At 68.0% G+C, this 56,953-nt stretch carries 54 protein-coding genes and 1 pseudogene (1 of these 55 cut by a window edge); 24 read left to right on the forward strand and 31 right to left on the reverse strand.

Annotated features, from left to right (window positions below; translation table 11 throughout):
• Window positions 1-452 precede the first annotated feature (452 nt).
• The 3 genes from tyrS to ACFXHA_RS43690 all read right to left on the reverse strand — a co-directional run bounded on the left by tyrS (window position 453) and on the right by ACFXHA_RS43690 (window position 3,129).
• A complete protein-coding gene (tyrS, locus tag ACFXHA_RS43680) occupies window positions 453-1,736 on the reverse strand; it encodes a tyrosine--tRNA ligase (RefSeq protein WP_379367047.1) in 1,284 nt (427 codons plus the stop codon).
• Between the two features lie 188 nt (window positions 1,737-1,924).
• Complete coding sequence (locus tag ACFXHA_RS43685; protein ID WP_379367049.1) at window positions 1,925-2,353, reverse strand: DoxX family protein; 429 nt, start codon at window positions 2,351-2,353, stop codon at window positions 1,925-1,927.
• Window positions 2,354-2,457: 104 nt separating this feature from the next.
• Window positions 2,458-3,129, reverse strand: a complete 672-nt coding sequence (locus tag ACFXHA_RS43690; RefSeq protein WP_379367051.1) for a FadR/GntR family transcriptional regulator — start codon at window positions 3,127-3,129, stop codon at window positions 2,458-2,460.
• A gap of 219 nt (window positions 3,130-3,348) precedes the next feature.
• On the opposite strand from ACFXHA_RS43690, the gene ACFXHA_RS43695 reads away from it, so the two are divergent.
• Window positions 3,349-4,932: a 2-isopropylmalate synthase gene (locus ACFXHA_RS43695; RefSeq protein WP_379367248.1), complete on the forward strand. Its 1,584-nt coding sequence runs from the start codon at window positions 3,349-3,351 to the stop codon at window positions 4,930-4,932.
• A gap of 202 nt (window positions 4,933-5,134) precedes the next feature.
• On the opposite strand, the gene ACFXHA_RS43700 is transcribed toward ACFXHA_RS43695, so the two are convergent.
• The 5 genes from ACFXHA_RS43700 to ACFXHA_RS43720 form a co-directional block, all read right to left on the reverse strand.
• The gene (locus ACFXHA_RS43700; protein WP_379367052.1) at window positions 5,135-5,704 is read right to left on the reverse strand and encodes a Clp protease N-terminal domain-containing protein; all 570 of its coding nucleotides are present in this window, start codon (window positions 5,702-5,704) and stop codon (window positions 5,135-5,137) included.
• 97 nt (window positions 5,705-5,801) lie between these two features.
• Window positions 5,802-6,425: a DNA-3-methyladenine glycosylase gene (locus ACFXHA_RS43705; RefSeq protein ID WP_379367054.1), complete on the reverse strand. Its 624-nt coding sequence runs from the start codon at window positions 6,423-6,425 to the stop codon at window positions 5,802-5,804.
• A gap of 100 nt (window positions 6,426-6,525) precedes the next feature.
• Window positions 6,526-6,819: a DUF3761 domain-containing protein gene (locus ACFXHA_RS43710; RefSeq protein WP_379367056.1), complete on the reverse strand. Its 294-nt coding sequence runs from the start codon at window positions 6,817-6,819 to the stop codon at window positions 6,526-6,528.
• 98 nt (window positions 6,820-6,917) lie between these two features.
• A complete protein-coding gene (locus ACFXHA_RS43715) occupies window positions 6,918-7,823 on the reverse strand; it encodes an RNA polymerase sigma-70 factor (RefSeq protein ID WP_379367058.1) in 906 nt (301 codons plus the stop codon).
• A 100-nt stretch (window positions 7,824-7,923) separates the two neighbouring features.
• Window positions 7,924-9,108: an NAD(P)/FAD-dependent oxidoreductase gene (locus ACFXHA_RS43720; protein WP_379367060.1), complete on the reverse strand. Its 1,185-nt coding sequence runs from the start codon at window positions 9,106-9,108 to the stop codon at window positions 7,924-7,926.
• Between the two features lie 176 nt (window positions 9,109-9,284).
• Here ACFXHA_RS43720 and ACFXHA_RS43725 point away from each other — a divergent pair, with 176 nt between their 5' ends.
• Entirely contained in the window at window positions 9,285-10,004 is a 720-nt protein-coding gene (locus ACFXHA_RS43725; protein ID WP_379367062.1) for a DsbA family oxidoreductase, read from the forward strand.
• Between the two features lie 3 nt (window positions 10,005-10,007).
• Here ACFXHA_RS43725 and ACFXHA_RS43730 read toward each other — a convergent pair whose 3' ends face one another.
• Window positions 10,008-11,216 (reverse strand): low temperature requirement protein A, encoded by a 1,209-nt coding sequence (locus tag ACFXHA_RS43730; RefSeq protein ID WP_379367064.1) that lies wholly within the window; start codon window positions 11,214-11,216, stop codon window positions 10,008-10,010.
• 102 nt (window positions 11,217-11,318) lie between these two features.
• Entirely contained in the window at window positions 11,319-11,891 is a 573-nt protein-coding gene (locus tag ACFXHA_RS43735; RefSeq protein ID WP_379367066.1) for a methyltransferase domain-containing protein, read from the reverse strand.
• Window positions 11,892-12,012: 121 nt separating this feature from the next.
• Between ACFXHA_RS43735 and ACFXHA_RS43740 the strand changes: the two genes are divergently transcribed.
• On the forward strand, window positions 12,013-12,711 hold the full coding sequence (locus ACFXHA_RS43740) for a response regulator transcription factor (RefSeq protein ID WP_379367067.1): 699 nt from the start codon (window positions 12,013-12,015) through the stop codon (window positions 12,709-12,711).
• Complete coding sequence (locus ACFXHA_RS43745) at window positions 12,701-13,735, forward strand: sensor histidine kinase (protein ID WP_379367069.1); 1,035 nt, start codon at window positions 12,701-12,703, stop codon at window positions 13,733-13,735. Before ACFXHA_RS43740 ends, ACFXHA_RS43745 begins: the two co-directional genes overlap by 11 nt.
• Here ACFXHA_RS43745 and ACFXHA_RS43750 read toward each other — a convergent pair.
• From ACFXHA_RS43750 to ACFXHA_RS43765, 4 genes are read right to left on the reverse strand one after another with little or no spacing between them, the layout of a single operon-like run.
• On the reverse strand, window positions 13,659-14,114 hold the full coding sequence (locus tag ACFXHA_RS43750) for a hypothetical protein (protein WP_379367071.1): 456 nt from the start codon (window positions 14,112-14,114) through the stop codon (window positions 13,659-13,661). The genes ACFXHA_RS43745 and ACFXHA_RS43750 overlap by 77 nt on opposite strands.
• Window positions 14,111-15,652 (reverse strand): molybdopterin-dependent oxidoreductase, encoded by a 1,542-nt coding sequence (locus tag ACFXHA_RS43755; RefSeq protein WP_379367073.1) that lies wholly within the window; start codon window positions 15,650-15,652, stop codon window positions 14,111-14,113. The genes ACFXHA_RS43750 and ACFXHA_RS43755 overlap by 4 nt, the downstream gene beginning before the upstream one ends.
• A 26-nt stretch (window positions 15,653-15,678) precedes the next feature.
• Window positions 15,679-16,428 (reverse strand): DUF2064 domain-containing protein, encoded by a 750-nt coding sequence (locus ACFXHA_RS43760; RefSeq protein WP_379367075.1) that lies wholly within the window; start codon window positions 16,426-16,428, stop codon window positions 15,679-15,681.
• Window positions 16,425-17,087 (reverse strand): glycosyltransferase family 2 protein, encoded by a 663-nt coding sequence (locus tag ACFXHA_RS43765; RefSeq protein ID WP_379367077.1) that lies wholly within the window; start codon window positions 17,085-17,087, stop codon window positions 16,425-16,427. The genes ACFXHA_RS43760 and ACFXHA_RS43765 overlap by 4 nt, the downstream gene beginning before the upstream one ends.
• A 125-nt stretch (window positions 17,088-17,212) precedes the next feature.
• Between ACFXHA_RS43765 and ACFXHA_RS43770 the strand changes: the two genes are divergently transcribed.
• Window positions 17,213-18,598, forward strand: coding sequence for a hypothetical protein (locus ACFXHA_RS43770; RefSeq protein WP_379367079.1), 1,386 nt, complete (start codon window positions 17,213-17,215; stop codon window positions 18,596-18,598).
• A 4-nt stretch (window positions 18,599-18,602) separates the two neighbouring features.
• Here the strand turns inward: ACFXHA_RS43770 and ACFXHA_RS43775 are convergent, their stop codons facing one another.
• On the reverse strand, window positions 18,603-19,661 hold the full coding sequence (locus ACFXHA_RS43775) for an NAD-dependent epimerase/dehydratase family protein (RefSeq protein WP_379367081.1): 1,059 nt from the start codon (window positions 19,659-19,661) through the stop codon (window positions 18,603-18,605).
• Between the two features lie 207 nt (window positions 19,662-19,868).
• Between ACFXHA_RS43775 and ACFXHA_RS43780 the strand changes: the two genes are divergently transcribed.
• The 3 genes from ACFXHA_RS43780 to ACFXHA_RS43790 are packed head-to-tail and all read left to right on the forward strand — an operon-like array spanning window position 19,869 to window position 22,008.
• Complete coding sequence (locus tag ACFXHA_RS43780) at window positions 19,869-20,603, forward strand: ABC transporter ATP-binding protein (RefSeq protein ID WP_379367083.1); 735 nt, start codon at window positions 19,869-19,871, stop codon at window positions 20,601-20,603.
• Between the two features lie 50 nt (window positions 20,604-20,653).
• On the forward strand, window positions 20,654-21,403 hold the full coding sequence (locus ACFXHA_RS43785) for an ABC transporter permease (protein WP_379367250.1): 750 nt from the start codon (window positions 20,654-20,656) through the stop codon (window positions 21,401-21,403).
• Window positions 21,400-22,008, forward strand: coding sequence for a TetR family transcriptional regulator (locus tag ACFXHA_RS43790; protein ID WP_379367085.1), 609 nt, complete (start codon window positions 21,400-21,402; stop codon window positions 22,006-22,008). The genes ACFXHA_RS43785 and ACFXHA_RS43790 overlap by 4 nt, the downstream gene beginning before the upstream one ends.
• Before the next feature lie 2 nt (window positions 22,009-22,010).
• Here the strand turns inward: ACFXHA_RS43790 and ACFXHA_RS43795 are convergent, their stop codons facing one another.
• From ACFXHA_RS43795 to ACFXHA_RS43815, 5 genes are all read right to left on the reverse strand, one after another.
• Window positions 22,011-23,147, reverse strand: coding sequence for a hypothetical protein (locus ACFXHA_RS43795; protein WP_379367087.1), 1,137 nt, complete (start codon window positions 23,145-23,147; stop codon window positions 22,011-22,013).
• A gap of 374 nt (window positions 23,148-23,521) precedes the next feature.
• Entirely contained in the window at window positions 23,522-24,664 is a 1,143-nt protein-coding gene (locus ACFXHA_RS43800) for a hypothetical protein (protein ID WP_379367089.1), read from the reverse strand.
• Between the two features lie 210 nt (window positions 24,665-24,874).
• Entirely contained in the window at window positions 24,875-25,096 is a 222-nt protein-coding gene (locus tag ACFXHA_RS43805) for a Trm112 family protein (protein WP_379367090.1), read from the reverse strand.
• 10 nt (window positions 25,097-25,106) lie between these two features.
• A complete protein-coding gene (locus tag ACFXHA_RS43810; RefSeq protein WP_379367092.1) occupies window positions 25,107-25,610 on the reverse strand; it encodes a GtrA family protein in 504 nt (167 codons plus the stop codon).
• Complete coding sequence (locus tag ACFXHA_RS43815) at window positions 25,607-27,844, reverse strand: hypothetical protein (protein WP_379367252.1); 2,238 nt, start codon at window positions 27,842-27,844, stop codon at window positions 25,607-25,609. The genes ACFXHA_RS43810 and ACFXHA_RS43815 overlap by 4 nt, the downstream gene beginning before the upstream one ends.
• A 483-nt stretch (window positions 27,845-28,327) precedes the next feature.
• Between ACFXHA_RS43815 and ACFXHA_RS43820 the strand changes: the two genes are divergently transcribed.
• Genes ACFXHA_RS43820 through ACFXHA_RS43830 form a run of 3 tightly spaced genes read left to right on the forward strand, consistent with a single transcriptional unit; the run spans window position 28,328 to window position 30,997 of the window.
• Window positions 28,328-29,353, forward strand: a complete 1,026-nt coding sequence (locus tag ACFXHA_RS43820) for a glycosyltransferase family 2 protein (protein WP_379367253.1) — start codon at window positions 28,328-28,330, stop codon at window positions 29,351-29,353.
• Window positions 29,350-30,489: a dTDP-4-amino-4,6-dideoxygalactose transaminase gene (gene rffA / locus ACFXHA_RS43825; protein WP_379367094.1), complete on the forward strand. Its 1,140-nt coding sequence runs from the start codon at window positions 29,350-29,352 to the stop codon at window positions 30,487-30,489. The genes ACFXHA_RS43820 and rffA overlap by 4 nt, the downstream gene beginning before the upstream one ends.
• A 28-nt stretch (window positions 30,490-30,517) precedes the next feature.
• On the forward strand, window positions 30,518-30,997 hold the full coding sequence (locus ACFXHA_RS43830) for a nuclear transport factor 2 family protein (RefSeq protein ID WP_379367095.1): 480 nt from the start codon (window positions 30,518-30,520) through the stop codon (window positions 30,995-30,997).
• Here the strand turns inward: ACFXHA_RS43830 and ACFXHA_RS43835 are convergent.
• Together ACFXHA_RS43835 and ACFXHA_RS43840 are read right to left on the reverse strand one after the other, a co-directional pair.
• A complete protein-coding gene (locus ACFXHA_RS43835; protein ID WP_379367097.1) occupies window positions 30,964-31,722 on the reverse strand; it encodes an aquaporin in 759 nt (252 codons plus the stop codon). The two genes, ACFXHA_RS43830 and ACFXHA_RS43835, sit on opposite strands and share 34 nt — an antisense overlap.
• Before the next feature lie 108 nt (window positions 31,723-31,830).
• Window positions 31,831-32,436, reverse strand: coding sequence for a hypothetical protein (locus tag ACFXHA_RS43840; RefSeq protein ID WP_379367099.1), 606 nt, complete (start codon window positions 32,434-32,436; stop codon window positions 31,831-31,833).
• Window positions 32,437-32,693: 257 nt separating this feature from the next.
• On the opposite strand from ACFXHA_RS43840, the gene ACFXHA_RS43845 reads away from it, so the two are divergent.
• A complete protein-coding gene (locus ACFXHA_RS43845; protein ID WP_379367101.1) occupies window positions 32,694-33,236 on the forward strand; it encodes a hypothetical protein in 543 nt (180 codons plus the stop codon).
• Here the strand turns inward: ACFXHA_RS43845 and ACFXHA_RS43850 are convergent.
• Window positions 33,219-34,400, reverse strand: coding sequence for an alanine--tRNA ligase-related protein (locus ACFXHA_RS43850; protein ID WP_379367103.1), 1,182 nt, complete (start codon window positions 34,398-34,400; stop codon window positions 33,219-33,221). The two genes, ACFXHA_RS43845 and ACFXHA_RS43850, sit on opposite strands and share 18 nt — an antisense overlap.
• Before the next feature lie 450 nt (window positions 34,401-34,850).
• Between ACFXHA_RS43850 and ACFXHA_RS43855 the strand changes: the two are divergent.
• The 3 genes and pseudogenes from ACFXHA_RS43855 to ACFXHA_RS43865 all read left to right on the forward strand — a co-directional run.
• A pseudogene (locus ACFXHA_RS43855) lies at window positions 34,851-35,021 on the forward strand (LysR family transcriptional regulator); the annotation flags it as partial.
• A 166-nt stretch (window positions 35,022-35,187) separates the two neighbouring features.
• Entirely contained in the window at window positions 35,188-35,619 is a 432-nt protein-coding gene (locus ACFXHA_RS43860) for a LysR family transcriptional regulator substrate-binding protein (RefSeq protein ID WP_379367104.1), read from the forward strand.
• Window positions 35,620-35,706: 87 nt separating this feature from the next.
• Window positions 35,707-36,873 carry an SMI1/KNR4 family protein gene (locus tag ACFXHA_RS43865; RefSeq protein ID WP_379367106.1) on the forward strand — a complete coding sequence of 389 codons (1,167 nt, stop codon included), beginning with the start codon at window positions 35,707-35,709 and terminating at the stop codon, window positions 36,871-36,873.
• Between the two features lie 10 nt (window positions 36,874-36,883).
• Here ACFXHA_RS43865 and ACFXHA_RS43870 read toward each other — a convergent pair whose 3' ends face one another.
• Window positions 36,884-37,246: a hypothetical protein gene (locus ACFXHA_RS43870; protein ID WP_379367108.1), complete on the reverse strand. Its 363-nt coding sequence runs from the start codon at window positions 37,244-37,246 to the stop codon at window positions 36,884-36,886.
• A gap of 142 nt (window positions 37,247-37,388) precedes the next feature.
• Window positions 37,389-40,334, reverse strand: a complete 2,946-nt coding sequence (locus ACFXHA_RS43875; RefSeq protein ID WP_379367110.1) for an AMP-binding protein — start codon at window positions 40,332-40,334, stop codon at window positions 37,389-37,391.
• 358 nt (window positions 40,335-40,692) lie between these two features.
• Between ACFXHA_RS43875 and ACFXHA_RS43880 the strand changes: the two genes are divergently transcribed.
• The 4 genes from ACFXHA_RS43880 (at window position 40,693) to idi (ending at window position 45,289) form a co-directional block, all read left to right on the forward strand.
• Complete coding sequence (locus ACFXHA_RS43880) at window positions 40,693-42,099, forward strand: family 2B encapsulin nanocompartment shell protein (protein WP_379367112.1); 1,407 nt, start codon at window positions 40,693-40,695, stop codon at window positions 42,097-42,099.
• Between the two features lie 15 nt (window positions 42,100-42,114).
• Window positions 42,115-43,776, forward strand: a complete 1,662-nt coding sequence (locus ACFXHA_RS43885; RefSeq protein WP_379367114.1) for a family 2 encapsulin nanocompartment cargo protein terpene cyclase — start codon at window positions 42,115-42,117, stop codon at window positions 43,774-43,776.
• A 65-nt stretch (window positions 43,777-43,841) separates the two neighbouring features.
• Window positions 43,842-44,714, forward strand: coding sequence for a geranyl diphosphate 2-C-methyltransferase (locus ACFXHA_RS43890; protein ID WP_379367116.1), 873 nt, complete (start codon window positions 43,842-43,844; stop codon window positions 44,712-44,714).
• On the forward strand, window positions 44,711-45,289 hold the full coding sequence (gene idi, locus ACFXHA_RS43895) for an isopentenyl-diphosphate Delta-isomerase (RefSeq protein ID WP_379367118.1): 579 nt from the start codon (window positions 44,711-44,713) through the stop codon (window positions 45,287-45,289). Before ACFXHA_RS43890 ends, idi begins: the two co-directional genes overlap by 4 nt.
• 28 nt (window positions 45,290-45,317) lie before the next feature.
• Here the strand turns inward: idi and ACFXHA_RS43900 are convergent, their stop codons facing one another.
• The 4 genes from ACFXHA_RS43900 to ACFXHA_RS43915 form a co-directional block, all read right to left on the reverse strand.
• Window positions 45,318-46,586 (reverse strand): globin domain-containing protein, encoded by a 1,269-nt coding sequence (locus ACFXHA_RS43900; protein ID WP_379367120.1) that lies wholly within the window; start codon window positions 46,584-46,586, stop codon window positions 45,318-45,320.
• Between the two features lie 8 nt (window positions 46,587-46,594).
• Window positions 46,595-47,053, reverse strand: coding sequence for an RrF2 family transcriptional regulator (locus ACFXHA_RS43905; RefSeq protein WP_379367122.1), 459 nt, complete (start codon window positions 47,051-47,053; stop codon window positions 46,595-46,597).
• Between the two features lie 167 nt (window positions 47,054-47,220).
• A complete protein-coding gene (locus ACFXHA_RS43910; protein ID WP_379367123.1) occupies window positions 47,221-48,705 on the reverse strand; it encodes an NCS1 family nucleobase:cation symporter-1 in 1,485 nt (494 codons plus the stop codon).
• Between the two features lie 130 nt (window positions 48,706-48,835).
• Entirely contained in the window at window positions 48,836-49,357 is a 522-nt protein-coding gene (locus tag ACFXHA_RS43915) for a hypothetical protein (protein WP_379367125.1), read from the reverse strand.
• Window positions 49,358-49,511: 154 nt separating this feature from the next.
• On the opposite strand from ACFXHA_RS43915, the gene ilvA reads away from it, so the two are divergent.
• Entirely contained in the window at window positions 49,512-50,726 is a 1,215-nt protein-coding gene (ilvA, locus tag ACFXHA_RS43920) for a threonine ammonia-lyase (RefSeq protein ID WP_379367127.1), read from the forward strand.
• Between the two features lie 12 nt (window positions 50,727-50,738).
• On the opposite strand, the gene ACFXHA_RS43925 is transcribed toward ilvA, so the two are convergent.
• Window positions 50,739-51,062: a DMT family transporter gene (locus ACFXHA_RS43925; RefSeq protein WP_379367129.1), complete on the reverse strand. Its 324-nt coding sequence runs from the start codon at window positions 51,060-51,062 to the stop codon at window positions 50,739-50,741.
• A 111-nt stretch (window positions 51,063-51,173) separates the two neighbouring features.
• Here ACFXHA_RS43925 and ACFXHA_RS43930 point away from each other — a divergent pair, with 111 nt between their 5' ends.
• From ACFXHA_RS43930 to ACFXHA_RS43945, 4 genes are all read left to right on the forward strand, one after another.
• The gene (locus ACFXHA_RS43930) at window positions 51,174-51,572 is read left to right on the forward strand and encodes a peptidase inhibitor family I36 protein (RefSeq protein ID WP_379367131.1); all 399 of its coding nucleotides are present in this window, start codon (window positions 51,174-51,176) and stop codon (window positions 51,570-51,572) included.
• A 191-nt stretch (window positions 51,573-51,763) separates the two neighbouring features.
• Window positions 51,764-52,939: a hypothetical protein gene (locus ACFXHA_RS43935; protein ID WP_379367133.1), complete on the forward strand. Its 1,176-nt coding sequence runs from the start codon at window positions 51,764-51,766 to the stop codon at window positions 52,937-52,939.
• Between the two features lie 62 nt (window positions 52,940-53,001).
• Window positions 53,002-53,745 carry an alpha/beta fold hydrolase gene (locus ACFXHA_RS43940; RefSeq protein WP_379367135.1) on the forward strand — a complete coding sequence of 248 codons (744 nt, stop codon included), beginning with the start codon at window positions 53,002-53,004 and terminating at the stop codon, window positions 53,743-53,745.
• A gap of 131 nt (window positions 53,746-53,876) precedes the next feature.
• Window positions 53,877-55,205, forward strand: a complete 1,329-nt coding sequence (locus ACFXHA_RS43945; protein WP_379367136.1) for an alkaline phosphatase family protein — start codon at window positions 53,877-53,879, stop codon at window positions 55,203-55,205.
• A 118-nt stretch (window positions 55,206-55,323) separates the two neighbouring features.
• Here the strand turns inward: ACFXHA_RS43945 and ACFXHA_RS43950 are convergent, their stop codons facing one another.
• Window positions 55,324-56,953 carry the 3' portion of an ATP-binding protein gene (locus ACFXHA_RS43950; protein WP_379367138.1) on the reverse strand. It continues 1,367 nt past the right edge of the window, so 1,630 of the gene's 2,997 nt are visible here — the last part of the coding sequence; its start codon lies beyond the right edge, outside the window; the stop codon is at window positions 55,324-55,326.

The following is a 56,953-nucleotide window of genomic DNA, read 5'->3' on the forward strand; positions in this document are numbered from 1 at the left end:
CACTCTCACGGGGGTGAGAATGGCCGGAACCAAATAAAATATTTGGCACTGACATTCATCGACACACTATTGAGTTCTCAAAGAACACACGCACACACCATCGCTCCGAGTTGATCGGATGTCCAGTGAGGCAACTTTTCCAGCCTAGCCCCTGATCTCAACAGAGTCAAGAACCAATTTATTGACTGGAGTGTTCGTGTCCGGCGCCTTCGTCCAACCTCGTTTTCCGCTTCCGAATCCCTGCTCTGAGCTGGGCGTTTCGGTCCCGGTCGGTGTCCGTGTCGCTCTGACTTGGACTAAGTTACGCGGCGGATAACGCAAGGTCAAATCCGCTGGTCGCCAACACGTTTGCGCTGGTCAAAACGGTGGCGACCGGGCGGTTTAGCGGCCTGAGCCACCCCTTTGTGACTCAGGTCATTTCGATCTTGTTTCCGAATCAGTTGCGCAGCAGATCAGTTGGCCGCGCGGCGCACGCCGGCGAAGTTCTTCTTGCCGCGACGCAGTACCAACCACTGTCCGTGCAGGAAGTCGGTATCGGAGGGGATCCAGTCCAGGTCGGACACCTTCTCGTTGTTCACCGATGCGCCACCCTCATTGACCGCGCGCCGGGCCGCACCGCGGCTCTCGCTCAGACCGGACTCGACCAGCAGGTCGACGATGGTCGAGGTCAGGGTCGCCTCGGCGACCTTGCCGTCGACGGCGGCCTCGGTCAGCGCGGCGGCCAGGGTCGATTCGTTGAGCTCGCCGAGTTCGCCGCGGCCGAACAGGGCCTGGCTGGCCAGCTGCACCGAGCGGGTGTTCTCCTCGCCGTGCACGAGAGTCGTCATCTCGGCGGCCAGCCGGCGCTGGGCCTCGCGGGCGTGCGGGCGCTCGACGGTGGCCTTCTCCAGCTCGTCGAGTTCCTCGCGGGAGAGGAAGGTGAACCAGCGCAGGTAGCGGACCACATCGGCGTCGGCCGTGTTCACGAAGTACTGGTACCAGGCGTAGGGGCTGGTCATCTCGGGGTCGAGCCAGAGGCTGCCGCCGCCGGTGGACTTGCCGAACTTCTTGCCGTCGGCCGAGGTCACCAGCGGGACGGTCAGCGCGTGTACGTGCTCGCCGTCGACGCGGCGGTTGAGTTCCACGCCCGCGATGATGTTGCCCCACTGATCCGAGCCGCCGACCTGCAGCGTGCAGCCGTGTTCGCGGCGCAACTGCAGGAAGTCGTTGGCCTGCAACAGCATGTAGCTGAACTCGGTGTAGGACATGCCGTCCGACTCGAGACGACGCTTGACGGTGTCACGCGCCAGCATGACGTTCACCGAGAAGTGCTTGCCGATATCGCGCAGGAAAGAGACCGTGCTCAGCGGTCCGGTCCAGTCCATGTTGTTGGCGATGATCGCCGCGTTCGGGCCGTCGCCCAGGTCGACGAAGCGCTCCAGCTGGGAGCGGATGCGCCCGGCCCATTCGGCGACGGTGTCGCTGGAGTTCATGGTGCGCTCGCCGACATCGCGGGGGTCACCGATCAGACCGGTTGCGCCGCCCGCGAGCACGATCGGACGGTGGCCCGCGGCCTGGAAGCGCTTGAGCGCGAGCAGGGGAACCAGGTGTCCGGCGTGCAGGGAGGCCGCGGTCGGGTCGAACCCGGCATAGAGGGTGATCGGCCCCTTGGCCGCGGACGCGCGCAGGGCGTCCAGGTCGGTGGACTGCGCGATCAGTCCGCGCCAGGTCAGTTCGTCGATGATGTCGCCGCTCACGCCTGTCTATCTTTCCGCACGTCAATAAGGAAGTTGCACAGGCCCGGGGTTGTAGTGAAACGAGTCCGGCCCGCCGATCGGGGATCGGCGGGCCGGGAAGCGAATTCGAGTGGATGACCACCGAACGCCCCGAAGCCCGCTGCCGAGTGTGATCGGCAGCGGGCGGGGGGTCTAGCGAATTTCGGAGCTCACTTGACCAGGTTGGTGAAGGTGGAGAAGGAGGCGCGGCGCTCGTAGGCGATCCAGGCGAAGATCGCGGCCAGCACCAGCGGGAAGATCGCCATGGCGGGCTTGTCGGCGATGAACGCCTGGGTGGCGGCGGCCAGCGCGGTGAGAACGGACAGGCCCGCGGCGGCGGGGCCGGTCACGCGGCGGACCATGAGACCGATACCGCCCGCGACCTCCGCGACGCCGATGAAGACCAGCAGGCCGAGCGGGATCGACACGCCCGCGGCTCCGTTGTCGATCAGCGTCTGCGGCATCACGAGCTTCGGCCCGCCCGAGGCGATGATGAAGAAGAGGCCGAGCACGATCTGCAGGGTCCACAGGACCCGGTTGCGGGTCTTGCCGGTGGTGGCGGTGGTGGCGACGGTCGGGGTGGCGGTGATGGCGGTCATGTCGAATGTCCTTCCGGGGCTTGTCGGTTCGGTGTCGAACTCGCTTGCTCCATAGGACGGGGGCCGTCGCGGAAACTCATCGCATGATCGAAAAGAATTTTCGATCAGCTGTCGAAAGCCGCTTTGATGCTGGTCAGGTGGATGCGGCTGGCGGTCGCGGCGGCCTCGGGGTCGCGGGCGCGGACGGCGGCGTAGAGGTTCTCGTGCGCGTCGTGGTCGGCGCTCGGCGCGGCCATGGGACGGATGCGCAGCATGTCGATCATGGCGTGGCGCGAGCGTGGGACGAAGGCGTTGAACAGTTCGAGCAGGATGTCGTTGTGGGCGGCGGCCACGATCGTGCGGTGGAAGGCGGTGTCGGCGTCGACCAAAGCCTCGACGGAGTCACCGCTTTCGGCGCGGGCGGCCAGCGCGCGGAGGATGGCGCGCAGGTCGGCGGGGGTGCGGCGGCGGGCGGCCAGGGCCGCGCCCTCGGCTTCGATGGCGATGCGGGCCTCGATGACGGTGACGATGTCGGAGCGGCGCAGCACCGTATCCCAGTCGTCGGTGACATCCAGGGCGGTGACGAAAACACCCGCGCCCTGGCGGCTTTCGAGGACGCCGCGGCCCGCGAGTTCGCGGATGGCCTCGCGCAGGGTGGAACGGCCGACGCCGAGCTGGACGGCCAGGGTGGTTTCGCCGGGTAGCCGGTGGCCGAGCTCCCACTCCCCCGCACGAATTCGCTCCAGCAGAACCCCGGCCGCTTGGGCGGCGAGCGGATGCCTTTGTACCTGCGCCACTTTTGCTCGGCCTCTCTACTTGTCTGAGGAGTGAATCCCCTCTAGTGTAGGCCACATGCATACGGGTGCTCTTCTCCTCCTTCGCCGCCGCAGCGGGGTCTGACCAGACCGGCACCCCGCTAGCGGGTCGATTGTGCTGCGCCGGTCACACTCTCTCCGACGCGAAAGCGAATCCCCGTGAGCACCTTCCCGATCTGGAATCGTCAGCAGCCCTCCGTCATGCCCTCGCATCGTTATCGCGATGTGTACCAGCGGGTTTCGGTTCCGCTGACCGAACGTGAATGGCCCGCCAACCGGATCACGACCGCACCGCTGTGGGTGCCGGTGGATCTGCGCGACGGCAATCAAGCGCTGGCCGAGCCGATGGATCCCGAACGCAAGCGGCAGTTCTTCGAAATGCTGGTGGGCATGGGCTACAAGGAGATCGAGGTCGGCTACCCGAGCGCGTCGCAGACCGACTTCGACTTCGTGCGGCTGATCGGGTCGGCGCGGCTGGCTCCCGAGGATGTCACCATCGTCGTGTTCACGCCCGCGCGCCGCGATCTGATCGAGCGGACGGTGGAGTCGATCCGGGACATCCCGAACGACGTGGTGATTCACATGTACACCGCGACCGCACCGGCCTGGCGAAACGTGGTGCTGGATAAGTCACGTGACGAACTGACCGAGCTGATCATGGCGGGCGGGCGGGACATCCTGGAACTGGCCGGGGACATGCCCAACGTGCGATTCCAGTTCTCGCCCGAGGTGTTCATGCTGACCGAGCCGGATTACGTGCTGGACATCTGCAATCGGATGACGGAACTGTGGGATGCCACGCCCGAACGTCCGGTGACCCTGAACCTGCCCGCGACCGTCGAGGTGGCGACACCGAATGTGTACGCGGACCAGATCGAGTACATGCACCGGAACCTGGCGCGACGCGACAGCGTCATCCTGTCGGTGCATCCGCACAATGATCGCGGCACCGGGGTCGCCTGTGCGGAACTGGCGGTGCTGGCCGGGGCGCAACGCGTCGAGGGCTGCGTGTTCGGCAATGGTGAGCGCACCGGCAATGTGGATCTGGCGACGCTGGCGCTGAATCTGCATGCGCAGGGCGTGGATCCGATGATCGACTTCTCCGATATCGACGAGATCCGGCGCACGGTCGAATACTGCACCCGGCTGCCCATCCACGAACGGCACCCGTACGCGGGCGATCTGGTGTACACCGCCTACTCGGGCACGCATCAGGACGCGATCAAGAAGGGCTTCGCCGAGCATCACGAACGGGCCGCGCGGCTGGGTCAGCCGGAGCGCGAAATCCCTTGGGAGGTACCGTATCTGCCGATCGACCCGGCCGATGTGGGGCGGTCCTATGACGCCGTCATCCGGGTGAATTCGCAGTCGGGCAAGGGCGGGATCGCGTATCTGCTGCAGCAGGAGTACGGCCTGGATCTGCCGCGCCGGCTGCAGATCGATTTCGCGCGGCATGTGCAGCGACACACCGACGAGACCGGTAGCGAGGTCTCCGCACGGACGCTGTGGGAGCTGTTCACCGCCACCTACGCCGCCGACGGTCCCACGCCTACGCGGGAGGTGCGGGTCCCCGCCGAAGCGACTGCCGGGGACGTGGTCGAGGTGCTGGCGGTGACCACACAGTCGGTGCGCCGCAGCGGCTCCACGATCACGGCCGCCTACCTGGAATACCGCGGCTCCGAGGGCGTGGCCTGGGCCTTCGGCGAGGGTGACAGCCCCGCTGGCGCGGAGGAGGCCGCACTGTTCGCCGCGAGCACCCGAGTACGGGCGATGGTGTCCGTGTAGGGCCGACTCCGGCCGCCGCCAGGGACCGGACCTCGCTCCGCACTGGGGATTCCGGTCCCCCTCGGCCGCTGCCCTGGCCGGGCCGCGGCACCCTGTCGGGTCACGCGGTCTCGATCCGCCGGGGGCAGCGGCCTTTCGAGGATCCGATCTCGACGCGAGAACGAGCGCAACGGACCAACAGCCGGACGAACGGCCGTGTGCGTCAAGCGGTGTCGTCACGGGCCGGGTTCGGGCCGTCGAGGCGGCGTTCGAGTTCGGCTACCCGGAGTTCTAGTTCGGAGATGCGTTGGCGGAGTTCGGATTCGGTGGAGTTCCGGGTTTCGGTGTGGGGCGGGACGGCCTGTAGGTGGGCGAGTACTCGGTCGCGGATGTCCTTGGGGTCGGCGCGCTGGCTGATCAGTACCTGGGTGGCCACCCCGGCGTCGTCGGCGACCAGGCCGAGCAGCAGGTGTTCGGGGCCGATGTAGTTGTGGCCCAGGTGCAGTGCCTCGCGTAACGAGTGTTCGAAGACGGTGCCGACGCGGGGTGTGAACGGCATGCCCTCGTCGGTCACCTGCGCCGCCGAGATCCCCACCGCGTGACCCACCGCCTCGCGCGTCCCGGAGAGGTCGAGGCCGAGCTCCGCCAGCGTCTGCCCGGCTACCGGGTCCGCGCCGTGGATCAGGCCGAGCAGCAGATGTTCGGTCCCGATCCGGTCGTGGCCCAGCAGCCGGGCCTCCTGCTGAGCGAGGACGACCGCGCGGCGGGCGGCGTCGTTGAACCGTTCGAACATGGGATTCCACCTAAGGGCGAGGTGTCGATGCGTTCACCGTAGTCCCCTTCGTCCGCCCGCCTGGCGTTTGCCGGAAGGACGGGGGCAGTGCCCGGGGTCAAGCGGGGCGCTCGAGTTGCGGGGCCCGGGGGCTGCGGCGGTAGGCGGAGACCGCGGGGGAATCCGGGAGCCACAGCCGCCAGGGACGATCGGCCGCGAGACTGACCCCGACGCGAGGGCCGGTGGAAACGGCTGCGCTGTCGGCGATTTCGGGTCCGAGTTCGAGGCGGATCGCGGACGCGGGGTCGAACAGGCGAGTTCCGTAGTCGTCCAGGCTGATCGCGAGGGCGCTCCCGACATTGCCGGGGCCACGAGCGAGATCGGCATCCGTCTTGGCGGCGGGGCGGCGTGCGCGCGCGATATCGAGACCCTCGATGATCTCCCCGGCGCGGATGAGCACCGCGCTGGCGAGGCCGTCGGGGCCGGTGGTGACGTTCACGCAGGTGTGCATGCCGTAGCTGAAGTAGACGTAGAGCACGCCGGACGGCCCGAACATGACGCTGTTGCGTGGGGTGCGGCCGCGGTACGAGTGGGCGGCCGGGTCGGGCCAGGGTCCGGCCGGATCACCGCCGTACGCCTCGACTTCCACGATGCGCATGGCGACCGGTCCGCAGCGGAGCGTGCCGCCGAGCAGTCGCCGGGCGGCGTGTAGCGGTTCGACGGCGAGATCTTCGGCACCCACGCCGAACCATTGTTCCGCACCGCCCGCCCGGCCGGAGCGGCGGGCGGGCCGCCGGCTCACTGCCGTTCGGCGATCAGCTCAAAGGCATTCGGCGACTGGCTCAGAGCCATTCGGCGACGCCGCCGTGGCCCGAGCAGGTGCCGCGACGGTGCTGGCTGAAGCTCCAGGTGCCGTCCTTGCAATGCGCGGTGGCCCCGTCCGGAGCGGTCGCGGACTGTTCGGGGCGCGGCACGCACCTGCCGTCGACATTCTCGTATTCGCTTGCGCCGCAATAGGCATCGTGGAGGACCGGGGTGGCGGCCGCCGGTCCGGCGAGCACGCTCGCACCGAGGAAGGCCGCCGCGGCCCAGGGCAGGATATGTCGCGCCACGCGGCGCGTTGTCTGGCTGATCACTACGAAAACCCCTGCAGAAGAACGACATCGACGCGGAGGCGATCGCCCCCGCCGAGCGTTGGATACTACGGAGCCCACTGAGCGAAATGTCCGTTTTGTTATTCCTCGACCGATCCGGCGACCGATACATCGCCGGTCGGCGGCTGGAGTCCGGCGACCTTGTCGGGATTGACCTGGAAGCGGATGTTCTCGATCCGGCCGTCACGAATGTCGTAGGTGAGCGCACCGACCCGGTACTCACCCAGGACGGCCACGATGCTGAGTTCGCCGTTGACCCAGGCGGATTCGAGGTGGATGTCGGCGCTGATCGGTTTGGCCATGGCACCCAGTAGCCAGCGCGCCACGTGGTCGGGGCCGTAGAGCGGCCGGCGCGCGGCGGTGACCTTGCCGCCGCCGTCGTTCCACAGCGTCACCTCGGGGGCCAGCAATTCCATGAGCGCGTTGACGTCTCCGCCGTGCGCGGCGGCCAGGAACTTCTCGGTGATCTCGGTGCGGGCCGCCGGATCGGTGTCGAAGCGCGGGCGGCGCGCGTGCACGTGATTGCGGGCGCGCAGGGCGATCTGGCGGACGGTGGGCTCGGGCCGGTCCAGGAAACCGGCGATCTCGGCGTGCGAGTAGCCGAAGACCTCGCGCAGCACGAAGACGGCGCGTTCGACGGGGGCCAGGGTTTCGAGGACGACCAGCATGGCGGTCGACACGGTGTCGGCCATCTCGGTCTCCTGCGCGGCGTCGGTCGTGGTGGTGAGCAAGGGTTCGGGCAGCCAGGGCCCGACATAGGTTTCGCGGGTGGCGCGCGCGGAGGTGAGCCGGTTGAGCGCCAGGTTGGTGACGGTGCGGACCAGGTAGGACTTGGGGTGGGTGACCGAATCCCGGTCCACCTCATGCCATTTGATCCAGGCGTCCTGCAGGATGTCCTCGGCGTCGGTGACGGTGCCGAGCATCTGGTACGCGGTGCCGAACAGCAGTCGGCGGTGGGCGACGAAGGGGTCGATCTCATCCTGCATGGGACTCATACCTACCGGGTCGTGCGGAAGGAATCCATCGGAGGGCCGGGATACCCGGTCGGTATCCCGGCGATCAGGGCGAACGAGCAGCCGTGACGGGTCATGCGAGCGCGCGGGTGGCGCGGCCGCCGTTGGCGAACTGCACCTGCATGGTCATGTGCTTGCTCATCTTGAAGACCGGCACCGGGCTGCCGCTCACCTGCTCCTTGTAGAAGACGGCGGCGCGGCCCTTCAGGTACCAGCGGCGCGGGGTGTCGTCGGCCTTGGTGAACTGGATGACGGCGTCCTTGCGGCCCAGGCTCACCGGCTGGTGGATGTAGCCGAAGCGGAAGGGCTTCACCGTCTTTCCGCGCAGTCGGCGGGTCACGCTGTCGGCGGCGTAGGCGGCGGTCGGCATGCCGCTCTGGCAGGTGCCGTGCAGGACGCCGAAGGGCATGCGGACCGCGGCGGCGTCACCGATGGGCACGATCTCCGGGTGCGAGACCGAACGCAGGGTGGTGTCGGTGATGATCAAGCCGCGGTCGTCCACGGCGATTCCGGCGTGGGCGGCCAGCGGCGAGACCTTCACGCCCGCGGTCCACAGGGTCAGATCCGAGGCGATCATTTCGCCGGTGGTCAGCCGCACGGCGTCCGGCAGCACCTTGGCGACCTGCACGCCGATCTTGCGGACGATGCCGAGCCGGTCCAGGGCGCGGTTCAGGTGGGCGCGAGCCTTGTCGCCCATCATGTGGCCGAGTTCCTCGGTGCTGACCAGGGTGACGGTCAGGTCCGGGTGCGATTCGGCGATCTCGGTGGCGGCCTCGATACCGGTCAGGCCGCCGCCGACCACGGTGACGGTGCCTGCGGCGGCATTGATTTCGGTCAGTCGGTGCGAAAACCGGCGGGCCTGGCGGGGATCGTTGAGTGTCCAGGCGTCCTCGTCGGCGCCGGGGACGCGCGAGGTGTCGGTGGTGCTGCCGAGGCCGTAGATGAGGGTGTCGTAGTGCAGTTGCGTGCCGTCGTCGAGGGTGACGGTGCGGGCGGTGACGTCGATGGCGGTCGCGGCGGCGCGGTGGAAGACCACGTTCGTCCCGTCGAGCAGGTCGGGGATGTGGTGGTTGGCCAGTTCCTGCCCGGCGGCGATCTGGTGCATGCGCAGGCGCTCGGTGAAACGCTCCGACGGGTTCACCAGGGTGATGCGGACGTTCAGCTTGCGGGTGCGGCGGGCCAGGCGGACGGTGGCCAGCATGCCGGTGTAGCCCGCGCCCAGGACGACGATCTCGTGGGTCTTGTTGGTGGCGTTCATTTTCGGCTCCGTGGGGTGTGTTCCTGCTGGGTCGGGCATGAGACAGGACAGCCCGCCGGAACGTGACAACTCGCGATTGTGAACTGGGTCACAGCGGAACATTCGGGGCCGGTAGCCGGTTGGCATCAGGGTGGCCGGGCCCCCGGCCTGCGGAAACAGCGTCGGAGTGAGGTGTGATGGCCGTACAGGTCGAGATCTGGACCGATATCAACTGCCCGTTCTGCTACTTGGGCAAGCGGCGGTTCGAGGAAGCGCTCGCGGAGTTCCCGCACCGCGACGGCGTGACGGTGGTGCATCGGTCCTTCGAACTGGATCCGACGCTGCCGCGCGAGCACAGCGATGCGGTGGTGCCGCATATCGCGGAGAAGTACGGGATCAGCGAGGCGCAGGCCGCCGCCAATGAGCGGGGCATCGGGGCGCAGGCCGAGGCGATGGGGTTGGCGTATGTCACCTCCGGGCGTGACTTCGGCAGCAGCTTCGATATGCATCGGCTGCTGCATTTCGCGCTCGAGCAGGGCCGCCAGGAGCAGCTGCTGGATGCGTTGTACGCGGCCAATTTCGGTGACGAGCGGCCGCTGTTCGGCGATACCGAGCGGCTGGTTCAAGTCGCGGTGTCGGCCGGATTCGACGAGCCGGCCGTGCGCGGCGTGCTCGCCGACCCGGAGGCCTTCGCCGACGCGGTGCGCGCCGACGAGGCCGAGGCCGCGCGGCTCGGGGCTCGCGGGGTGCCGTTCTTCGTGCTGGATCGCAAGTACGGGGTGTCGGGTGCGCAACCGCCGGAGGTGTTCGCGCAGGCGCTGCAGCAGGCGTGGAGTGATCACGCGCCGGAATTGCAGATCGTCGCCGACGCCGACACCTGCGGGCCGGACGGTTGCGCGGTGCCGCAGCGGGACTGACCGCTACGGCCGCTGATTGCGGGTGATCATGCGGCCGACGGCCGAGATATCCGGGCGCACATAGGAGCTGTCCTCCCCCGCGCGCACGGACATCAGGTCGTCGGCGATCACGAACCCGTAGGCGACCACCACCAGCACCACGAATTGGCCCCACGCCACCCAGACGATTCCGATGGGGGCGGTGGCGAATACGCACAGCGCGCCGAGCAGCCGCCACCAGGGGCGCGGCAGGTGCAAGGCCAGCCGGAACGCGCACTGGCCCAGGAAGAACAGGGCGACACCGCCCGAAAGGGCCAGCGCGGCAGGCTTACCGGCGGGCTGGTTGCCGTGCGCGATGGTCATGGCGATACCGGCGGCGGTCAGGATGATCCCCAAAAGCACGATGTAGAGCGAATATCCGTACGCGAGCACCGCGGGGCGGGCCCGAACCGAGCCGGGAATCGCCGAGAGCGCGTGCTCGCCGCGTTCGTCGTCCATGCCGAAGTAGGCCCACCACAGCACATAGCCGAGGGTGAGGCCGAGACCGACGGTCGCGATCAGCCCGACGGTGAGGTCCTGGCCGGTCAGGTTCGCGCCGATGGCGACCACCGATTCGCCCAGCGCGATGATCACGACCAGGCCGTGGCGTTCGCAGAAGTGGCTGGCGCGCACCACGAATCCCTCGACGCGGGTGATGTAGGGCGTCACGATCTGCAGCACGATGGCCGCCGACCACCAGGCCGCCCGCGCCCAGCCGTCGGCGATGCCGCCGGCCAGCACGAACACCGCGGTCAACGTGTTGAGCGGGCCGAGCCGCAGCATCGCGGTGCTGGCGCTCGCCCCGCCCGCGGTCGCGAACATGAGCGTGTGCACCAGGTTCACCACGATGTATCCGATGCCGAACACCAGTCCGGTGCCGCCGAAGGCGTCCGGGATCGCAATGGCGATGACGAAGAATCCGAACATGCCCAGCAGCAGGAAGGTTCGCCGCGAGGTGCTGTTCGGTGCGACCTCATTGGTCAGGAAGACATATCCGCTGTACATCCCCCAGATGATCCCGAACATCAACGCCACCTCCCCCAGCTCCCGCCAGCCCGGGTGATGGGTGAACACATGCGTCAACTGCGTGATGGTGAAGACGAACACGAGGTCGAAGAACAGTTCCAGGGTCGAGGCCCGAACCTGCCCACCCTCCGCCTCGATCTCCGCCGATCCGGACATATCGCTGGTCACGCGAAAATCCTAGAGCCGCCCCACCCCACCCGTCGCCCCGCCGCGCGAATGCCCGCCCCAACCCTGCTCCCAGCACGCCGGATCCGGCCGCGGTCGCGGGCGTCAGCCGGGCAGGTTCCGAGTGAGCCAGGCGATGTCGTGGCCCGCGACCGTCGCGGTGGTCATGAGTCGTAGGTCGGCGGCGGTGGCCAGGGCGGCGGCGTGTTCGACGCCGACCCTTGCCCAGGGCAACCCGGCGGTGGTGGGAGGGCAGTTGCGCCGGGGCGGCGAATCCGCCCGGGCCGGTGCGAATTCGACGATGGCGACGCCGTCGGGGGCGAGGAGTTCGCGGGTCCGGCGCAGGACTCGGACCGGGTCGCCGCCGAGACCTACGACACCGTCGGCGAGGAGGGCGTAGGCCCATCGACCGGTGGCGGGGAGGCGGGCGAACAGGTCGCGGTGCAGGACCGGGACACCGCGAGACCTGGTCACGGCCACGGATTTCGGTGACAGGTCGACACTGAGCACGGCGATGCCGCGCCGCATCAGCCGGTCCGCGAGGCGGCCCGAACCACAGGCCAGGTCGATGGTCGGGCCGTCGCAGCAAGCGGTCAGCACCTGATCGATGTGCTCCCTGGTGGCGGGGTCGGGGACCTCGCCGCGCCGAGCCGTGCGGGTTCGTCGTGCGGGGGGCATGGTTCGACGGTAGGTCCGGAGCTGCCGTCGTAGGCGGCTCCGGCCATGACGAAACTGTGACGGCGGTGGGGGAAATGGCTTGGACCAGGTGGTTCGGGGTGCGGGCGGCCTAGGGTGGGGTATGCGGATTCTGGTGGCGGATGATGATGCCGTTGTGCGCGAGGTGGTGCGGCGGTATTTGGAGCGGGATGGGCTCGAGGTGATCGAGACCGCAGATGGGCCTGCCACGGCTGCGGTGCTGGAGCGCAACGACATCGATCTGGCGGTGCTGGATGTGATGATGCCGCCGCCGGACGGGATCGATCTGACGCGGGCGGTGCGGGCGGGGGCGCATCCGGAGACGCCGATCATTTTGCTGACCGCGCTCGGTGAGGAGGACGACCGGGTGATCGGATTGCAGGCGGGGGCCGACGATTACGTGACCAAGCCGTTCAGTCCGCGGGAGTTGGCGTTGCGGGTGGCGTCGGTGCTGCGGCGGACGCATCCGCAGCAGGTGGTCGCGGAGACGCTGTCCGGGGACGGAGTGGAGTTGAATCGGGCGTCGCGCACCGTCGTCGCGGATGGGTCGGCGGTGGAGTTGACCGCTCGTGAGTTCGATCTGCTGGCATTCCTGCTGGCGCATCAGCGGCACGTGTTCAGCCGGCAGGAACTGCTGGCCGAGGTGTGGGGCTGGAATTTCGGTGATCTGTCCACGGTCACCGTGCATGTGAAGCGGTTGCGGGCCAAGCTGGGTGCCGCACACCGGATCGAGACGGTGTGGGGCCGCGGGTACGCCTGGGGCCGCGCCGATATCGCGGAGGAGACCGGCGATGCCGACTGATACGCCCTCACTGATCGGGTACGCGCTGGCGGGGACCCTGCCGGTGGTGGTGGTCGGGGCGCTGCTGCTGCGCTACACGCGGGGTCGCGCCATGACCACGAGCATGGCCGTGCTGGTGCTGATTCCGACGCTGGCCACGCTGTGCGGCGTGGTCGCGGTGAGCGGGCTCATGTTCGGGGCCGAATTCGAGCGCACGGCAGTGGTTTTGGCGGTGGTCACCGCGGTGACCGTGCCCGCGGCCATTCTGCTGGGCCGCGAGCAGGCGCGGGCCACGGTGTGGGAGCGCGAGATGATCGAGCAGGAGCGCGCCGCCGAACGGTCCCGGCGTGAACTGGTGGCGTGGGTCAGTCATGATCTGCGGACCCCGCTGGCTGGGATTCGCGCCATGGGTGAGGCGCTGCTGGACGGTGTGGTGTCGCGGCCGGGTGATGTGCAGCGGTATGCGGAACAGATTGTGCGCGAAACCAATCGGCTTTCGTCGATGGTGGACGACCTGTTCGAGATGTCGAAGATCAATTCGGGGGCGTTGCGGCTGGAGATGGAGCCGGTGGATCTGCGTGAGTTGATCGACGAAGTGCTGGCCGCCAATCAGCCGACCGCCGCGCGCGCCCGGATCACCTTGGCGGCAACGCAACCCGAAGACAAGCTGGTAGTGGCGGGCAGTGATCGCGCGCTCGGACGGGTGCTGACCAATCTGGTCGCCAATGCCATCGCGCACACCCCGCCGGGCGGGCGGATCGATATCTCCGCTGGCGCGGACGACGGCCAGGCGTGGACGCGGGTCGACGACACCGGGCCCGGCATCTCCGACACCGATCTGCCGCGCATCTTCGAGGTCGCCTACCGCGGCAGTGCCGCCCGCTCCCCCGGTGCGGGGGAACTGGGCAGCAGCAGCGGCATGGGATTGGCCATCGCGGCGGGTCTGGTGGCCGCGCATCACGGCGATATCAGTGCCCGGAACCGTTCCGAGGGAGCGCGTTTCGAGATCCGGCTGCCACTGCTGGAGACCGCCGGGCGGAGCTGAGCAGGTAGGCGGCGACCCCGGCCCACACCACGGCCAGCGCGATGAGCAGGCTCACCGTGTAGTCGCGGTTGAGGATGGTGTCGTTGCCGGGCACCGCGTTCTCGCGGCCCAGCAGCGGGAACGAGACGAGAATCAGGGCCAGGCTGCAGAACCCACCTACGGTGTAGGCGGGCCACCAGCGGGGCGGGAGCACGTAGTGGCCGAGGACGCCCACCAGAGCGGCGGCCGGGCCGAAGATCAGGTTCTCGGCGAGGATCGCGCCGATGAACCACATGGCCACGGACTTCAGGTCGGTGGTGCTCATCTTCAGCAGCAGGTCCACGCCGTAGGTAGCGAAGCCGATGCCCAACGCGCCCAACAGGATCCGGGTGATGGTCATGACAGTTCCTCGATCGACTTCAGCCATTTGGTCTGCAGCACGCCCGGACGGTTCGGCGCGATCAACCGGCACGGGTAGCCGTGATCGAGGGTGAGGTCCTCGCCGTTGAGCCGCAGGGCGATCAGGGTGGAGGCATCCACCACGTGAGTGCGCGGGAGGACGGAGCCGCCGTAGATGCCGGTCGTCTCCAGGGACGCGAATCGCACATCGCCACCGCCGTATTCGCCCACCGCGGCCAGCAGGTCGCGAAGGCGCACGCCGGACCAGTGGCCGGTCACGCTCCAGCCCTCGACGCAGGCGATGGGCAGGACGCTGTCGTGCTGCGGCAGGGCCGCCAGGTCCGCACGCGAGAAAATACGTTCCCGGCCACCGACTTTCACCGTGAGCGCGTATTGCGGTGAGCGTGCGGTTTCGGTGACGGCGGCGGCCGCGGCCGTCCGGTTGATCGGAACCCCCTGCGGGCCTTCACCATCGCGCGGTGCCAGCAAAGCAACCCGGCGCAGCAGGGGAACCGATTGCCCGGCGACCACCAGACCGGTGACCGCCGCACCCAGCCCCGCCGCGGTGAGCACCGCCCGGCGCGAAACGCCCGGTCGCGGCCGGGCGCTCGATTCCTGTTGCCGACCAGCCGATTCCGGCTCCGAGACCGGCTTGGTCAGCGCCTGCCGCACGACGGGAAGCTTCACCGCCAGATGCACGACGACCGCACCGAAGGCGACATACGCCATGGCGTGATGGGTGGTGGTGAAGAAGAACTTCCACGGATAGAACTGGGCCGTATTGAACAACCCCGTCACGATCTGGAACAAGATCGCGCCGATCAGCACCGCCACCGAGGCCCGCTCCAGCGCCTCCGGAAGCGCCCGGCGCACAGACGGTTTCAGGAAGAACCGCGGATACACCGACCACAACTTGACCAGCAACAGCGGAATCATCATGACCCCGACCGTCACATGCGTCCCCTGCGTGACCCGATACAGCCACACCGGGTTGGCCGGCCACCAGAACCAGTCCGGCGGATGTTGAATCAGATGACTGATCATCCCGGTCACGAACAGGATCAGCACCCCGACCCCGAGCGCGATCCCCACCCGCGCCGCCACCGCCGTGGACCGCGCGGGCGAAATCCGCGCGGCCAGCACGGGCGGCAGCAAGGACGCGGGCGGCTCGGTCTCGCCGGAACCTACTGACGCGGTGTGGATTCCGGCCACAAGCACGCCGGAATGACGAAAGGTCTCCCCCGCCGCCGAGTTGGCAGCGGGCCGACCGGTCACGACGTCCGGCCGCCCGGCCGAGCCCGACCGGTCACCGCTGGAATCATTACGACCAGAGCCGAGCTGATCACGGCCCGAACCGAGTTGATCTCGGACGGAGCCGGGCTGACTGCGGTCGGAGCCGAGTTGACTGCGGTCGGACCCGGATTGATCGCGGTCGGAGCCGAGTTGATCACGAGCGGAGCCGGGCTGGTCTCGGGTGGGGTGGGCGGGCGCGGGGTGGTCGGACGCGGCGTCCGCGGGTTCGACATCGTCGGAGTGCACCGCGGGCTCCTTTCAGGGGTCGAGACTCAGAGCGGTACGGGGGTGCGTGCGGTCACCAGGTCGGTGACGGTGCGGGCGAAGCGGCCGCGGGAGATGGCTGCTACCGCGATGGCGTCGTCGTAGGTGTCGACGTCGGACAGGGTGGGGAGGGCGTGGACTCGGCATCCGCTGTGGCGTAGGGCGGTTTCGGTGAGTTCGCCGGTGCGGCTGGTCGACATGGGGATGTCGGCGAGGAGCTGGGCGGGGCGGGGGTCGGACAGGCCCAGCGCCCACCAGCCGCCGTCGGTGGCGGGGCCCAGGACGGCGTCGCCGGTGGCGACCAGGCGGGCGGCGGAACGGGTGAGCAGGTCGGCGTCGGCCTGTGGGGTGTCCATGCCGATCTGCAGCACCGGGACACCGAATTCGGCGGCGTCGCGGTGGGCGTTGGCGAGGCGTTCGCCGAAGCTGTCGCCGCGTTGCGGGACCACGGACACGCCGCGCAGGGCCGCGGCGAGTTCGATGGCGCGTTCGGCACGGTCGATATCGCCGGTCCAGGCCACCACGCGGTGGCGAATCCCGCTCTCGCGCACCGCGTCCAGGGTGTCGAGCAACGCGCACGCCGCCAGGTAGGCGGCGTCGACCGGCGAGAAAGGCGGTGTGAGACGGGTTTTCGCGAATCCCGCGATGGGTGATTTCGCCACCACCAGCAGGGTGGCGGGCACGGTGTCGGCCGCGCCGAGCGGGCCTTCCACCCCCGGTCGCGGGAACATGATCTCGGTGGGTTCGCCGATATTCATCGCACGCTCCAGAAGTCGCGGGCGGCCCGCAGGGTGCCGAGCCAGGAACCGGAGACCTTGGACTCGCCGTGAGTCCGCGGCCGATAGGTGATGTCACGTTCGAGCACCAGCCAGCCCGCGCGGGCCGCACCGGTGAGCAGGGCCAGCGGATAGCCGGAGCGGGCGTGCAGGTGGCCGAGCGCCTGCAGCCGGTCCCGGCGGGCCACCCGCATGGCGGCGATATCGTGGACCCGCAGCCCGTAGCGTCGACGTAGCCGGAAAGCGAAGGCCCAGTTGCCGATTCGCGCATGCAGCGGCAGCGCGCCCGGCACGGCCCGGCGGCGGCCGACCACCATGTCCACGCCGGGACCGAATTCGGCCACCAGGCGCGGTAGCTCGCGCGGATCCAGCGATCCGTCACCGTCGAGAACGGCGACCAGTTCGGTGTCGGCGGCATCGACCCCGGCGTGTACGGCGCTGCCGTAGCCGGGGGTCGATTCGGACACCACGGTCGCGCCGGCCGCGCGGGCCACCTCGGCGGTGCCGTCGGTGGAGCCGTTGTCCACCACGATCACCCGGTAGCCCATCGGAATTGCTGAAAGTACGCCGGGCAAGGCTTCGGCTTCGTCCCGGCAGGGGATCACCACGGTGACCCCCGGTTCGGAATCCCAGTCGGTCATGGCCTCGACCGTACGGCCAACCGGGCCGATTCGACCCCGGGACACGCATGACGAAAGTATGACAAGAGCTGGCACAATGGCGATCCGGACAGTTCCGGCGGGGTTCTGGGCCTAGGGTTTCCGGCATGGCGAACGCTTCGGCGACCCGGGTCGCACGCTACGTCTCCACTCGCGTCGACGGCTACTGCGCGCTCGCGGCATTTCTGCTCGTGCTCGCCGCCTTCCTGGTTCCGCGAATCGAGGGCAAACAGTGGAGTGATCGGCTCTATGCCGGGGCCGCACCGATCTTCGGGGGCTGGCTGCCGCACGTCGGGTGGGGCACGGTTCCCGCGGTCGCGATCGCGGCGGCCGTCGTGCGGTTCGGGCCGGACCTGGCCCGGCGCCTCTCGTTCGGCCGGCTATTGGCCGCGACCTGGGCGACCGCAGCCGCCTGGGCGTTCGCGCTGGCCATGGTGGACGGGTGGCAGCGCGGTTTCGCGGGCCGCCTCACCACCCGCGACGAGTACCTGCACGAGGTCGGCGGGGTGCACGACATTCCGGCGATGCTGCGCGGATTCTCCGGGCGCATCCTGGATTTCCAGCCGGACTCGTGGACGACGCACGTGTCCGGCCACCCGCCGGGGGCGCTGCTGGTGTTCGTGGGACTCGACCGGATCGGGCTGGGCGGGGGCGCATGGGCCGGATTGCTGTGCGTGCTGGTGGGCACCAGTGCCGCGGCGGCGGTGCCGTTCACGTTGCGCGCGTTGGGATCCGAGCATCGGGCCCGTGCCGCAACACCTTTCCTGGCATTGCTGCCCGCGGTCATCTGGATCGCCGTCTCGGCGGACGGGCTGTTCGCGGGCGTCGGTGCGTGGGCGGTGGCGTTGCTGGCCCTGGCTACGCGACTCGGGCGGGGCTGGGTGCTCGCCGCGGTCGGGTCGGGCCTCCTGTTCGGCTTCACCCTCTTTCTGAGTTACGGCCTGGTGCTGCTGGTGATTCCGGCTGCCGCCGTACTGCTGGCGCGCTCGTGGCGGCCCGCGCTGCCCGCGCTCGCCGGTGCGCTCGCCGTGGTGGGCGCGTTCGCGGCGGCCGGATTCTGGTGGCTGACCGGCTATCACCTGGTGGTGGAACGGTATTACCAGGGGATCGCCAGCACCCGGCCCTACTCCTACTGGGTGTGGGGCAATCTCGCGGCGACGGTGTGCGCGGTCGGTCTGGCCACCGCCGCGGCGAGCTGCCGGGTGCTGGTCGAGCTGGAGGTGCTTCCGGTGAATCCGGTTCGAGAGTGGTTGCGCCGCTGGCGATCCCACGTCGATCCGGCCGCGCTGATGGCGGCCGCCGGGATCGCCGCCATCCTGATCGCGGATATCAGCGGCTTGAGCAAGGCCGAGACCGAACGCATCTGGCTGCCGTTCGACGTGTGGGCGCTGGCCGCGACCGCGCTGCTTCCCCGCCACAGCACGCGCTTCTGGCTCGTCGTGCAGGCGGCGGGGGCGCTGATGATCAATCACCTGATTCTCACCAACTGGTAGCGGGTCACCGCCAGGTGGGGGCTCCGGCTCCGGCGGTGGCCCGCAGCGGGGCGGTGGCGAATTCGGCGAGGCCGTTGCCGGGGGTGGTCTCGGCGATGAAACCCAGTGTGCGGCGGGCACGTTCGGGGCCGGCCACGATATGGCGGACATCGCCGCTGCGGTAGTCACCGGTGACCACGGGCTGCTTGCCGCCGTACGCCTTGGCCAGAATCGCGGCCACCTCACCGATGGTGACGGGGTTACCCGAGGCGATATTGAGCGGTGTGAACGCGCCCAGCGGATGCTCGAGTGCCGCGACATTGGCGGCGGCGATATCGCGGACGTGGATGAAATCGCGTGCCTGCGTGCCGTCTTCGAAGACTCGCGGAGCCTCACCCGCCTCCAGCGCGGACCGGAAGATGGCGGCGACCCCGGAATACGGTGTGTCCCTGGGCATATCGGGTCCGTAGACATTGTGGTAGCGCAGCGCGGTCACGGTGCCGCCGGTGGCCGCCGCCCAGGCCAGGGCGTAATGCTCCTGCGCCACTTTGGAAGCGGCGTAGATGCTGCGCGGGCGCAGCGCGGCGTCCTCGTCGATCGGTGCCCAGGCCAGTGGGCGGCCGTCGGGGCCGCGGTGGTCGAAGCGGCCGTTGTCGAGGTCGTTGCGGGTGCGCGGGGCGGGATCGACGGGCACGCCCGCGGAGTCGACGTAGCGGCCCTCGCCGTACACGACCATCGACGAGGCCAGCACCAGGTGGCGGCAGTGCGCGCGTTCCATGGCCGCGAGCAGCACCGCGGTGCCGAAGTCGTTGTGGCTGGCGTAGGCGGGCGCGTCCTGCGCGCTGACGCCCGCGCCGACCACGGCCGCTTGATGACAGACCACGTCGATGCCGTGCAGCAGTTCGTCGAGTCCGTACGGATCGCGCACGTCGACGCGGGCGATGCCGGCGGGTGGCACGGCGGCGGAACCGTGGGCGGCGGCGAGCATGAGGTCGGCGGCGACCACCTCGTGCCCCGCGGCGAGGGCCGCGCGGTGAATGTGCGAACCGATGAAACCGGCCGCGCCGGTCAGGAGTACACGCATGGGGCGATTCTCGGTCGCGCGGCGGCGGTTTGCGCCCGGACTGGCCGAGCTCGCGTGGTTCGTCACGATTTGGTCAGACGATAGCGGGCGCTCGGCCTCATCGACACGCCGAAATCGCGACACGAATCGCGGGTCTTGCCACGGGGAGCGATCGGGCGCAGAATTCATCACGTAGTGAATTCAACACTCGATGAATTGAGGGTGACCGTGACGGCACCAGCCACGACTACCGATGCCATCGCCATCGAACATCTGGAGGTTCGGCGCGGTGGGCATCAGGTTCTGCAGGACATCAGCCTGACCGTGCCCCGGGGCAGCATCACCGGACTGCTGGGGCCGTCGGGGTGCGGGAAGACGACGCTCATGCGCAGCATCGTCGGCACCCAGATCATCGAATCCGGCACCGTGAGCGTGCTCGGCGACACGGCCGGTTCGCGGGGGCTGCGGCGACGGGTCGGGTATGTGACGCAGGCGCCGAGCATCTACGACGATCTGACCGTGGCCGACAATGTCGCGTACTTCGCGGCGCTCTACGGGGCCTCGCACGACGGGGTCGAAACCGCCTTGGCGGCAGTGGGTCTCACCAGTCATATGGATCATCGCGGCAACGAACTGTCGGGTGGTCAGCGCACCCGGGTCTCGCTGGCGTGCGCGCTGGTGGCGGATCCGGAACTGCTGGTGCTCGACGAACCGACGGTCGGGCTCGACCCGGTGCTGCGCGCCGATCTCTGGGAGCAGTTCCACGCGCTCGCGAAACAGGGTCGGACCCTGCTGGTTTCGAGTCACGTCATGGACGAGGCCGAGCACTGCGATCAGCTGCTGCTGATGCGGGAGGGTCGCCTGCTGGCACAGCTCTCCCCCGCCGAACTACGTTCCGACACCGGCGAATCCAGTCTGGAGAGCGCCTTTCTCAAGCTGATCCGGATGGGAGAAGAGCTGTGAGCGCGACCTTTTCGACGCAGGCCGGAGCACGTCCGGCGGGTCCGCGGCCGCTGGGTTGCTACACCGCCACCACCGTGCGGATCTTGAAGCAGTTGCGGGCCGATCGGCGCACGGTCGCCATGATCGTGCTGGTGCCCGCATTGCTGATGACGCTGCTGTATTTCGTCTACAAGAACTATCCGCAGTTGCCGCATCAGCCGCGACTGTTCGACCGGATCGGCATCACCATGCTCGGCATCCTGCCGTTCGTGGTCATGTTCCTGATCACCGCGATCGCCATGCAGCGCGAACGGGTTTCGGGGACTTTGGAGCGGTTGATGACCACGCCGCTGGCCAAGCTGGATCTGCTGGCCGGGTACGGGACGGCGTTCTCCATCGCGGCGGCGGTGCAGGCGGGAGTGGCGTGCCTGGTGGCGTTCTGGCTGCTGGGGCTGAGCGCGGCGGGCAGCCCGATGCTGGTGGTGCTCATCGCGATCGTGGACGCGGTGCTGGGCGTCGCGCTCGGGCTGCTGGCCAGTGCGTTCGCGCGCACCGAATTCCAGGCCGTACAGTTCATGCCCGTGATCGTGCTGCCGCAATTCTTCCTGTGCGGGTTGCTGGTTCCGCGCGGGCAACTGCCCGGCTGGCTGGAGGCGATCAGCAATGTGCTGCCGCTGAGCTACGCGGTCGACGGCCTGCAGCAGGTGTCCACCCATACCGGTGTCACCGGTCAGATGTGGCGCGACATCCTCATCGTGGCCGCCTTCGCCGCTGTCGCACTGGGTTTGGGCGCGGCCACCCTACGCCGGCGGACTGCGTGACGTCGGGCAATACCCGAAGCGGTCGCCGCCCAGGCAACTCCGGCACCCGGGCGGCGATCCTCGACGCCGCCCGGCTGCGTTTCGCCGCGGTCGGTTTCGACAAGGCGTCCATCCGCTCCATCGCGACGGCCGCCGGTGTCGACCCCGCCCTCGTCCACCACTACTTCGGCACGAAGCACGAACTCTTCGCCGCCGCACTGGAACTCCCCATCGACCCCCAGGACATCCTGGACCGGTTCGCCGTCATCCCCGTCTCCGAGCTCGGCGAAACCATCATCCGCACGGTCGTCCCGATCTGGGACTCCGATTTCGGCGCCCCCACCATCGCGGCCTTCCGCAGCCTCCTCGGCAGCGAGGACCCCGCCCTGGCCCGCACCTTCATCCTGGACGTAGTCCTCAAATCCATCCGCCCCCGCGTGGATTCGCCCCCCGGCACCGGCGCCAGACGCGCCGCCCTCGCCGCCTCCCAGCTGGCGGGCCTCCTGGTCACCCGCAAAATCCTCCGCCTGGACCCCATCGCCTCCATGACGGTCGAAGAACTCGCCGCCACGGTAGGCCCCACCCTCCAGCGCTATTTCACCGGCACCCTCCCCCTGGAGCCCTGACCTCAGCGCGATTGGTCCGAAGGCGCAGCACCTTCCGGTGGACCCGGAATCGGCGGCGTCCACCCTTGCCGCGCCTGCACCGAACCTTCCGGCACCAGCACCCACCCCGGCGGCACCGACGGCCAACCCTGCTGCACCGGCACCGGTTGCTGCGGCGCGGACGGTGACCAGCCTGGATGCTGTTGTGCGACCGGGGCGTACGGGGTGCGGTAACGGGGCTTGGCCGCAGCGGATGCGATGGCGAGCACCGTCACGATCAGAGCCAGGGCGGTGGCAACGAAGAGGAGCCAGGCACCGACACCGAGGTCACCGAAGCCCACCGGACCGAACAGTTCCTGGTCGACGGTGTTGAGCACGAGAAGCAGTCCGCACCCGAAAAGAGCTCCCGCACTGATGGATCCCGCTGTCCGGCCGCGCCCCACGAATGACAGCACCGCCGAGACGAGAGCGACAAACGCGCCGAAAACCACCGGCGCGCCGGCGAACTGCACCTTGTGGTTCCACGTCGTCCACAGGGTGTCACCGTCGATCTGGTGAGTGAACGTGGCGGCCACCAGTAAGCCGGCGAGCGGGACCAGCAGTACACCCACCGTGATCTCCAGACCACCGATCCGGCGGGCCAGCGGCCTTCCAGTGCTGTCCACCGGTGCCGCCGCACGCGACGAGATCCCGCCGAACAGCACGCAAGCCAGCGTCGCGAAGGCGACGAACACAGACACGACGAATACCCAGAACCCGGGTCCGAGGCTCATGGTGAGGTGCGGACGGTTGTTGTGCAGCATCGAAACAATGTCGACCACCAGGGTCACGGCCAGCCCGATGGCCATGCCCACGCCCGCCGCGGTGACCGCGCGAGCCGCCCCGAACCGCCTCGTCAGGCCTGTGATCAGTAGCAAGCCACCGATCACCAGCGCTACGGCCGCCACGATCATGGAAATACCGAGCAGCTGCTGGGTGTGCGCGGGCTGGTTCGTAAGTCCGCTGCCGCTGAACGACCAAGCGCCCCACGTCTGGTGATATCGGTCGGCAATCGAGCGAGGCACACGCGGATCCGGGGCAAGCCGGAACTCGCCCAGATGCAGCAGCGAACCCACCACGAAAAGCGCCGCGAGCAGTATCGACAGCACACCGGCCACCACATCCAGTCCACGACCTGTGGCCGGAACCTGGGCTCCACCAGCCGGATTCGACCACGCCGATGCAGTCGGAACCGGTGCCCCGAAGCCACCCGGGCTCGGCGAGGCGGCTCCGCCGGTCCCGAGCGGCCCGGGTCCAGCTGATGCGGGAGGCACAGCTCCGGCAGGCGCAGGAAAGGCGAATCCCTGGCGCGCTTGCACATCCGGCCACGGCGACGCCGGGCCGGGCGGCGGTGAGTCGGGACCGCCGGGGAGTGGCTGGGCGAATGGGTTGGGCGAGTTACCGCCTGGGCCATATGGGTTTTGCGATGGGTCTGGTCCCCCGAAAGTGCTCACCCGGGCACCCTAGTGGATTCTCCGGGGTCGGGCCTGGGGCGTTATCGCGCCTGCGGGGGCTGTTCCCAGCCCTGTTCGGGCTGTGGCCAAACCGGTTGCGGCGGAGCCGGATGCTGCGGCCATGCCTGCGGGACCTGTGGCGGCTGAACCCAGGTCGGAGGCGGAGTCGGGATGGCTGGCGCGGGTTGTGGTTGACCGGGCAGGTTTCCCTGCGGCGGTGCCCAGCCTGGATATTGTTGCGGGAACGGGGCGTACGGGGTACGGAAGCCCGGTTTCGTGGCGGTGGCCAGGACCGCGAGCACCGTCACGAGCAATGCGATTGCGGTGGAAGCGAACAGGAGCCAGGCGCCGAGCTTGAAGTCGGAGAGCTGCACGGGGCCCGAGAGTTCCAGGTCGACCGTGTCCACCGACAGCAGCAGCCCGGATGCGAAAAGGATAGCGGCGCAGGCGGATGCCATCAGCCGGCCGCGCCCCACGAATGACAGCACCGCCGCGATCAATGCGCCGGCCGCACCGGCCACCAGCACGGCACCGGAGATCTGCGTCTCGTGGTTCCATGCCGACCAGAGGGAGACCCCGGAGGACTGTTCGAAGAACGTGGCGGCCACCGTCAGACCGGCCAGCGGGATGAGCAGGATGCCGACGACGATGTCGAGGCCACCGGCCTTCGCGCCGAGCGGCCGCCCGGCACTGTCCACCGGAGCGTTCGGGCGCGTCGCAGCGCCACCGATCGCTACCGCGACCAGCGCCACCACAGCTATGGGCAAGGAGACCGCGAAAATCCAGAAGCCCGCTCCGAGGCTCGTGGTGACGGTGGAATCGCTGGTGATCAATGCAGATACGACATCGGCGACGGTAGCCGCGGCCACTCCGAGCGTCATGGCCGCCGCCGCGACCGCGACCCCGAGTGCCCCGCGACGTCGCGTCGCGAGTCCGGTCAGCAGTAGCACCGCGCCGACCGCTCCCGCCAGCGCGGCCACGATCATCGGGATCCCGAGCCACTGTTGAGTAGCACCGGACGAATCCACGACGTCGGCATTGGCGAGTGACCATGCGCCCCACTCCGTATGGAACGCCTCGAGCCCGTTCGAGGGATTCCCGGCGCCCCGGAACTCGGCCAGTTTCAGCAACGAACCGACCACGAACAGCACCGCGAGCAAGATGAGCAGCCCACCGGCCGCCATTGCCGCTGCGGCGTTCCTGGCCGGAACCGGTACTCCGCCAACCGAACCCGGCGGCTGCGGCGTCAACCCACCCGGACCCGGCGGCGCGAACGTGTTCGGTGAAAAACCGCTCGGGTCATACGGATGCTGCGACGGTCCTGGTCCCCCGAAAGTGCTCACCCGGGAACCCTAATGGATTCCCGGGTGGGGGGTCGGGCGTGGAAAGCGCCGTCAGTTCTGGGTGAGGAAGAAGGTGTGGTCTTCGTCGGAGACGTCGCGGGCCTCGTCGATGAGGAGGACGGGGATGCCGTTGTCGACGGGGTAGGCGCGGTGGAGGCGGGGGTTGTAGAGGACGGTGTCACCCGCGGGGGTGTGGGCGAGGTGGAGCGGGCCCTTGTCCTGGGGGCAGGCGAGCAGGCTCAGCAGGGTGGCGTCCAGGGTTTCCTCCGACATGGGAGGGAATCTACCGGGCGTCGGGGGCGGGTGGGGAATCGGTGGGGCGGCGGAAGCTGATGTGGCGGTGGCCGAAGAAGGTGATGACGGCTACCAGGCCCATGACCACGACGGCCGCGGGTTTGGCGGGGGCGTGCAGGAGGGAGACCGCCAGTTGCAACAGGATCATGTTGAGGACCATGCCGACGAGGTTGACGCCGACGAAGGCGATGAAGTCGCGCAGGATGTGGCCGCGGACGCGGAACACGAGGGTGCGGTGCATGACGAAGGCGATCACCATGCCGACGGCGTAGGCCAGCGCGACCGACAGCGCGGCGGCGACGTCCTTGGACACCATGTCGCCGAGGATGCTCAGCCACATGATGGTGAGCACCATGCCCATCAGTGTGTTGAAGCCGCCGACCAGGGCGAACGCGACTTCCTGCCGGCGCACCAACCGCAGCAGCGGCCCGGCGGGTGCGACCGGTTCGGGTTCGGGATGCACGTGGGAGAGCGTGGGTGGGGCGTCGGTCACTGCGCCGAGCCGACCAGGTGGCGGTCCGGATCGTCGTCGAGCTGTTCGAGCGCGGGCGCGTCCTGACCGCGGCGGCGGTTGCGGATGTAGAGCCACTGCAGCAGGCCGATGCCGACGAGTCCGGCTGCGGCGCTGCCGATTCCGATCTTCCAGCCCGGCGGACGCCAGCTCAGCTCCAGTTCGGCGTTCGAGGTGCCCGCCGGAATGTCCACGGCCACGAAGACTTTCGACACGGTGTGGAACGGGATGGTCTTGCCGTTCAGGGTGACGCGGTAGCCGGGCCAGGCCAGGCGGGCGAAGGTGAGGCGACCGCCGGTCTCGGAGGACACCCGCACCTTGCTGGTGCTGTCGGTCTCCTCGACGGAGGTGGCGGTCACGTCGTGGGCGTCGCCGATGCGCCCGTTCACGCCGGAGATGGCCCCGCCGTCGCGTTCGAGCACCCAGATGTACTTCTCGTGTCCGGGCACGTCGACGAAATGCCAGCCGTCCGGGGCGGGTTGGTTGCCCGCGTCCGGGAACATGGCCTTCTGCAAAACGACTCGGTCGATGAGCATCAGGTCGGCCAGGGTGCGCCCGGTGGTGGGTTCGGGGCCGAACAGTCGCCGGTAGGAGTCGGGGCAGACGCTGGAATCCCATTCCATGCACAGCATCTGCATGAAGTAGAAGTAGCCGTTGGGCGTGTACCCGTTGACGTAGCCGTCGCGTTCCAGGTGCTTGGCGTAGTTGCCCCACACCAGTGAGCCGTACGCGCCGTCGAGGTTCTTCTCGGCGGGTTGCACGAGTCCGCGATTGGCGAGCTGAAGGGTGGTGCCGCCCTCGAACTTCGGGAACGCGGCCATCGCCTCGGTGCGGTTGGCGGGCAGGTTCCACGACATCGGGGTGGGCTGCACCCACCACACCTGGAACCAGGCGATGGGCACCATGGCCGCGATCACCAGCGCCGTGGCGGCGGACACGCCGCGAGTGCGTCCCAGCCACACCGCGCCCAGCCCGAGCGCGATCACCACGGCCGCGGAACCCAGATGCCAGAGGACATCGTGTGGGTCGGCGGAGAAGGTCCGCACCCACAGCGCGAGCACCAGCACCAGGGCCGCGATGATCCGTTTCTTGCGATCGCGCAGTGTGCCGAAGCGGCCCAGCAGCACGCACACCAGCACCAGCAGGCCCAACGCCAGCATGGGCAGCACGCGGGCGGGCCAGCGCAGCGGGCCGACAACGCCGGGTCCGGCCGTCCACATCAACGCCATCAGCGCGAACAGGGCGATGGCGATGAACTGCTTCCAGTGTTTCTGTGCCGCTTTCCAATCCACGAAGGCCAGCGCCGGGATCAGGAACCAGGCGATGTAGGTCATGGGCAGCGGCTGGACGTAACCCCACCAGGAGGTGAAGGCGGGCATGGTGGTCGGCAGGCTGGGGTTCAGCGATTCCGACCATGGCACCGTCAGGAACTGATCGTTGTTGATCTGCGAATTGCCGCGCGCGGTCACCTGCGCCGACAGCATCGAGGGCAGGAAGGTGAGCAGACCGGCGAGACCCGCGAACACCGCCGCGGCCATCAGCCGCAGCAGCGGGGCGAGTGCTTCACGCGTCCGCGTCCGCAGGTCGCTGCCCTGGCACACCAGGTACCCGACGGCGACCGCGAGCAGCATCAGCACGGCCTCGACCGACGGGAACACGTACTGCACCGAGATCGCCAGGTACAGGTAGACGAAGACCGGGATGGGCCCGCCCTTGCCGCGCAGATACCGCTCCGAGGACGCCCACGCGTGGACCATCCAGGCGGTGCCGGACATGGCGGTGAACCAGCTGGCCTCGTCGAAGAACAGGAAGAAACCGGTGAACGGCATGGCGACACCGGCGACCGCCGCCCACTGCGGGCGCGACCCGTACACCAGGCAGACGCGGTAGACGCCGAGCCCGGTGATGATCGCGAAGATCAGCTTCACGATGCTGGCCAGCACAACGAGATTCGGGACCGAGGGCGCGATCAGATCGATCAGCAGCTGCGGCGGATTGAAAAGTCCCGCTTCCTCATTGGTGTAGTTGCCGGTCATCCACTGCTCGGGAATCAGCAGCGGGAAGTGGCCGTCGCGGAAGGCGCGGCCGAAGAACACCCACAGTCCGCTGTACTGGGATTCGGTGTCGTCGGTGAAGAAGTGGCGGGGGTTGGCCAGGATGACGGCGAGGTAGCCGAGGGTGACACCGAGCGCAGTGATGGCGCCCCAGCGGTACACCTCACGCCGCGCGCTACGGTCGGACACGACCGGACGATCCGACGGCTGCGCGGGCACGTCGCTCCGCGACGATTCGGCACCGTTGTCCTGCCCGGATTCGGTGGCCCCGACCACCTTGGAAACTGAGCTTTCCACCACGAGTTCCAGACCCTACAGGGCGGCGCTGTCGATCACACTTACGCAGCCCCGCGTGAACCCCGACGCAGAGCCGCGTGGGCGCGCACGGCAACCCTGTGTCCATGGGGGTTACGCGATCCTGCGCCAGACTGCGAGGTACGCAATGATGGGTTCGGTGATCACCCTTCGCGCCGATTGCCGCGACCAGCAGCGTGTTAGAGTTCAGCGCGGCTCGGGCCCCGTTTTCCGGCGAGGAGTTCCGCCACACACCGTCATCGAAAGTACATTCAGCTGATGCCGATTCCGTCCGCCCGTACGCATGCGAGCGACCCCAGCGTGACCTCCGGCGGCGAGCGCCCCGTGCGGGTGCACGCGGTGTCCGTCGTGGTGCCCGTGTATCGCGGCGAGGACACCATCGCCACCTTGGTCAGCGAGCTGGACAAGCTCGGTGAGCCGAACACCACACCGCAGGGCGCGCGTTTCGCGGTCGAGGAGATCGTGCTGGTGCACGATCACGGTCCCGATCGCTCCGATGTGGTGCTGCGCGAACTCGAGGAAACCTACCCGCAGGTGCGGGTGGTGTGGTTGAGCCGCAACTACGGCCAGGATGCCGCCACCATCGCGGGCATGGCCGAGGCGCGCGGCGACTGGACAGTCACCATGGACGAGGACGGCCAGCATGATCCGGCGTTCATCCCCGACTTCCTGGACACGGCGCTGAACGAGCGCGCCGATCTGGTGTACTCCAAGCCGGTCAACACCCGCCCGCACGGCTTCCTGCGCAATATCACCTCGCGCGGCGCGAAGCTGGTGCTGGCGACGCTGTTCGCCTTCCCCGACTCGACCCGGTTCGAGAGCTACCGCCTGATTCGCGGCGATATCGCCCGGCAGCTGGCGCAGGTGGCCTCCAATGGCGTCTATCTGGATGTGGCGCTCACCTGGGTGGTGGGCGATGTCGCGCAGGTGCCGGTGCAGTTGCGCGCCGAGGGCCGCGAGGAGTCCGGCTACAACTACCGTCGCCTGTTCTCGCTGTTCTGGAAGATGGTGCTGTGCAGCGGAACTCGCGGCCTGCGTGTGGTGAGCATGCTGGGCGTGACGCTGGCGCTGGGCGGGCTCGGCATGGCGGGCTGGGTGGTCTACCACCGGTTGACCAACAGCAGCGGTGATCCCGAGGGCTGGGCGTCGCTCATGACGGTGCTGCTGCTGTGCTCGGGCGCGATCCTGTTCTCGCTGGGCCTGATCGCCGAATACCTCGGCGTGGCACTGCATGTGCTGGTCGGCAAGCCGCTCTACCTCACCGTCCAGACGCCGACACCGCGCCCCGAGCAGCTGCGTGATCGGCACGACGGCAACACCATTCGGTTCGAGAACGAGGGAGTCCCGCGCGCGTGAGCAGTGACCGCATCATCTTCAGCCGCCCCTTCCGCGCCGCCGGCGAACTGCCGAACGTGGAGGCCGTGCTGTCCTCGGACCACAGCCACGGCGACGGCCCGTTCACCGCGAAGGCCACCGCGAAGCTGCGCGAGATCACGAGTGCGCCGCACGCGCTGCTGACCACCTCCTGCACGCACGCGCTCGAAATGGCCGGGCTGCTGCTGGAACTCGGGCCCGACGACGAAGTCATCGTGCCGAGTTTCGCCTTCACCTCCAGCGCGACGGCCATGGCCATGCGCGGCGCGACCGTCGTATTCGCCGATATCGACGACGCCACCGGCAATCTGGATCCGGAGTCGGTGGCGCGCGCCATCACGCCGCGCACCAAGGCCGTCATGGTCATCCACTACGGCGGTGTGGCCGCCGATATGGAAGGGCTGCAGCGGCTGGCGGATTCGCACGGGTTCGCCATCATCGAGGACAATGCGCACGGGCTGGGCGGCTACTACCGGGGTCGCCCGCTGGGCACCATCGGCACGGTCGGCGCGCTGTCGTTCCACGACACCAAGAACGTGCACTGCGGTGAGGGCGGCGCGGTGCTGCTCACCGACGAGATCCTCATGGCGCGGGCGGAGATCATTCGCGAGAAGGGCACCGACCGGGCGCGGTTCCTGCGCGGCGCGGTGGACAAGTACTCGTGGCAGGACATCGGATCCTCGTACCTGCCCAGCGAATTGAACGCGGCGGTGCTGGACGCGCAGCTCACCGAGTTCGAGACGATCCAGCTCAATCGGCATCGGGTGTGGGACCACTACGCGGCCGCGCTGCCGGAGTGGGCCGCCCGCAACGACGTTCGCCTCATGTCGGTGCCGGCGGATCGGGAGCACACCGCGCACCTGTACTACCTGCGGGTGCCGACCGAGGATCGCCGCGACGACCTGATCCGGCATCTGTCGCAGCTCGGCATCGTGGCACCGTTCCACTATGTGCCGCTGGACTCCTCCCCCGCCGGTTTGAAGCTGGGCCGCACCCCGTTCCCGTGCACCCGCAGCGCCGAGTTCTCCGCGACGCTGGTGCGGCTGCCGTTGTGGCCGGGGCTCACCGAGGAACAGTTGGCCCGCGTCGTCGACGGCGTCACCAGCTTCACCGTCTGACTACCCACTGTCTGACTAACCTCGGGGCATGAGCTCTCACGCCGACAGCACCGCCATCACCAATCTGATCGCGAAGTACGCGGAACTGGTCGACGACGGCGATTTCGCCGCCGTCGCCGCCCTGTTCAGCCACGGTGTGTTCATCGGCAGCGGGACCGCGATCGAGGGTCCTTCGGCCATCGAGAAGATGTTCCGCGCCTTGGTGATCCGCTACGAGGACGGCACGCCGCGCACCCATCACGTCACCACGAACACCGCGATCGAATTCGACGACGCGGCCGACACCGCGACCGCGCGCTCCTATTTCACCGTCTTCCAAGCCCTTCCGGACCTGCCGCTGCAACCGATCGCCACCGGCCGCTACCACGACCGCTTCGAACGCGCCGACGGGTCGTGGCGTTTCACGGAACGGACCGTCCACACCCTGCTGACCGGTGACCTCGGCCACCACCTCAGGGTGCGGGCGGATCTGGTTCAGGCGGACCATCTCCCGAACACACCGGCGTAGGCCAGCGCGCCGAGCGCACCGCCGATCAACGGGAACACGATGAACGCCCACAGCTGACCCCAGGCGTCCTCTTGGAACGGTGCCGAGGCGAGACTGCGCGCCGGATTGATCGAGGCATTGTCGACCGGGATGGCCACGAAATTGGTCACCGCCAAGGTGATTCCGATCGCCACACCCGCCAGCGCGGTGTCGGCCACCTTGTCGGTGACGGCCAGCACCACCAGCACGAGCAGTGCCGTCAGCACCACTTCGACGACAATGACCGAACCCAGCCCGTACCCGTCCTTCGCGGCCGCCCGTTGCGGCCCGTACTCACCCCACCCGTTCGCGGCGAGCCCGTCGACATCCCGGTGATAGTCGGGCAATCCGGCGGCGACGGCGTACACCAGCAGACCCCCGACCAGGGCACCCACTGCCTGCGCCACCACATACAGTCCCGCCGTCACCGCATTGATCCGCCCCAAGAGCAAATGCCCCAGTGTCACAGCGGGATTGATGTGACATCCGGATACCCGCCCCAACGTGTAGGCCAGGCACAACAGGGTGAATCCGAACGCCAGCGACACCCCCAGCGCCCCAACCCTGGACCCTGCGAGCACGGCGGTCCCCACCCCGCCGAACACCAGCAGAAAGGTTCCCACCCCCTCGGCCGCCACTTTCCTCACGACCGAAACTTCTTCCCGATCAACATCTTCCGCAACCACACCGCCAGCAGTACGCGCCATGACCACCCACCCCTTCGAGGTAAGCATCATCGAAATATGATGTTGCATAAGGTTTTCCGAACCAACACCATCACCACGACCCGCGACGCCGGTTGGTTCACCCGGGGACTACTCCGAGTCGTATTCGACGTAGCAGAGTCCCGAGTCGTCCCAGACGCTCACGCAGATCGGTATCGACAGACAGAGGCCGACGACTGCGCCGACGAGCAGGCTCAGCGGTATTCGGGTCCGGGACGGCGGCGCCGCGAACACGCTGCGGCCACGCAGGCCGGTGCCGACCACGGCCGCGGTGTGGGCCAGTCCGGCGACTCCGAGCGCCGTTGTCGCGAACCACATTGCCGGGACCGCGAGGAATGCGGAATCGGACAGCGAATGAACGTTGATGTAGTGGCCGAAAGGCGCGATCCCGGCGTCCTGCAGGACGAGTAGCGCGAAGAGCGGCCAGACGACGCCCAGCGACGCCCATGGGGCGGCCCGCTCGGTCACCAGGATCGCCGTCAGCAGCACCACTCCGGTCACAATCTCGACGATCAGCAGCGACCTCGCGCTCACACCGCCGAAATCCACCGTATGACACCCAGCGTCGGGTACCGGCAGCGTCCGGTACACGCACCCCACCGCCCACACCGCCGCGCCCGCCCCCAGCAGTCCACGCCGAATCTGCGGAAATACCCGCCGAACTCGCCCCACCCGTACCTGCACATCGACTGTCAAACCCGCCCCCTATCGAATGCCCATTCCGGGCCGAGCATACGAGGCATACCGCACGGGTTCGAATCGATCGACTAGCGAGCAGCGGCGCGTACGCACCGCTACGTTTGGTTCGAATGGCTACGTACTCAACGGATGTGGCCGCCGTATGGGAGGAACCGAGCATGACCCAGCCGGGGGGATACCCGACATTCTATCCGAGCGGGGCAGCGCAGCCCGCACAGCGACCCCGCCCATCGGGGTGGTGGATCGTTGCCGGGGTGCTCGTGATCGTGGTGGGATTCGCCGGCGCGATCGGGGTCGGGGTGAGTGGATTCATGCGGATGGCGCACGCCGTGGATGGCTTTCAGCGGTTCGAGATGCCCTGTTCCGCCAACGTGAATCTCGAGGCGGGCCATGACTACACGGTCTATTTCGAGTACGCCGGTGCTTCCTCCGACGATGTCCCAGGGTCGACGCGAGGCCGCCTCAAGGATCCCTCCGGCCAGGTCGTGACCTGGAAACCCTACAGCTCGACCGAGACATATCAATTCGGCACCCGCGAAGGGCGTGCCGAGTATTCCTTCCGAGCCACCCAGAGCGGCACATACCACCTGGAAACCGAGGGAGATCCGGGCGAGACCCTGGCCATCGGCGACGGCCTCGGCTCCTCCATCGCGACAACCCTGTTGATCGCCGCACTCGTCGGCCTCGGCGGCCTCTTGGTGGGCATCGCGATTATCGTGACCGCGGTCGTTTTGCGCAGCCGGACCCGACGACAGCCAATGGGCGGATTTACACCAGTCTCACCTCCCGGATTCTGAGCCGAGAAATACGATGAGCTCGCGAGGCAGGCCGTGGGTGTCGTGCAGGTACCGATAGTCGTGCTCGCTCAGGGTCTCGCCGAACCGCTTGTTCGACAAGATTTTTCGTCCCCGTTCCAGTAGGAGGTCAAATTTGCGTTCCTCGTCGAGCAGGACGGTGCGCACGTCGACCGGGTCGATCGATTGCTGGAAATGGTCGAGGGTGTGGTCGATCAGCTCTGGTGGCAGGTCGGAGAGGGATCGGGTCGGGTCCTGTTGCCGGAGGGTTGTCAGGGTGCGGCGGATGAGTCGGCGCAGGACGTAGCCGCGCCCGTTCGGGGATGGGGTGACTCCGTCGCCGAGAATCACTGTGCTGGAACGCAAATGATCCGATACCAATCGCAGGGACGGTTCGTCGAGAGACTCCCACAGCGGTGGCAGCAGGGTCAGCCAGGGCTGAAAGAGGTCGGTTTCGTAGACGGAACGCTTGTTCTGCAGGATCGATACCAGCCGTTCCAATCCGAGCCCGGTGTCGATGTTGGGCCTCGGCAGAGATTCGAGACTGCCGTCTGGATGTCGGACGTAGCGCATCATGACGTGATTCCAGACTTCCACCCAGCGGTCATCGAATGTCGGTGTGCCCTGCGGGATTCCGGGGCCCGTCCAGACGAAGATCTCCGAGTCCGGGCCGCAGAGCCCGGTGGGGCCGTTGGACCACCAGTTGTCGTGCGTGGTCGGTTCGACCGGCACGCCCAACTGTTCCCAGGTGCGCTGCGATTCGTGGTCCGGTTCGACCTGTTCGTCGCCGCCGAAGACGGTGACGTGGATCCGCCCCGGGTCGATGCCGAACCCGGGGCGCAGCAGTTCATAACCCCATTGCAGACTCTGCGGTCCGCCGTAGTCCCCCAGCGACCATGATCCGAGCATCTCGAACACCGTCAGGTGAGTGTCGTCCCCGACCTCATCCAGATCGGTGGTGCGCAGACACCGTTGCCTGTTGGTCAGCCGCCGCCCCGACGGATGCGGCTGCCCCCGCAGATACGGCGTCAGCGGATGCATTCCGGACGTGGTGAACAGCACCGGATCCCCCGGTGACGGGATGAGGGATCCCCCCGGCATGAGTTCATGCCCGCGCTCACGGAAGAACTCCAGGAAGGTACGAACGATCTGATCGGTGGTCAACATGATGATGGCTCCATCGAAGCAAGTTCGACCGGAATCGACCGCGCATGCCGGATCACTCGTGGAAGCGAACCCGTCAGCGAACCGTTTCCGGTCGCCGACAAGGGAAATGAGGTCAGGCGAGAGCGACCGGCGAGCAGCTAGCTCGCGCGGCAGCGATTCGCAACAGGACCTTCATGGACGGCACCCTAATCCCGACGCCGCGATTCGCGCAAAGGAATTGATACGTCGCGGCCAGTGGTGAGACCGTCGGCCTTCCACAGCGGGGAGGGTCGGCACCCGTCCCGGGCTTCCGCGTGTGTCCGGATCAAGCGGAAGAAGCGGGACGGGTTGCCGCCGTTTGGGCCCATCACGATCTTCGGGCAAGCCGGTGACCTGGTCAATTCTCGGAATATCTTGGTGCTGGCCAAGTTTCGGCTTGGGTGTGGAACGAACTACGGTTGGGTCGTGGGGATGACGTTTGATGATCTGCGGGTGTTTGTGGCGGTGTGCCGGGCGGGGAATTTGAGTGTGGTGGCACGGGAGTTGGGGTGTACGCAGCCTGCGGTGAGTCAGCATGTGAAGCGGCTGGAGAAGGCTACGGGGGTGCGGCTGCTGGAACGGCATTCGGAGGGGGTGACGCCGACTGCCGAGGGATGGGTGCTGTACGAGGCTGCCAGCGAGGGGATGGCGGGGCTGGATCTCGCATTGCGGCGGCTCGGCGAATTCGCGCGCGGGGAGGCCGGTTCGGTGCGGGTGCATACCGGCGCGACGACCATCCGGCATTTCATGGCCGGGGCGATCAGCGAGGGTGACCGTCGGCAGGACCGTCGCCGGTATCGAGTTCCGCCCGGTCACCGAACTGCCGTGGGTGCTGGTGGTGCACGGCGACGACCCGCTGGCCGATCGCACCACCATCGCCCCTGCCGACCTCGCCGATGTCGCGCTTATCCGCCTGCCCGAGCATTCGGTCTCGCGCCGCCATCTCGATGCCGCGCTGACCCGGCTCGGAGTCCGGCCGCATTCGGAAAACGGTGCGACGGACTGGAATACGGCGGTTCTGCTGGCAGGGCTCGGGATCGGGCACGCCCTCGTTCCGGCGCTCTCCTATGACGGCGGTGATGTGTGTCGGGTGCCGGTGCCGTTCGTCCCGCCGCTCGCCGTTGGCTGGGCGACTCGTCGCTGGGCGGCCCTGCCGGCTCTGACTCACGAATTCGCGGGTCTCGTGGAAGCAGATATTTGATCTTGATCAGGGGCAACCGGTACGGCCATTCCAGCTATGCAGCATACTTCTAGCAAACCTCATGGGGCGACGACAGCGGGGATCGAGATGACGGGTGGTGTGGACCTGACCGGGGTCCTGACGGAATTGATCGACGGGTTCATTCTGCAGCGGGAGCGGCGTGCTCTGCTGATGCCCGAGCTGTATGCACCGCCGACGCTGCCGCGGCCGGGTGCTTCGGAGTCGGATCTGGAGGCTGCTGAGGGGCGGCTGGGGCGGCGGCTCGATCCGGTTCATCGGCAGTTGTTGCAGGTTGCGAATGGGTGGCCGGAGTTCGATGGGAGTCGGAATCTGTTGGGGACGGCCGATATCGGAGTGTCCACCGCGTGGGGGGCGGCGCAGGAGATGATCGATATCTACGCGGAGACGGGCGGGGGCGCGATGTTCGGGTGGCCCGCTGATCGCGCCGACGCGGTGCCGATCTGCGAGTACTCCCATTCCACGGCGTTCGTCATCATGTCCGACGGCCCGGACCACGCGGCCGGGCAGGTCCGCGACTTCAGTTCCGGGTCGAACTCGGTTTTCCACACCGTCGAGACCTGGCTGCGGTGCGAGTTGGAGAACGAGACCGACTGGCTGGACGGGGAATCGTACGGTCCACACGGCCGGGCCTGGCGGCGACCGGTCACCCCCGAGAGCCCCGGCATCCCGGAGATCGTGGCGAAACTGGGCGAGTCGCGGCGCGCCTTCCGGGCCATCCGCCCGATCTGGCTGCCCGAACCGGGACCGGATGCCAACCCGGGCGCGACCGCGGACCGGATCGACGCGCTGACGCGGGAGCTGTCTCTCCCGGCCGAGCACCGGCTACTGCTCTCGAGCACCGACGGCTGGCCGAGCATCGCTCCGGTCGCCCATTCCGTGACCGGCTTCGGTGCCGTCGACCTGCTGAGTGTCGCGGAACTGCGGGACGGCACCCGCTGGCGGGCGGCCGTCGACAGGGCGTACGCGGCCGCGCAGCGCCTGGAAATCGGCACCGGCGAACCGGTTCCGGTGTATCCGGACCTCACCCCGTTGGCGGTCAGCACCGAGGCCGGGCTCCGAGCCTGGGCGATCGGCACCGACGAGGCGGGCCGAGTGATCCAATGGCCGGCCTATCTGATGACCGAGCAATTCTCCAGCATCCGCGACTATCTGCTCCATCTGGTCGACGAGGCCGAACGACTTCTCGACATGGCACGCATCGACGCGCTGGACACCGAGCACGTTCCACGCTGACCCGGGAGCCTCAGCCCTCGGCGCGGTGCAAGTAGCAGTTGGTCTCGATCAACGCACCGGGATCGAACTGACCCGTCCAGCCCGCAGGCCCGACCACACGGACGGTGTCGGTCCACGGCGCATACGGTTTGCCGTCCGCGTCGTGGCCCGGATACGCCACATAGCCCCAGTAGCAAGCGATTCCGGCCGCGGGCGGCGTCAGCACCCACCGCCCCGCCGCGATATCGGTACCGAAGGCGATCTGCCGAACCTGCATCGACGCAATCACATTCGGATCGCCATCGCTCACCTCGCCGGGCCCGGCATCGGCCACCCCCGTCGCCACCGCGATAGCCGCCGCTCCCATCGTGGCCGCCACGAACACGCGCTTCATCCCCGCCCGATTCCCCTCGATATCGACAATCCCCGCCACCCCGAACAAGACAGCAGCGCACTCTAACAGCCCCACAGCGCCCCGCAGTAGACCTGCGGATCGGTCACCGAATCGGCCTACCGCGGGGCCCGGAAAGCTCCGGTCAGGCGAAGAGGCGTGCGGCGAGTTCCGTGGTGAGTACCTCGTAGGACTCGGTGGCGCGGTTGTACCACCAGGTGCGGTCGTCGGGTTCGGAGCGACCGGCCGCCTGCACGGCCCGCGTCGAGGGACGGTAGGTGGAGCTGCGCGGGATGTCGTCGACGACGTAGACGATGTCGGGACGCTGGTCGGCGGGCAGCACGCGCACCGCCTCGGTGACGTCCTTCGGGGCGAGCCCGAAGCCGGCGCGGACGCTGACGGCAGCCACCGCGAGGACACGGTCCCGGGTGGGGAGCGCGAACGCCACTTCCATGTCGACGGCTGTGATGTCGTTGAGCGCGTCTACGATCGGCTGCGTGTAGACGGGACCGCGAGTGGTCGGGATGACCGTGTCGCGCCGGTCCATCAGCCAGTAGTCACCGTCCGGATCGCGGCGGAAGAGGTTCTCCGTCGGCATCCAGGAATCGCCGGGCGCGAAGACGCCGCGCAGGCCACCCGCGGACAGCTCGACCGCATCGGAGACGGTACCGATCAGTAGCCCCACCTCGTTGTCGGCGCAGCGACGCGCGAAACCCGTGTCCTCGACCTGGATTTCGTCGGTGAGCGGGTCGTAGCCGATGAGTTCGACCTTGGCGGTGCCGGGCACCGGACGGCCCTTCGAACCGACCTTCGCGCCGGACACGTTGGCCAGCACCACATCTCCCTCGATGGAGGCGTAGAACTCGAGCACCCGGGCCGGTTCGAACCGCTCCTGGGTGCGCCGCCACAGGCCGCGCGGCATACCGGAACCGATGAACAGGCGGATCGGGTGCGGATGCCCGTTGGGGAAGGTGTCGGCGTCGAGGATGTCGCGCAGCATGGTCCAGGTGTAGGTAACCACCGTGACGCCGTAGCGGTGCACCTCCTCGGCGAAGCGCGCCGGATCCAGCGAGCGGGCCAGCGCGATCCGGCTGCCACCCGCCACCGCGCCGCCCAGGCTCACCAGCAAACCGGACGAATGATGCAGCGGCGCAAGGCAGTACACGGTGTCGTGGCGGCCCAGATCCGCCGCCGACGCGGTACCGAAGGCCGAGAGCGCCCAGCGGTGGTTGGTCACGTATTTGACGTCGAACTTGTCGCCGGTGCCGGTCACCAGAATGAACGCCAGCTCCCGGGCCAGGCCCGGATCCGGGCGGTACCAGGCGGGCAGGGTCACCGCGGTGGGATCGATCTGCTCCATATCGACCACATCGGTGCCCGCGGGAATATCGAGGCCGCGGGCATCGCCACCGCCGAGCACCAGCACACGATGGCCGGTGGCCGCGGCGTTCGCCAGATTCTCCGGATCGGTGAGCAGCAGCTTGGCCCCGGTCAACTCCGCGACCTTGGACAGTTCACTGCCGGGCGCGAGCAGCACCGCGACCGCGCCGAGCCGGGACAGCGCGGCGACGGCGGCCAGTGCACTGGGCCGGGTCTCCATCACGACGCCGACCCGGGTGGCCGGGCGCACGCCGACCGAGATCAGCCCGCGCACCACATTGTCGATGCGCTGGTTGACCGCCTCGGCGGTGTGCACGCGATCGTCGAACAGGAACAGTTCCCGCTGCGGCCCGCGTCGTGCCTGTTCGGCGAGCAAGCGGCCCAGCGAGATTCGGGTGTGCGGCTGGATCATGCCCAGGCGGGTCAGGCGCGGCAATGCGCGGGCGGCCTCGCCGGTGAGTTCGACGGTGCCGCGCAAGGTCTGCCCGGCGACGCCCTCGATGGTCTTGCCCAGGCTGGTCCCGGCCTCGGCGAGGCTGCCCAGCGCGTGCACGGCGCGGGTGAGCCCGGTGCGCGGACCGTTGCGCACCACCTCGGTGCTCATCCGCTCGACCTGTGCGGGCAGTTCGGCGCGGCCGCTGAGGTAGTTGACCCAGTCGCGCACCACCGGCCAGGTCTGGCGGGTGGCGGTGGAACCCGACACCAGCCCGAAATGCCCTGCGACGATGCTGGCTTCGTACACGTCGGAGTTCGGGGCGGCCCGCACGATGCCGCGCACGGCGGCGGGCTGGCCGATGTCGTCGACCTCGCCGACGAAGGCCAGGATCGGGCAGGTGATCTCCGCCAGCGAGATGAGCTGATCGCGGATCACGAACCCGCCCAGCATCATTCGATTGTGTTTGACGAACTGCTGCAGCAGGTCGGTCAGCGCGGGGCCCGGGTAGCCGAGCCAGCCGTCGGCCTCGAGGAAGCGGCGCTGCCGTTCCTTGGGCAGCAGCGCCTCGCGGTTGTGCAGCTGGCGCAGGAAGTCGATGCGAGCACGCGCGGTCTTGACCGGGTCCAGGGCCTGAAAGCCAAGGCGCACCATGGAATCGGTGATCGGCAGCCGGTTGAGCACATGGTCGGTGAGGAAGTCGGCGGCGTCGGAGACCAGCCCGTGCGGCAGTCCGAAGGGCATGCCCGCCACGGCGTCGACCGGGCTGCCGAAGGTCACGATGGACTCGACGCCCTTACCGGCGCGGTAGGCCGCGACCTGGTAGGCGAACATGCCGCCCTGCGAGTACCCCATGACATGCACTCCGCGCCCGGTGATTTCGGTGACGGAGTCGATGGCGCTGGAGACGGCCAGCACGTGGTCGGCGAGGTCGCGGTCCATGCCGCCCTCTTCGGTGGCGGGTGAGCCGAAATCGACCACCCAGCAGTCGATTCCGCCCTCGTGCAGAATGCCGACCGCCCCGTCGGCGGCATTCACGTCCCAGATCTCGGCGGTCACCATGATCGGCGGCACCAGCACCACGACCGGACGATCGGCGACGGTGTCGTCCGGGAAGTAGTGCCGCAGGCGGTACATCCGCTTGCGCTCCACCACCTCGTAGGGCGACGATTCGATCTCGTGCACCAGTCCCCCGAACCGGAGCACTTCGAGCCCGTTCTGTGCGGTCGCGACCAGTCGCTCGATCGGACCCACGACGGACCTCGTATTGAATTTCACGGCTTCACTCCCAGACTTTTCCTGGCCTTGACCAGCGTCACCCGCCCCGACGCGTCTCGATGAGCTTGCCATAGCACCACCCTACTGCGCTGGCGCTGTGATCAGAGCCATGTGGGGCCACCCGAAGCAAACCGGCCGTTCGGGGTTTACGCGATACAGCAACATTCCAGGCATCATGTTTTGCCTTTTCGATACACCACGCGGGCCGGAGTTCTACCATCGGTAGCGCTGGAACGCACTGTCGCGCATGTCAATTCACTCACTTGTCTAACTCACGCAGGCCCCGTCCCGGCCTGCTGTTTCGCCGTGGACTCCACCGCCCTCAGTCGCGGTGGCCCTTCGAGGTGAGGACCGCAGCATGACCATCGAAATGCCCCTGCAAACCGAAAACGGCCAGCGCAAGACCCTCAGTACCGCTGCCGCCCACCAGCTCGCGCACACCACCAAGTCCGAACCCCAGATGCAGGGCATCAGCTCGCGCTGGCTGACCCGCTCGCTGCCGTGGAGTCAGGTGAAAGGTGGTGTCTACCGGGTCAACCGCCGTCTGACCCACACCGTCGGCAACGGCGAGGTGGAGTACATCATCAACGGCCCGCACGCCCGGGTCATCCCCCTCGAACTGCAGGAGCTGCCGCAGCTGCGCGGCTTCGACGACGAGGAGATCCTGGCCACCGTGGCCGCACGCTTCGAACAGCGGGATCTGCCCGCGGGCACCGTGGTCGCCGAATTCGGCAACCCGATGGATCAGGTGCTGCTGATCGTGCACGGCAAGCTGTCCAAGATCGGCACCGGTGAATACGGCGAGACCACCAAGCTCGGCATGCTCGGCGGCGGTGACTTCTTCGGCGACGAGACGCTGACCGATCCCGATGCGATCTGGCCGGTCACCATCAAGACCGTCACCCCCACCACCATCCTGGTGCTGGCCCGCTCCCAGGTCGTCCAGCTGTCGGAGAACATTCCGGCGCTGGCCGAACATCTTTCGGCCATCGCGGAGGCGCCGGCGCTGCCGCAGAACAAGTACGGCGAGGCCGAGATCGTCATCTCCTCCGGTCACCACGGCGAGCCCGTGCTCGACGGCACATATGTCGACTACGACTCCCAGCCCCGCGAATACGAACTGAGCCTGGCGCAGTCGGTGCTGCGGGTGCACACCCGTGTCGCCGACCTGTTCAACGACCCGATGGATCAGATCGAGCAGCAGTTGCGCCTGACCATCGAGGCCCTCTACGAGCGCCGCGAATACGACCTGGTCAACAATCCGGACTTCGGCCTGCTCAACAACTGTGACCTCAAGCAGCGCATCTACTCCGAGTCCGGCGCGCCCACTCCGGACGATATGGACGAACTGCTGTCCATGCGCCGCAGCACCAAGCTGTTCCTGGCCCACCCCAAGGCGATCGCCGCCTTCGGCCGCGAATGTTCCAAGCGCGGACTGTATCCCGACCCGGTCGAGGTGGACGGTCACCGCGTGCCCGCCTGGCGCGGGGTGCCGATCTTCCCGTGCGGCAAGATCCCGGTCAGCGACACTCAGACCACCTCGATCCTCGCCATGCGCACCGGCGAGAAGGATCAGGGCGTGATCGGCCTGCACCAGACCGGAATTCCGGACGAGTACGAGCCCAGCCTGAACGTGCGCTTCAAGGGCATCGACGATCAGTCGATCATCTCCTACCTGGTCAGCTGCTACTACTCGGCCGCCGTCCTGGTCCCCGACGCGCTCGGCATTCTCGACAATGTGCTGGTCGCCCGCAAGTCCGACTGAGCGGGGTGACCAGCCATGTCGGTGCTCTCCCGCGCCGCGGCCCCGCCTGCCACCTCCGAGGTGGCGGCGGCCGTCGCCGCCCTGCTGAACAACCTCGACACCACCGCACCCGCGACCCTGCTCGCGGCAACGCAAGCCGTTGCCGCGCTGGATGATCCGAGCCTCGGCGCCTCCGACGCCGCCGAGGCCCACAGCCCCCGACGGTTACTCGGCCCCGAGGGCCTCGGGGCCCCGAGTCTCCGCGTGAACCTACCCAACCCCCAGGTGATCACGGAGCTCGCGGGACAGGCATCGCGTCCGCCGTCGCCTGCTGGCGGCGCGGTGCCGACGCCCCAACCCCCCACCTCCCCACCCGCCCAACCCCTCCGCCCCATCCCCCGCACCTTCGGCTCGGGCTGGCAACCCTCCCCACCGGCGGAAACCCACTCCGCGCACGAAATCGACGCCCCGACGGGACCTTCGGCCACCCGACCGGCGATCGACCTCGGTAGCCGCTCGAGTCCGCCCGGCGGTAACCCGCCTCGGCGGATCGCGAACGGTCCCACCGGAATCGGGACGGCGTCCGCCAACCGCACGAGTCCCACGGACGCGGCGGCGCTGCTGCCCGATCCGAAGCAAGCGGCCGGGGCGCGGCGGTTCTCGCACGGTCCCAGTGGGATCGGGACCGGGTCGGAGCGGCGGGCCAAGGGGTCGGTGATTCCGGCGCTGTACTGTCCGCCGCCGGTGCGGGACGATCCGGTGCTGGCCGAGGCGGTGAATGTCGGGATTCTGGGGTGGGCCGAGCAGATCGGGCTGTACGAGGGGCGGCTGGATGATCTGCGGAAGGCGGATTTCGGGCGGCTGATCATGCTGGCGCATCCGGACTGCGATGATGCGGACAAGCTGCTGGCGGCGGCGAAGTGCGCGGTGTCGGAGTGGTCGGTGGACGACTACTACTGCGAGGAGGACGCCAGCGATATCGCGCCGGACGGGTCCCGCTCCAGTGCGGAGGCCGAGCTCGGGCCGCGGCTCGAATTGGCCGCCGCCGCCATGGATCCGGTGCATCTGCCCGCGCGGTATCAGGTGAAGGTGGAGGAGGCGATGCAGAACGATCCGATTCTGCGGGCCTTCCGTACTTCCTTCGAGCACCTTTCGCAGTTCGCTACCCCCGCCCAGGTGGCGCGGTTGCGGACCGAGATCGCGGGCTGGTTCATCGCGCTCGGCGCGGAGGCCGGCTGGCGGACCGCGGGGCGCATGCCGCCGGTCTGGGAATACCTGCTCAATCGGCAACCGCACAGCTTCCTGCCGTGTATGGCCCCGCTCGACGCGGTCGGCGGTTACGAACTGTCGGCCGCGGAGTACACCGATCCGCGGGTGCGGCGGGTGGTCACCACTGCCGCGCTGGCCAGCCAGATGGTCAACGATCTCTACTCCATGGCGCGCGAAGATCTCTCCGGCGGAAGGGAATTCAATCTCCCGACCGTGCTGGCCGCCGAGGAGAACTGCACCCGCCAGGAGGCCGTGCAACGCACCGCCGAGGTCCACGACGAACTGGTACACCGCTTCGAAGCCGAGGCGGGCCTGCTCGCCGCCACCGGTTCCCCGGAGTTGCACCGCTTCCTGACCGGCCTGTGGGCCTGGATGGGCGGCAATCGCGCCTGGCACGCCGACAGCCGCCGCTACAACGAAACCCCCTGAAACACCGTCTGTTCCGTGCGCAGTACTTCCAGCGTCATATCGCCCATTCGAGAGGATGACCTGCCATGACCGCGCTCCACCCCCAGCCCGACGCCGTCCTGAAGACCGAGTACCAGAAGTCGGTCGCGTCCTACTGGAACAACAATCCCAACGACGACCGCGTCAACACCAAACTCGGCGAGGTCGACGGGCTGTACCACCACCACTACGGCATCGGCGAGCCCGACCTGTCGGTGCTGGAGGGTCCCGAGGAGACCCGCCAGGACCGTCTGGTCAAGGAACTGCACCGGCTCGAGACCGCGCAGGCCGACTTACTGCTCGACCAGCTCGGCGACGTCCGCCCCGGCGACCGGCTGATGGACGGCGGATCCGGGCGTGGCGGCACCAGTTTCATGGCCAATCAGCGCTTCGGCTGCCAGATGGACGGCGTCACCATCTCCGAATACCAGGTGGGTTTCGCCAATGAGCAGGCCCGCGAGCGCGGTGTCAGCGAGAAGGTCCGCTTCCACTTCAAGAACATGCTCGACACCGGTTTCGAGACCGGCTCGCGGCGTGGCATCTGGACCAATGAAACCACCATGTACGTCGACCTTTTCGAGCTGTTCGCCGAGTTCTCGCGGCTGCTCGAGCCGGGCGGCCGCTACGTCTGCATCACCGGCTGCTCCAATGACGTGTTCGGCGCGCGCTCGGCCTCGGTGAGCTGGATCGACGCCCACTACGGCTGCAATATCCACCCGCGCAGCGAGTACTTCAAGGCCCTCGCCGCCAATAATCTGGTCCCGGTCGCGGTCACCGACCTCACCCCGGCGACCATCCCCTACTGGGAACTGCGCACCCATTCCGAACTGGCGACCGGCGTCGAGAAGCCGTTCCTGACCTCGTACAAGGAGGGCAGCTTCCAGTACCTGATGATCACCGCGGATAAGGTGGGCCGGTGACCGGCTCACCTGACACCTCCAACGCTACGGCCGCCGGACCGGCGGTAGACCGTGAGACCCTGCTCGTCGAGCTCGTGGACGAGCAGGGCCGGGCGCAGGGATCGCTGTCGGTGGCGGCGGCGCACACCGCGCCCGGGCGGCTGCATCGAGCGTTCTCGGTGCTGCTGTTCGACGCCGCCGGGCAGGCGCTGTTGCAGCAGCGGGCCGGCGTGAAGACGCGGTTCCCGCTGCTGTGGACCAATACCTGCTGCGGGCATCCGGAGCCGGGGCAGGCGGTCGTCGAGGCGGCGGCCAAGCGGCTGCAGGAGGAGCTCGGGATCACCGCGGAGCTCACCGAGGTCGGCGCCTTCACCTATCAGGCCACCGATCCGAACACCGGGCGCGTCGAGTTCGAGTTCGACCACGTGCTGATCGGGACGCTCGACCATGCCGCGCCGGAACCGAATCCGGACGAGGTGGCCGATATCGCATGGGTCCGGCCCGACACCCTCGCGGAGGATGTCGCGGCCGAACCCGCGCACTACACCCCGTGGTTGGGTGGAGTGCTCGCGACCATCGCGGTCGCGACCGCGTAGGCGGGAGCTGGGCCCGCCTGCGCGAGATCTAGGCCGGGACCGGGGTCTGGTCGGCGTCCAGCAGCCAGTCGTTGGGGGCGAAGAGTTCGAAATGGACTCGGTCCGAAGGGATTCCGGCGGACATCAGCTGAGCCCGCACGTACTGCAGGAATTCGGTGCCGCCGCAGAGGTAGTAGTCGGCGTCCTCGGGCAGCTCGACCCGGGTCACATCCAGCAGGCCGTGGCCGTCCGCGCGGTACCAGGCGCGCAGGTAGACGTCGCTCAGCCGCTTCGCCAGATCGGCGACGGTGTCGCGCAGCGGATGCGCGGTGCTGGAACGGTCGGCGTGCAGGATGACCGTGCGGCGCGTCGGGGTCTCGGCGGCCAGGTATTCCAGGATGCCGGCCATCGGGGTGACACCGATGCCCGCGGAGATCAGCACGAGCGGCGTCCCGGCCTCGGTGTCGATGGTGAGATCACCGGCGGGCAGCGTGATTTCGAGGCTGTCGCCGGTATGCACGGTGTCGTGCAGCCAGGACGAGACCTCACCGTCGGGCGTGTTCTCCTCGGCGAGCACCTTGCGCACGCTGAAGGCCAGGCGACCGTCCCCGCCACGGTTGACCAGGCTGTACTGGCGCAACTGCCGGGCACCGTCGCTGAGGCGCGCGCCGACCGAGATATATTGCCCCGGAAGGAATCCCGGCAGCGGACGCGCCGGATCGGCGGATTCCACCACGAAGGTCACCACCCCGGACGGATCGTCGAGGCGTTGCACCACCCGGGCTTCGCGGAACACGTCACCGGGCTCGACCCCGGCCTCATCGTAGAGTTCGCGCTCGAAATCGATGAGAGTCGTTGCCATCAGCCAATACACGCGATCCCAGGCCGCCGCGATCTCCGGCGTCACCGTGTCAGCGCCCAGCACCTCGACGATGGCGGCGAACAGATGCTCGTGCACGATGCGGTACTCGGGTTCGGTGACACCGAGCGAGACGTGCTTGTGCCCGATGCGGGACAACAGTTCCCGGGGATGCGGGAGCGCCGGATCGACCAGGTGGGTGGCGAACGTCGCGATAGAGGCGGCGAGGGCCTTCTGCTGGGCGCCCTGACGCTGATTGCCGCGATTGAAGCGGTCGCGCAACAGGTCCGGGTGCGCGGCGAACATCTTCGAGTAGAACAGCGGGGTGATCTGATCGATGTGCGCGCCCACCAGGGGCAGGGTCGCGCGGATCACCTCGGCGTGCTCCGGTTCCAGTTCGACGGCCCGCTCCAGCGTTGAAACGGCATTGTCGAGGGCAGAATCCGGCGCGGGCCTCATGAGGTCTCCTAGGTGTCGATGAGTGCGGCTACCGGGAATACCGGCATATGCAGCAGATCCACGGTGCGCTGATCCACCAGATCGGCGAGCACGTACCGGTCCAGCTCGGCATAGAAGGCGTTCTGCGCGGTGGCGAGCACGCCCCGCAAACGACAGGCATTCGCGAGTGGGCACGGATTGTCGCCGACGCAATCGATGACTTCGTTATCGCATTCGAGCTGGCGGACAATGATGCCGATGGTGGTGGTGCGACCGGCCTCGGTCAGGAAGATCCCGCCGGTGCGCCCGCGCTGGGACTCGACGTAGCCCAGTTCGGCGAGGCGCGAGACCGCCTTCGCGACATAGTTCTCGGAGGCGTTTACCTGTCGCGCAATAAGTTTGACGGTGACTCGTTCCTCGGCCCCACTGCTGACCGTCAAGCGCATGAGCGCCCGCAGGCCGAGGTCTGTGAACCGGGAAAGCTGCATGAGATCAACGGTACTTAATACGTTTCCGAAAAGCATATTTTCGCGATGTGCTCTTTAATACGTCATTCTGTGGGGATTATGTCGCTCGAAACACATTGGCGTCAGGACATTTATCACTTGCCAGCAAATCTCTGGCAGCGGACGCCGCCGCTGCCAGAGATTGTGCCTCAGACCGTGGCCATGAGTTTCGTCCGGGTGGCCAGTCCGTAGTAGATGACCAGGGCCAGGCCGCAGCCGATGAACCAGCTGTACTGGGCCGCGGTGTGCATGCCGTAGACGTCCTTGGCCAGTACCGGGAACACCGCCGCAAGCGCCCCGACCACGGTGGCGATCACCGCGACCGGATTGAATCCCTTGGTGTACCAGTACTTTCCGGTCTCGGACATGGTGAACAGGTCGTCCACCGCGATCTCCCGCTTGCGGATCAGGTAGTAGTCGGCGATCAGCACCCCGAACAGCGGTCCGATGAACGCGCCCAGCACCTCGAGGGTGTAGTGGATGACGTCCGGGTTGTTGTACAGGTTCCACGGCGTGATCAGCACCGAGCCGACCGCCGCGATCATGCCGCCCATCCGCCAGCTGATCTTCTGCGGGCTCACGTGCGAGAAGTCGAAGGCCGGGGAGATGAAGTTGGCAACGATATTGATGCCGACGGTCGCGATGGTGAAGGTGAGCGCGCCCAGCACGATGGCGAAGGTGGAGTCGATGCGCGAGACCGTCTCGACCGGATCGGTGATGAGCTCGCCGTACACCGGGATGGTCAGCGACGCGGTGATGACGACCAGCAGCGAGAAGGCCAGGAAGTTGACCGGCAGCCCGAGCAGGTTGCCGCGGCGCACCGCGGCCATCGACTTGCTGTAGCGGGAGAAGTCGCCGAAGTTCAGCATGGGCCCGCAGAAGTAGGACACGACCAGCGCGATCGCGCCCAGGATCACCGGCAGGGCGTCCCAGCCGTGGTACTTGACCGAACCCAGCTGCAGGTTGATCGAACCCCACCCGGCCTTGTAGATCAGGTAGCCGCACAGGAAGAACATGACGACATAGACGGCGGGACCGCAGAAGTCGATGAACTTGCGGATCGATTCCATACCCTGCCAGAACACGGCGGCCTGCACGATCCACAGCACTAGGTACGCGCCCCAGCCGAGCAGCGACAACCCCAGGAAGCCGTAATCCTTCGACACCGCGTAGGGCGCGAGGCTCGGGAACAGCTTGACCGCCACCACGATCAGCGCCGCCGAGGCCAGATAGGTCTGAATCCCGTACCAGGCCACCGCGATCAGTCCGCGAATGATGGCCGGAATATTCGCGCCCTTCACCCCGAAGGCGCTGCGGCACATGACCGGATACGGCACCCCGGCCCGCTGGCTGGGCGCGGCAACCAGGTTACAGAGGAAATATACGATCGTGATGCCGATGAGCAGCGCGGCCAGCACCTGCCAGCCGGCCAGACCGAGCGCGAAAAGGCTGCCCGCCGTGACGTATCCGCCGACGCTGTGCACATCCGACATCCAGAAGGCGAAGATGTGGTACGCGCCCCAGGTCTGCTTCTTCAGCGGGGCGAGATCATCATTGGTGAGCCTGGGGTCGTACGCTGGAGTGGATTTCTCCGCCGCGGACGCTGCCGCGGCCGGAGTGACGATATCGGTCATGGGGGTTCCGATCCGAAAAGCCGATGTAGTGAGTGGGCTCAAGGTAGGAACGAGCCGTTCCCCACGGATTGCTTTTCGGTTTCCGGGTCATTTCGTGAGCCGTATATCTTTCGCGTGACAGCTTTCCCGCTCACATCATGGTGGCGTTGAGACGTCCGGGACCGGTGGTCAATCCGGGACCGAGGCAGCCCATCACCATCTCCGGGGTCATCATTTCGTATTCCGCGCTGACCCGGACCCAGTTGCCCAGCCCGAAACCGTCCACCACCTGCATGGGACCGACCGTCGGCTGGGCCATGCCGACCGGCCAGGGACCCCAGAGCGTACTGGCATCGCCGTTGTCCCACTTGATCCAGACGGTGAGCGGGCCGTCGGCCGGATGCATACAGTCGGCCCACGCGATGTGCTCACCCGTGAAGGTCGCGCCGCTGATGCCCGGGTAGCCGGTGCAACCCCACAGCCGGCCGACCGAGGTGAAGGTGAGCAGGGTCGGGGTCATGGTGATCGCGCCGTTGACGGCGGTCCAGCGGAAGTCGCCGCCGCTGCAGCTGCCGATGGATCCGGCGTGCGCGGGTGCGGCGGACAGTGGGGCGAGCCCGGCGACCGCGGCCGAAACGGTGAGCGCGGTCAGTGCTTTCACGATCGTCGGCACAGCTTCCCTCTCTCGAAGAAATAGGTGCTGAACTGCGGTGATCGCTGTGAACATAAACCCGATGGTCTGTTTTTCCCGGGATTGCCGGTCACCCGCCGTGTCTGATTCCCGCCGCTCGGCGACACCCAGGTGAATCCCTGGCAACATGGCCGCCATGGATCTCATGGCACGGATCGAGGCGGCGGCGACCCTTCTGGCACCGGTGATCCGGCGAACTCCCGTGGTGGCGTCGCGGGTGTTGTCGGAGCGCACCGGCCACGAGGTGTTCCTCAAGTGCGAGAACCTGCAGCGCACCGGTTCATTCAAGCCGCGGGGGGCCTACAACCGCATCGCGAACCTGTCCGAGGCGGAGCGGTCACGCGGGGTGGTGGCGGCCAGCGCGGGCAATCACGCGCAGGGGGTGGCCTGGTCGGCGACCTCGCTGGGGATCGAGTCCACGGTGTTCATGCCGGTGGGCGCGGCGCTGCCGAAACTGGTGGCCACCAAGGCTTATGGGGCGACCGTGCATCAGACCGGCGACACCATCGACCAATCCCTCACCGCTGCCCGGGAATTCGCTGAGCGCACCGGCGCGACCCTGGTGCACCCGTTCGATCACATCGATATCGTGGCCGGGCAGGCGACCTGCGGGCTCGAAATCCTGGACCAGTTACCGGATGTCGGCACCGTGCTGGTGCCGACGGGTGGCGGCGGCCTGCTGGCCGGGGTGGCCGCGGCCCTGCAACGGTTGAAGCCCGAGGTCCGGGTGATCGGCGTGCAGGCGGCCGAGGCGGCGGCTTGGCCCGCCTCGCTGGCGGCCGGTAAACCGGTGGCGCTCGAGCAGATGGCCACCATGGCCGACGGCATCGCGGTCGGGCTGCCCGGCGAGGTGCCCTTCGAACACATCCTCGAGTGTGCGCCGACCATCGTCACCGTCGATGAGGAGGCGCTGTCCAAGGCGTTGCTGCTGTGCATGGAACGGTCGAAACTGATCGTCGAGCCCGCGGGTGCGGCGGCCGTCGCCGCCCTGATGGCGTGCGACGCAGCCGAACTCGCCCTCGAGGGCCCGGTCTGCGCCGTGCTGTCCGGCGGCAATATCGACCCGCTGCTGCTGACCCGCGTCATCGGCCACGGCCTCGCCGCCGCGGGCCGCTACCTGGCCGCCCGCATCACCATCTCCGACCGCCCCGGCAGCCTCTCGCGCCTGCTCACCGAACTGGGCCGCACCGGTGCGAGCGTCGTGGACGTGGTCCACTCCCGCACCGAATCCTGGCTCGCCATCTACGAAGTCGAGGTCCTGCTCACCCTCGAAACCCGCGGCCCCGCCCACCGCGACGAGGTCCTCACCGCCCTCGCCGACGCGGGATACGTGGTCCGCGTGGAGGACTGACCCCGGCGTGGGTCAATGCGCCCCACCGAGTTCCAGCGCCAGCACCCCGAGGATGACGAGCGCGATCCCGCCGATCTGCACCGGCGTGATGTGCTCGTCCAGAAACAGCGCCCCGATGGTCGCCACCGCCACCACCCCCACCGCCGACCAGATCCCGTAGGCCACCCCGATGGCCATCCCCCGCTTCAACGCCTGCGACAGAAAATAGAACGCCGCCCCATACCCGATCACCACGATGATCGACGGCACCAGCTTGCTGAACCCCTCGGAAATCTTCAGCGAAACAGTCGCCGTCACCTCACACGCAATCGCCAACGCCAACAGCACCAAGGTCATAGCCGAAGGATGTCACCTGGCTCGTTAGTCCGTCGTTGGCGGGTCGTTGGTGGGCGTGGCGAGGGTCTAGGGGCAAGACGGGAAACCGAGTATCCGATGAAGGGGAGGATCATGACGATTATTCAGCGGGGTAAGGGCATTCGTGGGGCGATGGCTGCCGCGGTGCTGGCGTTCGGCACGGTCGCGGGTGGGGCGATGGTGACGGCCGCGCCGGCGTCGGCGCAGTTGGCGTACGACTGTCCCGGGGGCACGTTCTGCGCGTGGGATGGCGTCGGCGGGACCGGCAGCATGATCGTGCAGGTCGACAACAGTTGTGTGCTGCACGATATCGGCAATGGCGGGGTCGGGGATCGGATGAAGTCGTACTGGAACCGGACCGGACAGACGGTCGGGATCTATGACTGGAGCGGAACCCAGTGGCTGCAGTTGGCCATGGTGCCGGATGGCAGCCGGGGGACGTTGCCGGTGAGTGCGCAGAATCGGGCCGACGCGGTAAAGGTCTGCGCCTGAGTTCGATTCACCTGTGCGGCGCGGCCGGAAGGCCACGTCGCACAGTCATGCTCGGCGACCCCTGCGGCCGCGTGGGCGAGCCGGGTCATAGCCTGCGCGAATACCTCTGATTCGGTTTGCCGGGCTCAATGCCGAACCATATAGTGCTGCGGTCATGGCATCTGACTAAGCAGTCGGTTATGGGGGCGGGGATGACAACAGAGGACTCGATTGCCGCGGAACCGGAAACGGTGACCGTGGTGGCCGGCCGACGCCGCTGGTGGCCGTGGTTGAGCGGGCTGATCGTGGTTGCTCTGGCAGTGGCGGCCGTGACCGGCTGGCTGATCAGCCGGTCCGAGACGAAATCGCCGTCCGCCCGGGACGAATTGCAGTCGGCGCAGGTCGCTCTGATCAACGCGCCGGGAGTGCACTACACCGGTCGGCTCACCGGAACCGGCGGTAAGAGTGCGGGATTGGATCTGCGCGTCACCAATGTCGGTGATGTGTCGGGCACTGTGGACATCGGCGGCGGCAACCTCCTGAACTTCCTCAGCATCGACGGGAAGACGTTCCTGCGCGGCACCCGCGCCGCCTGGCTGGCCTACGGATTCGACCAGGACGAGGCCACCTACGCCGACGGCGAGCAGATCCTCGAACCGGCCAGCTTCTACGACCTGCGACTGGCGGACGCGCTCCGGCCCGTCACCCTGGGCCGGCGACTGGATCCCAACGCGGACAAGCGGATACCGGTCACGCTCGGAGCCGCGACCACCCTCGGCGGGCATCGATCGCAGGGCATCGTCAGCGATACGGTGACCACCTATGTGAGCTCCGGACGACCCGAGCGGATCGTCGACCCGAATTTCGACGTGCTGCTCGACATGATGAGCGTCGACGAGGTCGCGCGCTTCTACAGCGACCTGCGGCCCACGGTGACCGCCCTCGACGACGCCTCGAATACCGAAACGAAGGTCACCACCGAGGGCGGCTGGAGCAACCCGTGCGGCCCGTCCTGCACGGCCGTCTCCACCCTGACCAGCAGCCCACAGCCCTTCCTGGCCATCACGATTCCCGGATACACGGCCCCCGTGGACGACATCTTCGTGTCGTATCAGACGACCATCACCGTCAACGGCGACGCCACCCAGCGCCCGGACTGCTCCGGCGTCGTACAGATGCCCGGCAACGGCACCACCACCCTGTCCTGCGCGTTCACCGCGGGCCCGGGCAGTCACGTGGGATCGACCCTCACGGTGCGACCGGTGCTGGGCCGCGCCCGCGCCGACGCGCTGGTGGCCACCCTGGACACCGATGCGAAACACAGCCGGGACAAGGCGAACTGCGTGATCGAGTCGCTGCACGGTGAGCCTTCCGGTACCGGCTGCTGACTTGGACCGTGTGAGCAGCGTCTCGCTCGACGCGACCGGGGTGCCGGGCAGAGACTGAGATCGTGGACGCGCTCGCGGTGCATCGGTGGGGAGACGGCCCCGAGGTCGCGCTGGTACACGGCGGGGCGGGACCGAAAACGACATGGGCCGGGCTGGATTCACTGGCCGAACGATGGTCACTGCTGCTGGTGTACCGCCGCGGCTTCCCGCCCAGTCCCCCGGTCGCGGGCCTCGGGCAGGACTTCCTCATCGATGCCGAGGATCTCGCCTCGGTATTCGACGAGTACCGGCCGCACGTCGTCGCGCATTCCTACGGGGTGCTGGGGTCGCTGCTGGCAGCGGTCCGAAACCCTTGGGCCGTACGATCATTGACCTTGATCGAACCGCCGCTGTACTTCGTCGCGGACCACGATCCCGCAGTGGCCCGGCTGCGCCGCCTGGGAGATCTGGTCCTCACCGAGGGTCTCGACACCGATCCGGCCGCCCTGCGCGAATTCCTGGTCCTGTCCGGATCTCCGGGCATCGCCGAGGGTCCCCTGCCCGCCGCCGCGGCAGCCGCCGTGCGCCGCGCCCACCACGGCCGGCTACCCAGTCAGGCCCGCCCCGACCTGGATGCGTTGCGGGGTGCCGGAATTCCCGCCCTGGTCGCCTCCGGCGCGCACACTCCCGCCCTGGAGACGCTGTGCGACGCCCTCGCCATCGCCCTCGATGCCCACCGCGTCACAGCCCCCGGTGCCGGGCATTTCGTCGCCGCCGCACCGGGTTTCGCCGACCGCCTGCACACATTCCTCGCCACCGGGGCGTGAGTTCGTCCACATGGGACGGTCGTTCATTCGGCGTATCGGTGTCGATGGCCGTTCATCCGTATTTCTCCTGCTGCTGGGAGCATCCCCGCGACACACCAGCTGGAGGAATTGTGAATCATCGTTCTACCGCCGTGAGCAGAGCTGCCGCACTTGCCGTTTCGGCCGCTCTGCTAGGTCTGGCCGGGCAGCCGCTGGCTGCCGCCGAGCCTTCCGAGGCGCGCGAGATCAAGCATGTGCTCGTCATCGATCTCGAGAACGAGGACTTCGACAGCTCGTTCGGCGCGAACTCACCGGCGACGTATCTGAACAAGACGCTGGTGCCGCGGGGACAGCTGCTCAGCCACTACTACGGCATCGGGCATTTCAGCACCGACAACTACCTCGCACAGATCTCCGGACAGGCGCCGAACACCGTGTCCGGCAACGACTGCATCACCGATACCACTACTTTCGCCTCCACCTACACCGACGTCACCCCGGGTACACCGGTAGCCGACCAGCAGCGCTTCCCGGGCCAGGTCGACGGCAGCGGATGCGTCTACCCGGCCGCGGTGCAGACGATCGGCAACCAGCTCGATGCCCGGCACGGCGAGGACGACCGTGACGATGACCGCAAGGCGCGCACCGCGTGGCGGATGTACGCGGAAGACATGGGCAACGACCCCGCCCGCGACTTCGGCACGCCGGATGCGTTGGGCGGCACCGATTGCGCCCACCCGGCCGCGAACGGCACCTTCCCGAACAAGGCCACGGTCACCGATCAGTACGCCATCCGCCACGTGCCGCCGCTGTTCTTCCACGGCGTGACCGACAATGCGGGCTACTGCGCCCAGCATGTCGTGCCGATGGGCACGCTCACCACCGGCTCGAGCGGCGACAAGTTCAGCGGACATCTGGCCGCGGACCTGGCACGCAAGGACACCACTCCGGAATTCGCCATGATCACCCCGAACACCTGCAACGACGGTCACGACGCCACCTGTGTCGGGACCAATGTGGAGGGCGGTCACACCGGCGGCCTGGTCGCCGCCGACCTGTGGCTGAAGCATTGGATGCCCACGATCCTGAACTCGCCCGCCTACAAGGACGGGCAGATGCTCGTCGTCGTCACCTTCGACGAGGCCTCCACCAGCGACGCGACCGCCTGCTGCAACGAACAGCCGGGACCCGACAACGCCAACCCCGGATTCCCGCCGCTGCTCGCCAAGCTCGGCGGCAAGCCGCCGACGGGCCCCGGCCAGTACCCGGGCGGCGGCAAGGTCGGCGCGGTGCTGTTGAACTCCAAGCTGATCGCACCGGGCAGCGTCAACGACACCCCGTACAACCACTATTCCGCGCTGCGCAGCTACGAGGACATCCTCCGCATCACCACCGGTGGATCCGATGGCAAGGGGCACTTGGGCTTTGCCGGCCAGACCGGCCTGCGCGCCTTCGGCACCGACGTCTTCAGTCGTCGGTGATCCAGGCGGACAACAGCTTTCGTTGAGCATGACGATGGGGTGGCAGCGTGCACCGTTGCCGCCCCATCCACCTCGGACGGGCTAGGACGAGCCGATCGGGATTTCGTCGCCGCCCGGCCTAGAGGTGTACGAGTGTCGTCATCGGAGCCAGCCCGAGTGCGGTGATCATGGCCGCGCCCTGGGCGGCCGCCTCGCCACCGGCCAGGATCATGGTGCGGGCGGACTGGTACGTCCAACCGGCCGCACCGAATGTGGTTGCGGTGGAGAGCAATCGGTCGCGATCCTTGGCAAGGAGGGCATCGGCCCGGTCGATGACGGCGGCGGCCACCGGGTTTCCGTCGACGGCCGCACGCGCCTCGGCAAGCTCGGCGGCGTCCGCCGATCCGGTGAGGGCCGCGGCTTCCGCGTGCAGGGCCACATACCAAGGCAGCCAGACCCCACCGAGCTCGGCACGGGCCTGCTCGAGCGTCAGGTCGGTGCGTTCCAGGGCATCGGTCGGCTGGCCATGGTGCAGCATGAGGAGCGCATCGAACACCGCTTGGTGGCTATTGGCATCGGCGGGCGCGGTACCGAGTTGCTGTAGGACGCCGGTCCATTCGCGCTCGGCGTCGAAGTCGTCGCGCAAGCCGTGGACCATGCGCACCCCGGCCGCTGCCGCACCCAGCGCTGAACGCGCCGGGCGGTCTTCGCGCTGCCATGCCTCCAGGAACCGCGCGCCGTGGGTGAGCACTTCGTCCACATTCACCGCCAGCGCATCCGCCACCAGTAGTCGGCTGGTGGCGGTGTGACCGGCCTCGGCGAGCATCGGATGCTCGGCGAGCTGCCGCCCCCAGCGCCGCGCCCCGGGCAGATCCCCTGCGCCGAGCCCGAATTCAGCGGCCTGCTCGAGCGCGTCGATCAGCTCGTGGGTGCCGATCGGGCTGTCGGGCGTGGTCGACAACAACCGAATCCGCCGCCGCGCGGTGGCTGCCGCGGCTGCCGGCTCCCCGGCGCGACTCTGCGCGGCCGCCAGGGCATCCAGCGCAGCGGACTCCGCGAACGGATCCCGCGTCCCACGCGCCAACTCCACCGCCCGTTCGGCCAGCGAAATCGCCTCCGCGACAGGCAGATCCGATCCCGCTCCCGACGCGCCGAAGCTACCGGCGAGTACCGCAGCCTCGGCCAAGGCGACGGCGGCCCGGGCGACCGCCCCCGCCGCCTCGGCCGCGGCATCGTCGGCTCGGATCCGTGCTACCGAAATCTGTTCCCCCCGAGCGGTACCGGGCGCGGCCACACCACCCGGCACAGTATCGGGGTGGGCCGACTCCACCTGCGCAATACCGGATCCGTCCACTGTCGCTTGCCCGGTCGGGTCGGCGACAGTGGGGCCGACAGCTGCGGGGTCGGTGGCCCCGGGGTCGGTGAGGTGTTGCGCCTCGGACAGGAGCGTGAGTACTTCCCGGCGAGGTGGTAGGTGCTCGAACTTGCCAGCGAATCGGTGGGTGGCGGCGGCTGCGGCGGCCAGGTCGGCGGCTGCGGCGGCGGAATCCCCGGCGCGCTGGGCGAAATCGGCGGCGGCACGGTACATCCCGTACATGTCATCGCCGTTACCCTGGCATCCGGCGGCTGCGGCGGCGTGCCGCAGGAGTTCCGCCGATGCGGCCGGATCGTCGGAGAAGTAGGCGGCCTGCGTGAAACGCCACTGGGATTCGCCGGTGAAGTGCCGGGCGAACAACAGGTGCGCGAATCGACGGGCCAGCTGGTAGGCG

It is taken from the genome of Nocardia sp. NPDC059240 (assembly GCF_042753865.1).
In the GTDB taxonomy this organism is placed as follows: domain Bacteria; phylum Actinomycetota; class Actinomycetes; order Mycobacteriales; family Mycobacteriaceae; genus Nocardia.

Excerpts from the sequence above, each read along its gene's own strand:
- ACFXHA_RS43685 (WP_379367049.1), bottom strand. The coding sequence starts at position 2,353 with ATGACCGCCATCACCGCCACCCCGACCGTCGCCACCACCGCCACCACC.
- ACFXHA_RS43695 (WP_379367248.1), top strand. The coding sequence starts at position 3,349 with ATGCCCTCGCATCGTTATCGCGATGTGTACCAGCGGGTTTCGGTTCCG.
- ACFXHA_RS43700 (WP_379367052.1), bottom strand. The coding sequence starts at position 5,704 with ATGTTCGAACGGTTCAACGACGCCGCCCGCCGCGCGGTCGTCCTCGCT.
- ACFXHA_RS43715 (WP_379367058.1), bottom strand. The coding sequence starts at position 7,823 with ATGCAGGATGAGATCGACCCCTTCGTCGCCCACCGCCGACTGCTGTTC.
- ACFXHA_RS43720 (WP_379367060.1), bottom strand. The coding sequence starts at position 9,108 with ATGAACGCCACCAACAAGACCCACGAGATCGTCGTCCTGGGCGCGGGC.
- ACFXHA_RS43725 (WP_379367062.1), top strand. The coding sequence starts at position 9,285 with ATGGCCGTACAGGTCGAGATCTGGACCGATATCAACTGCCCGTTCTGC.
- ACFXHA_RS43735 (WP_379367066.1), bottom strand. The coding sequence starts at position 11,891 with ATGCCCCCCGCACGACGAACCCGCACGGCTCGGCGCGGCGAGGTCCCC.
- ACFXHA_RS43740 (WP_379367067.1), top strand. The coding sequence starts at position 12,013 with ATGCGGATTCTGGTGGCGGATGATGATGCCGTTGTGCGCGAGGTGGTG.
- ACFXHA_RS43745 (WP_379367069.1), top strand. The coding sequence starts at position 12,701 with ATGCCGACTGATACGCCCTCACTGATCGGGTACGCGCTGGCGGGGACC.
- ACFXHA_RS43750 (WP_379367071.1), bottom strand. The coding sequence starts at position 14,114 with ATGACCATCACCCGGATCCTGTTGGGCGCGTTGGGCATCGGCTTCGCT.
- ACFXHA_RS43760 (WP_379367075.1), bottom strand. The coding sequence starts at position 16,428 with ATGAATATCGGCGAACCCACCGAGATCATGTTCCCGCGACCGGGGGTG.
- ACFXHA_RS43765 (WP_379367077.1), bottom strand. The coding sequence starts at position 17,087 with ATGACCGACTGGGATTCCGAACCGGGGGTCACCGTGGTGATCCCCTGC.
- ACFXHA_RS43770 (WP_379367079.1), top strand. The coding sequence starts at position 17,213 with ATGGCGAACGCTTCGGCGACCCGGGTCGCACGCTACGTCTCCACTCGC.
- ACFXHA_RS43775 (WP_379367081.1), bottom strand. The coding sequence starts at position 19,661 with ATGCGTGTACTCCTGACCGGCGCGGCCGGTTTCATCGGTTCGCACATT.
- ACFXHA_RS43800 (WP_379367089.1), bottom strand. The coding sequence starts at position 24,664 with ATGGCGGCCGGTGGGCTGCTCATCTTGCTCGCGGTGCTGTTCGTGGTC.
- ACFXHA_RS43805 (WP_379367090.1), bottom strand. The coding sequence starts at position 25,096 with ATGTCGGAGGAAACCCTGGACGCCACCCTGCTGAGCCTGCTCGCCTGC.
- ACFXHA_RS43830 (WP_379367095.1), top strand. The coding sequence starts at position 30,518 with ATGAGCTCTCACGCCGACAGCACCGCCATCACCAATCTGATCGCGAAG.
- ACFXHA_RS43835 (WP_379367097.1), bottom strand. The coding sequence starts at position 31,722 with ATGGCGCGTACTGCTGGCGGTGTGGTTGCGGAAGATGTTGATCGGGAA.
- ACFXHA_RS43850 (WP_379367103.1), bottom strand. The coding sequence starts at position 34,400 with ATGTTGACCACCGATCAGATCGTTCGTACCTTCCTGGAGTTCTTCCGT.
- ACFXHA_RS43865 (WP_379367106.1), top strand. The coding sequence starts at position 35,707 with ATGACGGGTGGTGTGGACCTGACCGGGGTCCTGACGGAATTGATCGAC.
- ACFXHA_RS43870 (WP_379367108.1), bottom strand. The coding sequence starts at position 37,246 with ATGAAGCGCGTGTTCGTGGCGGCCACGATGGGAGCGGCGGCTATCGCG.
- ACFXHA_RS43880 (WP_379367112.1), top strand. The coding sequence starts at position 40,693 with ATGACCATCGAAATGCCCCTGCAAACCGAAAACGGCCAGCGCAAGACC.
- ACFXHA_RS43885 (WP_379367114.1), top strand. The coding sequence starts at position 42,115 with ATGTCGGTGCTCTCCCGCGCCGCGGCCCCGCCTGCCACCTCCGAGGTG.
- ACFXHA_RS43890 (WP_379367116.1), top strand. The coding sequence starts at position 43,842 with ATGACCGCGCTCCACCCCCAGCCCGACGCCGTCCTGAAGACCGAGTAC.
- ACFXHA_RS43900 (WP_379367120.1), bottom strand. The coding sequence starts at position 46,586 with ATGAGGCCCGCGCCGGATTCTGCCCTCGACAATGCCGTTTCAACGCTG.
- ACFXHA_RS43905 (WP_379367122.1), bottom strand. The coding sequence starts at position 47,053 with ATGCAGCTTTCCCGGTTCACAGACCTCGGCCTGCGGGCGCTCATGCGC.
- ACFXHA_RS43910 (WP_379367123.1), bottom strand. The coding sequence starts at position 48,705 with ATGACCGATATCGTCACTCCGGCCGCGGCAGCGTCCGCGGCGGAGAAA.
- ilvA (WP_379367127.1), top strand. The coding sequence starts at position 49,512 with ATGGATCTCATGGCACGGATCGAGGCGGCGGCGACCCTTCTGGCACCG.
- ACFXHA_RS43925 (WP_379367129.1), bottom strand. The coding sequence starts at position 51,062 with ATGACCTTGGTGCTGTTGGCGTTGGCGATTGCGTGTGAGGTGACGGCG.
- ACFXHA_RS43930 (WP_379367131.1), top strand. The coding sequence starts at position 51,174 with ATGACGATTATTCAGCGGGGTAAGGGCATTCGTGGGGCGATGGCTGCC.
- ACFXHA_RS43935 (WP_379367133.1), top strand. The coding sequence starts at position 51,764 with ATGACAACAGAGGACTCGATTGCCGCGGAACCGGAAACGGTGACCGTG.